The following is a 57453-nucleotide window of genomic DNA, read 5'->3' on the forward strand; positions in this document are numbered from 1 at the left end:
GGTCAGGTACGGAGCGGCGAAGTACCATTCCTCATCCGACACATCCGTTGGGTAGGCTCTGCGCTTTTTCATTCCGCCAGGATACCAGGTCTGGCGGGAAGTGCCTAACACGCTCTAGAGAGAAACGGAGCGTAGCGGACATTACCCCCAAGATCGAGGGGAGCAGTTCTGCCAGGCGCGAACAATCGACAAGGCATGACAAGTCGCTGACGATCAAATCAAGAACTGCATTTGTATTGAATTCCCGTACGCATCGAAACGCGCTCCTGAGCGCAGCTTCCTCGGCTACACCGTTAAAGATTCCTTAGAGATTGACGATATCCGAAGATGGGCCTATGGGTTTCCCCAATCATGCGTCGAACAATATTCAAAATCATCGCTCTTTGCGTGCTCCATGCATCATTTGCTGCCAACGTAGCCGCATCCGGGGCGCCAGCCAGGCCGCTCGATGAGCTTCGCATGTCGGACCACATGATCGGCATTGTCGAGAACAGCGAGAAAGCCACCTACGACCAGACACTCGCCGCGTATCGACAGGCGATCCTCGAACATCCCGCCGATGTCGCATTGGTTGTATCGGCATGTAAATTCAGTGAGCGCTTCGCCATGTCGGAAGACTCGACATGGGCCGATGCAGCAGGGAAGGATTTCAACGCCTGCCAGGCGACGCTGGAGAAAAACTATTCAACCGATACGGACGTCGAGTTGTTCTTGCTCGAGCATAAATACGGCAGGCCAGCGATTGAATTTGGCGAGTTGCTCGTAGCACGCTCCAGAATCTGGCCGGCGCCGCAGCAGGCTCGCTTGTACGCAGCGCTTTCGAACGCGTACACCGCGGTGAAAGACGATGAGCGTGCGGGCAAGGAGGCTGTCCTTGCCGTGAAAGTCGATCCCGCCAGCGCCCAACTGGTTAAGGCCATGCGCTATCTCGCGAAGAAGAACGAGACTGCCGGGGCGGCCAGGCTGCTCGCCTCGGCGCCTTTACCCAAATTCCTATGGTTTGAAATCCAGCGGATCCGCGCTGCGACGGAGCTACTGCCAGGGAACGAGGCGAAGGACGAGTTGCTTCGCGCGCAACACGCCGGGTTGAAGATAGACGCCTACACCGCGGCACGCGCATTGGAGCATGTCGGCGACGCGGCGGGCGCCAACGCGATATTGAGCGCCAACAACGTGTCGCACGAAAATGAAACGCCCCAGAACCGGCAATTCCGTCTCGATGTGGCATTCGACGCCAACGATTCGAAGGTCGCCGCCGATATCATTCGAGGTCAATACGCGGCAACACATAATGCCGCGCAGCTTGCGCCAGCCTATGTGCATCTCATTGGTCTTGATCCCTCCCTCGCCGGCCGTCGCGACCTGATTCCTGTCGCGATGAGTTTCATCACGTACCTGCTTACGGTTGCAGCCGTGCCGGGACTGTTGATGTTTCCGGTCCACTATCGCGGCACCGTTCGCCAGCGCATCGGCAAAGCGTGTACGCCGCTTTTCGAGCGTATTGGATTGCGACATGCGTGGCTGGCCCTTGCGATATTTCTTCCGGCGGTCTACGTCGTTGCGATGCTTCGTTTCGGGGGCAACCTGTCGCTATCGCCTACCGGGGGTGGCGTTGCCCGCATCGACTGGCAAAAGCGCCTCGCGGTGTCTCACCTATGGGCGCTTCTGTTTGTAGCAGTGGGGCTTGTTTCGGTCGGAAGGCTGCTTTCGTGGCGCGACTGGCTCGGCAGCGGCCGGTGGAAGCCGAGCTGGTTGCTGCCTCCTGGGGCGCTGCTCCTCTACAACGTCAATCTGTGGTTGTCGCACCCTCATACGCCGTATAACTGGGCTCACGCAACCTGGGCAGTCGCGCTTGTTCACGGCGCCGAGTCGCTCGGCGGCGTGCCGCTCGCGCTGATCGTCTTGTCGTTGCTGGTTCCGGTCATGGAGGAACTCGTCTTCCGCGGCTGCTTGTTGGGCGGCCTTTCGCGTCATCTCAGCTTCGGCTGGGCCAATTTCCTGCAAGCGATGGTGTTTGCGAGCATGCATCAGGACAGCAGTCACTTCATCTACCTGTGTGCGATGGGCGCGACGGCGGGATGGCTCGCCAAAAAAACCAAAGGGTTGTCGATGCCGATACTATTTCACGCGCTCAACAACGCGATATTCGTGTTTTCGGCGACGGCCCGATAGCGTTTGTTTCAGTGCCTGCCATCTGCAAGAACCGTAAGCTTTGTTGCGTTGCATCCCGGAGGCATGCCGCTCGACTCGTCCGGTTTTGAGCCACGGCATTCCGGGTCAGCCGCAGTTTGCAGAATCCTGCATGAGCAGCGGTGTGTCGCAAGCCGGAGATCAGCGATGCGATTTTCTTTAATTCGGCGCGGTTTGCACAATTCATCGGCGGTCAGATACATTATCAAACCGGCATCGGTGAATTTGAATTCAAGCGGCCCCGCTGGCTGGCGCAACGAACGGCGTAACGAACGGCGTAATCCACGCCGTAACCCGTGGCGGCCCGGCGCGGCAGTTTCACAAACAATGATGCTGGCACTAAAACAGCCCAGTCGCGATAGCGGACGATGCTCCGGGAGGCACTGCCCGATACGCTGAGCCGATGTCGCTCGCCGGCCAGCACCGTCGCACGCGGCACGAGGCGCCCGGAACCCAGGAGACAGCGATGGACCAGTGGCAACGCGAGCACATCGAGACCGTCGTCCTGACGACCACCAGTGAGTCGGTGGCGGCCGCACGCGCGCACGATGCGATCATCCAGAGTTCGTGGCGGCGTTGCGTGCACCAGTACGGTCTTGATCCGGCCCGAATGCAGGAAGCGCGCATCCTGCCCCAGATTCGGTTGCGCGAGCATCAGCAGCGCATCGACGATTTCACGCGGATCGCCCGCCATGGCCTCGAAACCCTCTACGGCCAGGTGGAGGGCATGGGCTACGTGGTCCTGTTGACGGATGCCGATGGCGTCACCGTCGATTACCTGGGCGATGCCGGCTCGGACGCCGCGCTGCGCCGCGCCGGCCTCTATCTGGGCGCCGAATGGAGCGAGAACGGTGCGGGCACCTGTGCGGTCGGTACTGCGCTCGCAACCGGTCAGGCGTTGACGGTGCATCAGTCCGATCATTTCGATGCGACGCATATTCCGCTGACCTGCACTGCGGCGCCCCTGTTCGATTCCTGTGGCCGGCTCAACGCGATTCTCGATATCTCCGCACTGAGTTCACCGCTGGCCAAGCACAGTCAGATGCTTGCGCTGCAACTCGTGCGTATGTACGCCAACCAGATCGAGGACGCTTATTTTCTGCGTCGGCACCGGCAGGACTGGATGCTCAAGCTAAGTCCGGCACCCGAGTTCCTCGACGTCAATCCGGAGTATCTGATCGCACTCGACGCCGATGGCCGGATCTCCGGCCATAACCGCCGCGCCCAGCAAATGCTGATGGCCGAGCACGGGGGCGAGGCAATGGCGCCGTCGCTGCTCGACATGCGGTTCGAGGCGTTTTTCGATGCGCGCCCGGAGGATCTGGGCCGCTTCGTTTATTCGCGGCCCAGCGAGCAGCGCGTCGTGCGCTTGACTCATAGCGGAAAACGGCTCTACCTGAGCGTGATGCCGCCTGTGCTGCGCTTGCACCCCCGGATACAGGACAGCGTGTCGCCGCCGCCGTTGCCGGCCGAACTGGCGGCGCTATGCGGCGGCGATGCGGCATTGCAGCAGCAATTGCAGCGCGCCGCGAGGCTGATCGATTCGCCGATCAATCTGCTCATCAATGGCGAGACGGGAAGCGGCAAGGAGTTTCTGGCCAAGGCGCTGCATCGGGCCAGCTCGCGCCGCAATGGCCCGTTTATCGCGGTCAATTGCGCGGCGATTCCCGAAACGCTGATCGAGAGCGAGTTGTTCGGGCATCTGCCCAACAGTTTCTCGGGCGCCGGTTCGAGGCCGAGGCGCGGCCTGATTGAGGAGGCCAACGGCGGCACGCTGTTTCTCGACGAGATCGGCGACATGCCGCGCGAGTTGCAGTCGCGTCTGCTCCGGGTGCTGTCCGAAGGCGAGGTGCTGGCGATTGGCGCTTCGCGTCCGGTGCGCGTCGATGTGCGCGTGATTTCGGCCACCCACCACCCGCTCGATCAACTGATCAGCAACGGGCGGTTTCGCGAGGATCTGTATTACCGGCTCAACGGTGCGCGCTTCGTGCTGCCGCCGCTGCGCGAGCGCGACGATCTGGACTGGCTTGTGGAGAAGCTGCTTGCCGTGCCGGAGGGCGGGCCTGGCTTCACGATTTCGGAGGCGGCGCGTGAGCGGCTGCATCGGCATCGCTGGCCGGGCAATTTGCGTGAATTGCGTAATGCGCTCGAATATGCGCGCGCGGTGTGCAGCCACGGCCACATCGAAGCGGACGACCTGCCCGAAGGCCTGGGCGAGACCGCGGAGGAAGTTGCGTCCGCAGCGTTCGCGGCGTCCGCAGTGTCTGCAGCATCCGACCAGGCGGCGCATCCGGCCGATGCACAGGAACCGCACACGCTGCCGCCCGAGGGCATGCTGCTCATGCAGTATCTGCGCGCCTCGGGCTGGAATCTGAGCGCCGTCGCGCGCCAGATCGGCATTAGCCGCATGACGCTGTACCGCCGCATGGCGCGCTACGGCATTCAGTCGCCAAACCGCAGCGATACTGGAACAAGCGAGGGATCGGGCGAACTTCCGCGTTGAATGCGCGGCCGCCGCGTCCTTCGCGTCCGCCACGTCCGCCACGTCCGGCCGATACGCCTGTCCACCTTGATGCAACTGCTGCTGTGACACCTGTCACGGCAGCACGCTGCGACGCTGCATTTCAGGCTCATTTTCTCGGGGTATTCACCTGGGCTTTCTGCCCATTTTGAGCGCCGCGCCGCTGGCATGGCAGTTGCAATACGTACGTCTGTCAAAACAAACACATCAGGAGACAGGCATGCGCGAACCTTCTCCGGTTCGACCGCCGCTGGTTGGCATCATCGCCAATCCCATTTCGGCGCGCGATATCCGTCGGGTTATCGCCAATGCGAACAGTCTGCAGCTCGCTGATCGCGTGAATATCGTGCTGCGGCTACTCGCTGCACTGGCCGCAGGCGGCGTTGGCCGCGTGCTGATGATGCCGGACCGCGAGGGGCTGCGGGTCATGCTGCAGCGGCATTTGATGCGCGCGCAAGGACCTGACGCCACGCTCGCGGCGGTCGAGTATCTGGACATGCCGGTCACCGGCAGCGTGGACGACACGCTGCGCGCCGCGCACATGATGCGCGAGGCAGGCGTCGCTGCCATCGTGGTGCTCGGCGGTGACGGGACGCATCGCGCGGTGGTCTGCGAGTGCGGCGACGTGCCGATCGTCGGGCTTTCCACGGGCACCAACAATGCCTTCCCCGAAATGCGCGAACCCACCATCACCGGACTGGCGACGGGCCTGTTCGCCAGCGGGCGTATCCCGGCACGGTACGCGCTCGCAAGCAACAAGCGCCTCGAAGTGACGATTCGCGAGCCCAACGGAACGGTGCGGCACGACATCGCGCTGGTGGACGCAGTCATCTCCCGCGAGCAATACATCGGCGCACGCGCCGTGTGGAAGACCGACACGTTGACGGCGGTCTATGTGTCATTCGCCAGTCCGCAGGCAATCGGCCTGTCCGCCATTGCGGGCCTGCTCGAACCGGTCGGCCGCGACGAACGCGGCGGCCTCGCCATCGAGTTGGGCAGGCGGGGCCGTTGCGCATTCGAGCTGATGGCGCCGATCGCGCCCGGCCTCATGCAGCCGGTGCCGATCGCGTACTGGCACCGCCTCGAGCATGCGGTGCCGCAGCGTGTGCAACAGCACGCGGGCATCGTCGCGCTCGACGGTGAGCGCGAGATGGCATTCGGCAAGCATGACGAAGTATTCGTGACCTTGCACGAGAACGCTTTTTCCAGCATCGACGTCGCGGCCTGCATGAGCTACGCCGCTGGCGCGCACCTGATGCGCAGCGGCACAGGTACAGGCCCAGGCGCAGGCCTGCCCGTTCCCGAGTTCCGCACTTTCACCCCCCAAACCTGAAACAAGGAGACAGACATGGCAACAGACATCGCTGCAGGGCCGGTTCAGCTGCCGCTCGACAAGGAGACGCTGCTCGCGGTCTATCGCAAGATGCGCACGATCCGCGAGTTCGAAGAGCGGCTGCACGTCGACTTCGGCCGCGGCGACATTCCCGGCTTTGTGCACCTCTATGCAGGCGAGGAGGCGACCGGCGTCGGCATCCTGCATCACCTCGGTGACGGCGACCGCATTGCGAGCACGCACCGCGGACACGGCCATTGCATCGCCAAAGGCGTGGACCCGGTGGCGATGATGAAGGAGATCTATGGCCGCAAGGGCGGCTCGTGCAACGGCAAGGGCGGCTCGATGCATATCGCGGACCTGTCCAAGGGAATGATGGGCGCCAACGGCATTCTCGGCGCCGGTGCGCCGTTGATCTGCGGCGCTGCATTGGCCGCCAAATTCCGCGGCAAGGGCGAGGTCGGCATCACCTTCTGCGGCGATGGCGCGTCGAACCAGGGCACCGTTCTCGAAAGCCTGAACCTCGCGGCAGTCTGGAATTTGCCGGTGATCTTCGTGATCGAGAACAACGGCTATGCCGAATCGACCGCGCGCGATTACGGCACTGCCGTGGACAGCTATGTCGATCGCGCCGCCGGTTTCGGCATCCCCGGCGTGACGGTGGACGGCACTGATTTCTTCGCCGTACACGAGGCCGCGGGCGAAGTCATCCGGCGTGCGCGCGAGGGCGGCGGCCCGTCGTTGCTCGAATGCAAGACGGTGCGTTTTTACGGCCATTTCGAGGGCGATGCGCAGACCTATCGCGGGCCCGGCGAACTCGACGACATTCGCAGCAACAAGGATTGCATCAAGAAGTTTGCGCACGTGGTGACGCGGGCGGAGGTGATTTCGCGCGATGCGCTGGAGGCGATCGATCGCGAGGTCGCGGCGCTGATCGAGCATTCGGTCGTGGAAGCCAAGGCCGCGCCGCTGCCGGGGCCCGAGGATCTGCTCTCGGATGTCTACGTGAGCTATTGAAATCAGCGTGCGACGACCGATTCAATCATTCAATCAGGAGACGAAATCATGGCCAGAAAATTGAGCATGAAGCTGGCGATCAATGAAGCGATCGACCAGGAAATGATTCGCGACCCGAGCGTCATCATGCTGGGCGAGGACATCGTCGGCGGCGCGGGCGCGGACGGCGAAATGGATGCGTGGGGCGGCGTGCTCGGCGTGACCAAGGGCCTCTACGCCAAACACGGCGACCGCCTGCTCGACACGCCGCTATCCGAATCCGCCTACGTGGGGGCGGCCATCGGCGCGGCTGCGTGCGGCATGCGGCCGATTGCCGAGCTGATGTTCATCGACTTCATGGGGGTGTGCTTCGACCAGATCTACAACCAGGCAGCGAAGTTTCGCTACATGTTCGGCGGCAAGGCCGAAACGCCGGTGGTGATTCGCGCGATGGTCGGCGCGGGCTTCAGGGCCGCCGCCCAGCACAGCCAGATGCTGACACCGTTGTTCACGCACATTCCCGGCCTCAAGGTGGTGTGCCCGTCCACGCCTTATGACACGAAGGGGCTGCTGATCCAGGCGATCCGCGATAACGATCCGGTGATTTTCTGCGAGCACAAGAACCTGTACGGCCTCGAAGGCGAGGTGCCGGAAAGCTCGTACACGGTTCCGTTCGGCGAGGCCAACATCGTGCGCGACGGCAAACACGTATCGATCGTCACGTACGGCCTGATGGTTCATCGCGCGCTGGAGGCCGCAATCGTGCTCGCGAAGGAGGGCATCGAGGCAGAGATCGTCGATCTGCGCACGCTGTCGCCGCTGGATATCGACACCGTGCTCGAAACGGTCGAGAACACTGGCCGCCTGGTGGTGGTGGACGAGGCCAGCCCGCGCTGCAACATCGCCACCGATATTTCCGCACAGGTTGCTCAACGCGCATTCGGCGCGCTCAAGGCCGGGATCGAGATGGTTTGCCCGCCGCATACGCCGGTGCCGTTCTCGCCCGCGCTGGAAGACCTGTATATCCCGAGCGCCGCGCAGATTGCTGAAGCGGCACGCCGCACCATGAAAGGAGGGAAGAACTGATGGGCCCGATTACCCCTATCGTAATGCCCAAGTGGGGGCTGGAGATGCGTGAAGGCACGGTGCAGGACTGGCTGGTCCGTGAAGGTGACCGTATCGAAGTCGGAACGGCGCTGCTCGACGTGGATACCGACAAGATTTCCAACTCGGTGGAAGCGCCCGATGCCGGACTGCTGCGCCGCATCGTGGCGCAAAGCGGCGAGACGCTGCCGGTCAAGGCGCTGCTCGGCGTGCTCGCGGAGCATGACGTGAGCGATGCCGAGATCGAAGCGTACGTCGGCGCTTACGAGGTGCCGGCCGTCGGCAGCGGCGACGAGGACGCGGGCCCCGCGTTCGACTATGCCGAGGTGGACGGCATTCGCGTGCGCTACGCGCGGCGCGGGCCGGAGTCGGGCACGCCGGTGCTCTTCATCCACGGCTTCGGCGGCGACCTGAACAACTGGCTGTTCAACCTCGATGCGGTGGCGGAGAAGCATCCGGTGATCGCGCTCGATCTGCCCGCGCACGGCCAGTCCCAGGTGAAGCTGGCGGGCACGACGCTGCAGGAGCTGGCTGCCTTCGTCGGCCGCTTCATGGAGACCATCGGCGTCCCATCGGCGCATCTCGTCGGCCACTCGATGGGCGGCGGCGTGGCTGCGCAACTGGCGGTGGATGCGCCGCAGAAGGCGCGTTCTCTGGCGCTGATCGACAGTGCGGGCCTCGGCGACGAAGTCAACGCCGACTACACCGATGGCTTCGTGCGTGCCGAGTCGCGTCGCGAACTCAAGCCCGTGGCCGAACTGCTGTTCAACGACACGGCGCTCGTGAGTCGGCAGATGCTGGACGATCTGCTCAAGTACAAGCGGCTCGACGGCGTCGCCGAGGCGCTCACTGCGCTCGGCACGGCGTTGTTCGGCGACGGCAGGCAACGCGAGCAGCCCGGCAAGGCGCTGGGCGGCTTTGACGGGCCGGTGCTGGTGGTCTGGGGCCGCGAGGATCGCGTCATCCCGAGCGCCCATGCTGCAGCCGCGCCTGCGGGTGCAGTGGTGGCGGTGCTCGATGACGCCGGCCATATGCCGCAGATGGAAAAGGCCAACGAGGTCAACGCGCTGCTGCGCCGGCATCTGGGGCAGTGAGTCAGGCTGGCCGGCACGGGCCAGGACATTCCGATCGTGAGGTGCGGGGCGAGCAGCCCCGCAGCGCCTCATTCGAAATAAACCGAGCAAACCGAGGAGTTAGAACGATGAAGGCAGCGCGTTTTTATGATCGCGGCGACATTCGCATCGAAGACATTCCCGAACCCGTCGTGGAGCCGGGCACTGTTGGCATCGAGGTGGCCTGGTGCGGGATCTGCGGCACGGATTTGCACGAATTCATGGAGGGGCCGATTTTCATTCCGCCGTGCGGCCATCCGCATCCGATTTCCAGAGAGTCCGCGCCCATCACCATGGGCCATGAATTTTCCGGCGTGGTGTATGCCGTGGGTGAAGGCGTGACCGATATCGAAGTCGGCCAGCACGTGGTGGTGGAGCCTTATATCGTGGCCGACGACGTGCCTACGGGACCCGGCGAAAACTACCACCTGTCGAAAAACATGAATTTCATCGGTCTGGGCGGCCGTGGGGGCGGCCTGTCCGAAAAGATCGCCGTCAAACGCCGCTGGGTGCACAAGATTTCGAAGTCCATTCCGCTGGATCAGGCCGCCTTGATCGAGCCGCTATCGGTGGGCCATCATGCATTCACCCGCAGCGGCGCAAAGGCTGGCGATATCGCCCTGGTCGGCGGCGCGGGTCCGATCGGCCTGCTGTTGTCCGCGACGCTTAAAGCCAAGGGCCTGCGCGTTATCGTCACGGAGTTGAGCGCGAAGCGCAAGGAGAAGGCCCGCGAATCCGGCGTGGCCGATTACATTCTCGATCCGTCCGAGGTGGACGTGGCCGCGGAAGTGATGAAAATCACCGGCGGCAAAGGCGTGGATGTGGCGTTCGAATGCTCCAGCGTGAACAAGGTGCTGGACACGCTGGTGGCCGTCACCAAAGCAACGGGCGTGGTGGTGATCGTGTCCATCTGGAGCCATCCGGCCACCATCAACGTACACAGCGTGGTCATGAAGGAACTGGACGTGCGCGGCACGATCGCGTATTGCAACGATCATCAGGAAACGATCAAGCTGGTTGAAGAAGGCAAGATCAATCTCGAGCCGTTCATCACCCAGCGCATTCAACTGGAAGATCTTGTTTCAAAGGGATTTGAAACGCTGATTCATAACAACGAATCAGCCGTGAAAATCATCGTCCAGCCCAGATTGAAGTGAGCGGAGCCCCTACGCGATAAGGGGCGATTGGCGTAGTTCTTCGCGGCGATGGACAATGTCACCGGCCCGTCCGCCAATGCGGACGGCGACCTGACGTTCCACCAGGCCGCGAAGCACCGCTCCGGTTCTTCGCGCCCGCCCCTTATTCATGTGAACATGCCCTGGTCCATGCCATTTGACATCGTCGACTTCGATGCCGACACAACCGATCCCCTTGCGGCGGAAATGGCGCTGCTGTCGCTGGCCGAGACGGGCCGCTGCGTCGCGCATCTGTGGCAGGCGCCGGTTTCGCTCGTGGTGCCGCGCAGCTACCGGCGCTTCGCCGACCTGGAGACTGCCCGCGCCGGGTTTGCGCAGCGCGGATGCCCGGTTTTTCTGCGCATGTCGGGCGGCGGGCTGGTGCCGCAGGGGCCGGGCATTCTCAACCTGAGCCTCGCCTGGCGGGTGCGGGGCAACGCGAGCGAACATTCGGAAGCGGTCTACCGGCATCTGTGCGAGATTCTGCGCGAGGCGCTGGGCACGTTCGGGCTTCAGACGCATTGGCAGGCGGTGGAAGGGTCGTTCTGCGACGGACGCTTCAATCTCGCCTGGGGCGCGCCGGGTGAGGCGCAAAAGATCGCCGGGACCGCGCAATACTGGCGCCGCGTGCGATCGGACGCGCACGGGTCGCAGACGCCGCTGCATGCGGTATTGGCGCATGCGGTGCTGCTGGTCAGCGCCGATCCGGAGGAAATCAATGAGCGTGCCAATGCTTTCGAAGACGCGATCGGAAGCGGAAAGCGTTATGAAGCCGGGCGTGTCGTCAGCGTGCAGCAGGCGCTTTCCCGAGCGGGACTGGCATCGCCGGACGGGCTTATCGCACGGGTCATGTCGGCGCTGCGCGCGAGCGTGATGACGATGCCGCCGCCCTTCGATAACGACGATTGATTGCCGTCGGCAGGAGGGCCTGAATGCCGGAAACGGAACGAGGATTGTCGATCAGGTGATTCGCTTTTGCGCGTCTCGCCTTTCGTCTATCCGTTGCCGTGCATTTACGTGGCCGATTCGAGCGGCGCGCAGGTTGCCGTGCGCAACTGGGGCGTTGGCTCATATTACGACTTCGGCAAGGTCTCCACGAGCGCGCTCATTACGACGGTGAGCAACACGGCCAATGGCGGCGTAATCGCGCAAGGCGAAATCGGCGCGACGTATCAACTGGTGCCCGCCGTGCAGATCGGCGCCGACTACATGTACATGAAGGGCAACGCGTATCTCGACAACAACCACGCACACCAGATTTCGACGTCGGTCGATTACCTCTTGTCGAAGCGGACGATGGTCTGCGTGCAGGCGGTGTATCAACGCGCGAATTCCGGTGTGCAGGCGTTGATCGGCGGCATTATCGACTCGAACGGAACGTCGAGCGGGCCGAGCCGGTTTCTCGCCCGTGTGGGCATCGAAACGCGGTTTTAGGCGGTTGGCGCTTTGGTTTGCTGATTGTTGCGCGGTCCGGTCATGCGAACGGATTTACCCTCTCTTCGATCACCTGGCGTTGTTTAAGCTTGATTTAAGCGACGCTACCTACGCTTTAAACAAACCTTGAGCAAACAACGACTCGGGGCATCCGCGAACGGAGAGGGAGGTTGAGATGGTGTACCTGATTACCGACTTGAAGATGGTCGAAAGTTACGGCCAGATTAAGGCTGAAAGCGGCAAGGCTGCGCTGGAAGCGTTTGCGCACAGCAACGGCTTTCTCGATCTGATGGAGCTTACTTCCGCACAACCCGCGTTCGCCAACGATTTGATCGCCGTTCAACTGCAATAAGGGGGCTGATGCGGCCATGCCGCCCGCAGTCCCGGTATCTGGGCGGCTTCAATAGGGCTAGCTGCCTGGGGGAGGGGGGCACGCCAATAGGGAACTTGTAGTTTTCCGTGCGGATTTCACGATTCGATACCGTACCGAAGCAACTCGTTCGCAACTTCCATCATGGTGTCTACGCGTTTCGATTCGACGATCTCGGCGCAACCCTTGATGTATTCCCGGTTGATGCGCAATTCAAATTCGTCGAATGGCTGGGGGCGTTTCAGACCGAGCACGACCTCCGCCATCCGGTAGGAAAATGCCGCGCTGACAAGACTGCCACGGGAGGGGATCACTTTGCTGTACCCCTCGGCAAAACGCTCCATGTCGTCATACTGGCGCGCGTGCTGCAGGAACTGGGCCACGTCGGTCAGGGGCGATCCAACATGGATGCACTCCCAATCTATAATGCCGGCGACTCGACTGGCTTCAGTCAACTGCACATTTTTTGCCTTGTAATCGCCATGACAAAACGATTCCATATTCGTGTAGGGCAAGCATTGCTGCGCACTTGAACGCAACGCCGTCAAGATGGGCGTTTGCGCACCCTCGCCGAGCAGATCAATTGCCCGACCGACAGCCGCAAGCAGATTGTCGCCGAACGCCTCCGTTCCGTAGCCGAGGCTATAAATCTCGTCGCAATACAGGCTGCGTGGCAAGCCTTCCTGTTCGCCGAACTGAATACAGTGAATGCGTGCGAGAAGCTTCCCGCATTCGTAAAAGATTTCGCTAATAGCGGGGTGCGAGTCCCTGATGTCTCGATTCAAACCCAGAAGCCAGCGGCGCATGTCCTGCGTGCCAATGGATTCCATTACGATCCAGTACCGATTGTCTTCGGTCACGCCCGAATGCAGTATCGGTGGTGCTGGAAAGTCCGCAGGCAAAAGCGCCCTCGCCAGAATTTCACGCTGTTGAAACCTGTCGCCTTCTCCGAGGATTTTGAAGACATAAGAGTGGTCTCCGCACTTGATCTTGAATACCTCGTGTCTCGGGCCTTTGACTGTGCGAATGTCGGGTTCGCCTTCGTGTTTGAACAGCGCCCTGATCAATTCGAGAAGATATTCCGGTGCAGCATGGTCGATGGGGAGATTGCCGGTCATGATCGTGCGGTTGAGGGATGTGAGATTGGCGACGAGTCCATCACGCGCAGACGGTTTGCAGTACGAAAAATTTGATATAAACGCGACCACGTCGATCATCGGGATGATCTCAACGTGAGCGAAGTGATTGTGGAGAACTTCGAAGCAAACCGTACTGCTTCAAAAGGGAGGATTTTCGTTTCGATTAGTGAAACGGGAATGTACTTGAGATGAAACTCAGATGAAAGCTGCCGTTATGCTGGTTCGACCTGGTCGAGTGCGCTGTCAGTTGCGCGTGCCGTTGTCCTTCCATTCCGAAGGCGGCGTGGTGGCTTCCATGAACAGGTCCATCTGCTCGGACGGCAGACCGAAACCGGTCCAGCCGAACCCGGAGTGGCGCAGGAACAGCAGCACGCCGTCGAACAGCGGATTCTGGTGGACGTGCCACTCCGTATTCGTCTCCACCGCGTAGCGCTCCGCTTTGGACACCGTCTGCTCCGGTGCGGGCGTGAGGTCGGCCCGCACGACGCCGAGCACCTCGATCAGCTCGTCCAGTTCTTCAGCTGCGAGCGCCGCGGTCCGGCCGTCGAGCGTCAGGAGCAGCGACGGTTTGCCGTATTCGTTGACCAGTTCCAGTTTGATTTGCTGTGTCATCAGCTTTTCCCTCTACGCCCGGTGTCTGGTTCGCGTTCCGGCTGCGCGGCGCGGCAGCAATCCGGCATGTGCCTGCACGCTATCTCGCGCCGCCGCTCAGACCGGTAGCGCGAAGATGAAGGATATTTCATGCCGGAGCGTCGCCCGCCGTGCGACGGCTCCGCTTACGTCGACGAGCCCGGCGTCTGATGCAGGCAGTCGCGGGCGTAATCGCTCTGAAGCAACTCCTCGGCGTGCTGGATGCCAGCGGGATAGTCGTCGTTGTCGTCGCCCGGCGTGTAGCCCTCGCCTTCGACCAACGCGAGTTCGACCTGAAGATCGTCGCGCGTCGGCTTGTGGTCATGGACGAACGGGTAGCCGTTGCATTGCTGCGGCGTGAGGTGTTCTGCGTGTGCCGAAAGGCTCGTGATACCGACGATCGAAATGGCGGCCAGTATGAACCATGTTTTCATGGGTGCTCCTGCAATGAAGTTGAATGTCGCGCTCAGACCGGTTCCTGGGTTCGCGCTATGCGAACGAGACAAGTGAACCGGCAGCGACGCGAGAATAGGCGTGGGTAGGCGAGCGCGCCATACCGTGAGCATGAAAACAACTTCATTGCGCCGCGAACGCAGGCGTAAAAAAAATCCCCGGCGCGCCGACGCGTCGGGGATTAACGCGTGGATAAAAAAGTCCCGGAGAACGTTCGAGACCGGCCGCAAGCTTAACTCAGAACGCACGTGCGTCGCGCGCGTAATTGGGAAATTCAATCTTTCGATATTGTGTGTTTCGCGTAGAACGCCCGCCGCGCTTCGCTTCGCCGCTAACATTAAAGACTCTTCATGTTTGTGGAGAGGACGGGTTAGTCGCGTTCGACGATCATCCGTCGCATTCCGATGAAACGATGCGCCATGAAACGTCTACCGATCGATTCCTCCCCGGGCCTGGCAGCAGGACTCGCACGCCGCCCGCACGCAGTGGTCCACAAGGCGAGGCCATGACGCGCGTGCTCTCGGTCGACGACGACGAACTCGTTGCGAAGGCCATCCGTTCGTCGCTCTGCGCGTTCGGGCACGAGGTGGACATCGCCACGACCGGGCGCGACGGGCTCGCGAAGGTGATGGCCGGCAGCTACGACGTGGTGACGCTCGACCGCGTGTTACCCGACCTCGATGGGCTTGCCGTGCTGTCGACCATGCGCAGCGTGGGCATCATGACGCCCGTGCTGCTCGTGAGTGCGATGTCGGCCATCGACGAGCGTGTGCGCAGCCTGCGGGCCGGTGGCGACGATTACCTGACGAAGCCGTTCTCGGCCGACGAGATGGCGGCGCGCGTAGACGTCCTGGCCCGTCGCGGCAGCGTTGTTTCGAGCGCCGCGCCGCGACTCGTGCTCGGCGCGCTCGAATGCGATCTGCTCGCGCATGCGGCGCGCTTTCATGGCCGCGCGCTCGACATGCTGCCCACCGAACAGCGGATTCTCGAATACATGATGCGTCACCCGGGCCAGGTGCTCACACGCACGATGATCTTCGAAGGCGTGTGGGGCTACCGCTTCGATCCGGGCACCAACGTGATCGACGTCCACGTCAGCCGCCTGCGCAACAAGCTCGCGCAGGCTGGCGCGTCGCCCGCCATCCGCACCGTGCGCGGCACCGGCTACATGCTGTCCGAATGACGCGCTCCGCGCGCAAGCTCCGCTTATTGAAATGAACGCCATTGTCCTGGTTGCACTGCGACGTCCGCTGACGTTCGTGGTGATGAGTCTCCTGATCGTGCTGTTCGGCGTCATGGCCGTGTTCCACATGCCGACCGATATTTTCCCGGCCATCCGGGTTCCGGTCGTGGCGGTTGTCTGGACATACAACGGTCTGTCCCCGCAGGACATGTCCGGGCGCGTCATCTACTACTACGAGCGCTCGCTGACCTCCACCGTCGAAAACGTCGAGCACATCGAAAGCCAGTCGCTGTACGGGCGCGGGATCGTCAAGATCTTCTTCCAGCCGGGCACGAACGTCGCAGCGGCGCAGGCCCAGATCACGTCGATCTCGCAGACGGTGCTCAAGCAGATGCCAGCCGGCATCACGCCGCCGCAGGTGCTCTCGTACAACGCGTCGTCGGTGCCGGTGCTCGATCTGGAGGTCTCCGCCAAGGGCATGACGGCCTCGCAGGTCTACGACATGGCGTCGAACCTGATCCGTCCGCAGCTCGTGGCCGTCCGGGGCGCGGCGATTCCGACGCCATACGGCGGCGCGTCGCTGAACGTCGAGATCGATCTCGACCAGAACAAGCTGCTTGTGCACGGGCTCAGCGCCTCCGATGTGGCCGCCGCGCTGCGCGCGCAGAATGTCGTGTTGCCGGCCGGCGACCAGAAGATCGGTGCGTTGGACTTCATGGTGCGGACCAACTCGAGCCCGATCGAGGTTGCGAAGTTCAACGATCTGCCGATCAAGACCATCAACGGCGCAACGGTGTTTCTGCGCGACGTGGCCTATGTGCACCGTGGCTCGCCGCCGCAGACGAACGCCGTGCTCGTCAAGGGACAGCAAGCCGTGCTGATCGAGGTGCTCAAGAGCGGCGACGCTTCGACGCTGTCGGTCGTCAACGGTGTGAAAAAGGCGCTGCCCGGCATCATGCGCACGCTGCCGCCCGGCGTGAAGATCAAGGTGCTCAACGATGCATCGGGGTTCGTGCGCGACTCGGTGGAAGAGGTCGTCCAGGAGATGGTCACGGCGGCCCTGCTCACGGGCCTGACGGTTCTGCTGTTTCTGGGCAGCTGGCGCTCGACGCTGATCGTCGCCACCTCGATCCCGCTCGCCATCCTGAGTTCGATTCTCGCGCTCTCGTGGCTCGGGCAGACGATCAACGTCATGACGCTCGGAGGACTCGCGCTCGCGGTCGGCATTCTGGTTGACGACGCAACCGTGATGATCGAGAACATCGACACACACCTGGAAGCCGGCGCGCAACTGGAGGGCGGCATCATCGCCGCCGCGAACCAGATGGTCGTGCCGACCTTCGTCGCAACGCTCTGCATCTGCATCGTCTGGCTGCCGTTGTTCGAACTCGGCGGCGTGGCGGGCTATCTGTTCCTGCCGATGGCCGAAGCGATCATCTTCGCGATGGTGGCCTCGTTCATCCTCTCGCGCACGCTCGTACCGACGATGGCGGCGTGGCTGCTGAAGGGGCAAGTCCGGAGGCACGAGCGCGGGCATGCAGCCGGGCACCACGGCCACGCGCTCGCGCACAGCACGGGCGGCAATCCGCTCACGCGCTTTCAGCGCGGCTTCGAGCAGCGTTTCGACCGCTTTCGTGCGCGCTATCGCGTCGTGCTGACCGCAGCCGTCGCGCGGCGGCGCGGGTTTGTCATCGCGTTCGCGGCGGCTGCGCTTGCCTCGCTCGCGCTGATCAGCCAGCTGGGGCGAGACTTTTTCCCCGGGATCAAGTCCGGCGAAATCGACATGCACATGCGCGCCCCCATCGGCATGCGTCTGGAAGAGGCGTCGAAGCTCGCCGTGCTCGTGAATGGGGCGATACGCGAGATCCTGCCGGGCCAGGTCACGAATGTGCTCGATAACTGCGGGCTGCCCGCGAGCGGCATCAACGAGGCCTATAGCTCGTCCGGGACGATCGGGCCGCAGGATTGCGACATCACGATCAGCCTGAAAAACGAGCACTCGCCCGTCGACGACTACCGTTTTCAGCTGCGCCGCGAATTGCCGAAGCGCTTTCCCGGCACGACGTTTACGTTCCTGCCCGGCGACATCACCGCGAAGATTCTGAACTTCGGCTTGCCCGCGCCGATCGACGTGCAGATCGCCGGGCGCGGCCAGGTCGCGAACTTCAATTACGCCCGCGAACTCGCCGCGCGCCTGCGGCGCATTCCGGGCAGCGCCGATGTCAACATCCAGCAGGCGTTTTACGAGCCCACGCTGCAGATCGACGCGTCGCGCTCCTACGCCTCCGGCATCAACCTGACCGAGGCCAACATTGCCGACAACACGCTCGCGACGCTCTCCGGCAGCGGGCAGACGGCGCCGACCTACTGGCTCGATACGACCAACGGCGTGTCCCACCTCGTCAACATGCAGACGCCGCAGTCGCAGCTCAGCTCGATGAACGATCTCGAAACAATTCCGGTCGACAGCGGCACGGGCGGCCCGAATGCGCCGCGCGCGCAGTTGCTCGGCGCGCTGAGCCGGATCACGCAGACCGGCACGCCGCTGCTCGCGTCGCACTACAGCATCCTGCCCGCCATCGACATCTTCGTGGGCAGCCAGCGCCGCGATCTCGGCGCGGTCTACGACGACGTGGCGAAGACGGTCGCGCAGATGCAGAAGGATCTGCCTCCCGGCGCGAGCATTCACCTGCGCGGCCAGGCGCGGACGATGTCGAGCGCCTACGTCGAGTTGATCGGCGGCCTCGCGCTCTCGATCCTGCTCGTCTATCTCGTCATCGTCGTCAATTTTCAGTCGTGGCTCGACCCGTTCATCATCATCACCGCGCTGCCGGCCGCGCTCGCGGGCATCGTCTGGAGCCTCTTCGTCACCGGCACGACGCTCTCGGTGCCTGCGCTCACGGGCGCGATCATGTGCATGGGCACGGCCACGGCTAATTCGATCCTCGTGGTGTCGTTCGCACGCGAACATCTGGAGCGCTACGGCAACGCCGTCGAAGCCGCCATCGAGGCCGGTTTCGGCCGCATCCGCCCCGTGCTGATGACGGCGCTCGCCATGATCGTCGGCATGCTCCCGATGTCCTTCAGCAACACGCAGAATGCACCACTCGGCCGCGCCGTCATCGGCGGGCTGCTGTTCGCCACGGTGGCGACGCTGCTGTTCGTCCCCTGTGTGTTCGCGCTGCTGCATCGCGACCGGGAGCAGCCCCCAACGGAGAAGCAAGCATGAGCACCAACATCAACAGAGAGGCGCCGCTGCCCGCGCGCGTTCGTCCGCGCGCCTGGATGCTCGTGGCCGCGCTCGCCGTTGCGGGCGTTGTCGCACTCGGCGTGATCCAGCGGCATCGCAACCTGACCGAGCTGACCCAGGTCGCGAACGAAGACGCGACGCCGGCGGTCCAGGTGGTCTCGCCGAGCCCCGGCCCGGCCACGCGCACGCTGACGCTGCCCGGCAACATCCGCGCCTGGTATTCCGCGCCGATTTACGCGCAGGTGTCGGGCTACGTGCGCCGCTGGAACAGGGACTATGGCGCGACCGTGAAGGCCGGCGAGGTGCTCGCGACCATCGATGCGCCAGCCGTCGACGAGCAGTACCAGAGCGCGCAGGCGGACCTCGACGTGGCGCGCGCGCGCTACAACCTCGCGCAACTGACCGCGCAGCGCTGGCTCGCGCTCGCCGGGACTCAGGCCGTCTCGCAACAGGACGTGGACGTCAAGGTCGCCGATGCCGCCGCGCAGAAGGCGCAGGTGCGCGCGGCCGAGCACGAAGTCGCGCGGTACCGCGTGCTCGAAGGCTTCAAGAATATCGTTGCGCCGTTCGACGGCGTCGTGACCGTGCGCAGCACCGACGTCGGCAACTACGTGAACGCCGCGGGCGTGGACGTGGGTTCGCGCGGCTCGGCCGACGAACTCTTCACCGTCGCGAATATTCACGAGATGCGCGTGTTCGTGTCGGTGCCGCAGGACTACGCCGCGATACTGAAGCCGGGGCTGACCGCGACGCTGTCGTTGCCGCAGTTTCCGGGCCGCGAATTCAAGGCGTCGTTCGAGACGACCGCCAACGCTTTCGACCCGCAGACACGCACCGTGATCGCCGAACTGCTCGTGCCGAATCCCGACCGGCTGATCTGGCCGGGTGCCTATGCGAGCGTGCATCTGAACGTTCCGCTCGACCGCAGCACGCTCGTCGTGCCCGAGCAGGCGCTGCTGTTCCGCGCCGAAGGGATGCAGGTGGCGGTTGTCGATGCCGGTGACAAGGTGCATCTGCGCAACGTGAAGCTCGGCCTCAACTTCGGCAAGACGGTGCAGGTGCTCGAAGGTGTGAGTGCCTCGGACCGGATTGTGATGAGTCCGTCGGCCGGTCTGCTCGACGGTCAGGCCGTGCATATCGAGCCGGGCGAGAACGGCGTGGCGGTTGCCTCCGCCGCGCCGCGCGGTCATGCAGAGGTGATGCGATGAGGGTGAGGCGCAGCGGCGTGCGCGGTTGCCTCGGCGGCATGGCTGTGCTGACGCTGACGATGCTCGTCTCCGGATGCAATCTCGCGCCCGTCTATCATCCGCCGGGCATGTTGTTGCCGCCGCAATATTCGGGCATGGGGCCGTTCGTGAAGGCCGATCCGGCTGCACAGCAGGAACAGGGTGCATGGTGGAAGATCTTCGACGACGCGGAACTCGACACACTGGAGCGCAAGCTCGACGCATCGAATCCCGATCTGAACGCGGCCGTGCAGACGTACGCCCAGGCCCGCTACGCTGTGGCGGCGGCGCATGCCGGGCTGCTGCCCGAACTCGGCATGAACGCCTTCACGAGCGAGAACCACGAGTCGGCCCACACGCTGTTCCATAGCGGCACGGGACCCAGGCAGCAGATGTCGAACGGGTACGGGCTCGAGGCCTCGTGGGCGCTCGACTTCTGGGGCGAAGCCGGCAATCGCGTGCGTGAAGCGCAAAGGGGCGCGCAGGGCGCAGCCGCGCAGCTCGCGCTAGCGCGGCTCAGCCTCGAAACGGAGCTTGCGAGCGACTACATGGCGATGCGCGGGCTCGATGCCGAACATGCGGCTTATGGCCGGGCCATCGCGCTCTATCAAAACGCGCTGGAAATCACGCAGGCACGTTACGCGGGGCGGATCGCCGCGGGACTCGACGTTGCGCGCGCACAGAACCAGTTGGCTTCCGCGAAGGCTGCCGATACCGAGGTGGTCTCCCAGCGCCGCGTGCTCGAACACGCGGTGGCCGTGCTGGCCGGCGAGAACCCGATCGGCTTCCATCTGGCGAGCGAATCGGTCATGCACGTGGCCGTGCCCGTCGTGCCCGTGAGCGTGCCGTCGCTGCTGCTGCAGCGGCGGCCCGACATCGCGGCAGCCGAGCGTCGCATGGCCGCCGCGAACGCCGCCATCGGCATCGCGCGCGCCGCGTTCTATCCGAACATCCGGCTTGCCGCGCAGGCGGGCTTCGAGGACACGGCGTGGGGCCTCGCCGCGCTGCCCAACAGCCTCTGGGCAGTCGGTGCGTCCGCGATGCTGCCGCTCTTCGAAGGCGGCCTGCGACGCGCCCAGTTGCAGGCAAGCTGGGCGCGGTTCGCGCAGACGGGCGACCAGTACCGCGCGGTGGTGCTGCAGGCATTTCGCGAAGTCGAGGACAACCTTGCGTTGACCGATGGTCTTGCGCAGGAGTCGCAGCAGCAGGACGCAGCGCTTGCCGCCGCGAAACAGGTGCAGATGCTTGCGCTGACGCTCTACACGGGCGGCATCGACAACTATCTGAACGTGACCGTCGCGCAGATCGCGGCGCTCAACGCGCAGATCGCCGCCATCCAGTTGAAGACGCGCCGCCTGCAGACCTCGGTTGCGCTGATCGGCGCATTGGGCGGCGGCTGGAGCCGGGCGGACCTGCCCGGCGAGGCGCAAATGATGCCGGGCCGCGACGATGTTGCCCGCACGCGCGAAGCCGCCGTGGCGGCGGGCGCACAACTCTAGAAATTTAATGCTCTCTTAATGGAAATGATGTTGTTGCGCCGCAGCACGGAGGCTAAGATCGCTGCACGTTTGGAAGGATGGGCGAGAGGCGGGCTGAAAATGCGTGGGTATCGGACAGGGTCGACGTGTTCACTGGATTGACGCTCGAATGATGAATCTGTCCCGACCGCTGGCTATGCCCGTCATGCAGGCAAGGATCCGCGTCCCCGTCGCCGACCCGCGGCACGAGCGCTGGCGAAGCACCGTGTTCCGGTGGTTCATCGCCTACGCCGTGATTTTCTCCGTCGCGTTTACGGCGCTGCTCGGGCTCATCGAGTATTCCGTCAACGCCGCGATGCAGCGCGAGACCGATAGCGGGCTGCGCTGGCAACTGCGCTATTTCGACGGCTATGCGAACGATGATCTCGCGACGTCGATCGACGTGCGCATCCGGCGCCAGGCGCACCAGCGCAACTACTACGGCCTGTTCGCGCCCGACGGCCGCCGGCTTGCGGGCGACCTCCTCAGCGTTCCGCCCGCGCTCGCATTCGAGCGCTTCACCCATCCGCACGATCTGGAGCAGGGCAAGACACTCTGGTTCGACGTCGGCGCATGGCGCGTGCGCGTGCGGGCGATGGGCGAAGTGCGCGCCGACGGCTCGCGGCTCGTGGTCGCGCGCACGCTCGACGATGTGCAGCGCGTGCGTGACGAGCTGCTGAAGGCACTCGTGGTCGGCGGCTGTGCGTGCCTGCTCGGCGGCCTCGTCGCGGGGCTCTTGCTCAGCGTCCGGCAGATGCGGCGCGTCGCCGATATCCGGCGCGTGACCTCGCGCATCACGGGCGGCGATCTCGCGCAGCGTCTGCCCGTGAGCGGGCAGGACGAATTCGACATGCTCGCGAGGCTCGTCAATCAGATGCTCGACGAAATCGAGCGGCTGATGGACGAAGTGAAGGGCGCGTGCGATGTCGTCGCGCACGACCTGCGCACGCCGCTCGTGCGGTTGAAGCTGCGTCTTGCGACGCTGGCCGAGTCGTTGCCGCAGGCGGGCGCGGCCGGATCTGCGAGCGCCGCGAGCGTGCTGGCGGCTGCGCGCAACGACGCCGATGTGATCCTCGGCCGCTTCGCCGCGTTGCTGCGCATCTCGGAGATCGGCTCGCTGCAGCGGCGCCGCGCGTTTTCAACGGTCGCGCTCGACGTGCTCGTCACCGAACTGTGCGATCTCTACATGCCGCTCGCGGACGAGCGGCGCATTGCATTGACGGTCAGCATCGAAAACGTCGGCGCCGTCTGGGCCGACCGCGCGCTGCTTTTCGAGGCATTCACGAACCTGCTCGACAATGCGATCAAGTTCACGCCCGATGGCGGGCACGTCGGCGTGCGGCTGCGCCAGCTCGAAGCGGGACCGCAATTCTCCGTCGTCGATTCGGGGCCCGGCATTCCCGAAGACGAGCGGCAGTGCGTGCTGACGCGCTACTACCGCGGCGAGCGCACGCGTCACGTGCCGGGCACGGGGCTCGGGCTCGGCATCGTCGCCGCCGTCGTGCGGCTGCATGACTTCCGGCTCTCCATCTCGGACGCGGACGGCCCTGCATCGGGCACGTTCATCCGCGTGGATTGCTGGCCGCACGATTCATGACGGACTCGACCCACCGATGAGAATCCTGTTGAGCTGCGCGTCCGAGGCGGAGCGGGTCTATCTTTGCAAGGCGCTGAGCGAAAGCCTGCACAGCGTCGAGGCGACCGACGATCTGCGCTTCGCGCATTACCTCGCCGCGCAGGAGCTGTTCGATGCGCTCGTGGTGCGCGTGGCAGGCGGCCCGTCGCAGACCGGTCTCGAAGCGGCGTTGCCGACGCTCGCGCGTCTGCCGGGCCGGCCTTCGCTCGTCGTCGTGCTGGACGCGGCCTCGCCCGCCGACTGCGCGAGACTGCTGCGCGCCGGAGCCGACGCCTGCTTTGTCGAGCCGTATTCGGTGATGGAGATCACCGAGCGCATGCGCGCACTCTCGCGCGACGCGCCGGGCCGCGCGGGGCGCAGCGCGTGCGAAGTCCGCCTCGATCCGGCCACGCGCGAACTGGTGGAGGGCGCGCAACGGGTCGAGCTGACGCGGCGCGAATATCTCGTTGTCGAATGCCTGCTGCGCGAAGCGAATGCGCCGATCGCGCGCGACTATCTGATTCGCTATGCCTGGCCCGAGAAGGAGGGCGTGGAGCCGACGAGCCTGAACCTCGTGGTCCTGAGGCTGCGGCGCAAGCTCGGCGCGTGCGGGGTGCGCACGAGCATCGAAACTGTGAGCCGCTACGGCTACCGGCTCTGCACCGGCTGAGCGCCGCTTACGGGGCTGCCATCGTAGGGAAAATGAAATTTTTTTCATGAAAATATCGGCAGGACGGCGCAAACGCGCCGGTAAAATTCCCCGCTTCTGAGCGATTCGCGCTCGCTGGCTGCCGGAGCCCCCCATGAACGAGGTACGCGTGCTGACCGTTGAAGACGACGCCATTACCGCGAACGAAATCATCGGCGAGCTGACTCAGCACGGTTTTCAGGTTAATTGGGTCGACAACGGCCGTGATGGCATGGCACATGCGCTGAGCGACCAGTACGACGTCATCACGCTCGACCGCATGCTGCCCGGCGTGGACGGTCTCTCGATCCTGACCGCCATGCGCACGGTCGGCGTGCAGACGCCCGTGCTGATGCTGAGCGCGCTCGGCGACGTCGACGAGCGCGTGCGCGGCCTGCGCGCGGGCGGCGACGACTATCTGACCAAGCCCTTCGATCCCGACGAACTCACGGCCCGACTCGAAGTGCTGCTGCGCCGGCGGCAATCCACGGGCGAGACGCCCGAGACCGTGCTGCACGTGCGCGATCTGGAGATCGACCTGATTTCCAGACGGGTCAGCCGGGGCGGCGAAGACATTGCGCTGCTGCCCACCGAGTTCAAGGTGCTCGAATTCATGATGCGCCACGCGGGCAAGACCATCACGCGCACGATGCTGTTCGAGGCCGTGTGGGGCTACCACTTCGATCCGGGCACGAACCTGATCGACGTCCACATGGGACGCCTGCGCAAGAAAATCGATCCGCCGGGCGTGGAGCCGATGATTCAGACCGTTCGCGGTTCCGGCTACATTCTCGGCTAGGAGGACGCAGTGAGTCGCTCCATGCCGGAGGCCCACGATCCGGCCAGCCGCCGCTGGCATACGGCCACGGTGCGCTGGCTCTACGTATTCACCGCGCTGTTCGGAATCGTGCTGACGCTGCTCGTCGGCGTCATCTCGTGGGTGGCGACGGGCTCGATCGAGCGCGACACCGATACGATTCTCAACTGGCAGCTCACCTATTTCGGCTCCGTGCCCGATGGCCAGCTCGCCGGTGTGATCACCCATCGCCTCGAATACGAGCACAGGCATTCGAACTACTACGGGCTCTTCGACCGTGCGGGCCGGCATATCGCGGGCGACATTGCCGTGTTGCCGTCGTATGGCGTCACCGGCCGCACCGGAGTCACGCTCAGGCATACGCTGCTGCTGCTCGATGGCGTGCGCTCGCCGATCGTCCGGTCGATGACGGACAAGCGGCCGGATGGCCGGCAACTCGTCGTCGCGCGCGACATGACGAGCGTTCTGCAGATCCGCGAGATCGTGATCCGGTCGCTCATGGCCGGCGGCGGCATTGCGGTGCTGCTTGTCATCGCCAGTTCGCTCGTGCTCGGCGTGCGGCAAATCCGGCGCGTGTACGAAATGCGCCGCGTGACGTTCTGCATCGCGCAGGGCGACCTCGCGCAGCGCCTGCCCGTTGGCGGCAGCAGCGACGAACTCGACATGCTCGCGCATCTGGTGAACCACATGCTCGACGAGATCGAGCGGCTGATGGGCGAGGTCAAGGGCGCCTGCGACGGCATCGCGCACGATCTGCGCACGCCGCTCGCGCGCCTGCATACCGTGCTCGGGCGCGTCGCCGCGCTCGACTCCGTGCGCACCGACGAAGCGGGCATGGCGCTGATCGAATGCGCGCGCACGGAGACGGACCGCCTGCTCGAACGGTTCCGCGCCATGCTGCGGATTTCGGAAATCGGCACGCTGCAGCGTCGCGGCGGTTTCGGGTTCGTCGATCTGGCGGAACTCGTGCAGGAACTCGCGGAACTCTACGAGCCGCTCGCCGAAAGCCGTGCGCTGAAGTGGCGCGCACAGATCGATGAGGCCGCACCGATTCACGGCGACCGCGCGTTGCTGTTCGAGGCGTTCAGCAATCTGATCGACAACGCGATCAAGTTCGCGCCGTGGGGCGGCAGCGTGAGCGTGGCGTTGCGCGCGACGGCGCCTGGCGCTGTCGTCGAGATCGCCGATAACGGCCCCGGCATTCCGGATGTGGAGCGGGCCGCGGTATTGCAGCGCTTTTATCGCGGCAGCGCCGCGCGCCAGATCCCAGGTTCGGGACTCGGGCTCAGCATGGTCTCCGCGGTGCTGAGGTTGCACGATTTCAGGCTTCGCATCGAAGATGCGAACGACAATGCAAACGACTGCGCGAACGACAGCGCGAACGACAGCACGGAATCGGGTGTACGCATCAGCGTCGAGTGCTGGCCGGGCGCGCTCGTGGTGAACGAGCCGGGTGAGCGATGAGCGAAATAGCCGGAATCGCACGACTGTTGCGCGCTCATTGTGCGATTCGTTGTTCGGGAGAGGTTCAGGCGGCGCTGCGCAGCCCGTTCGAGGCCTGCGCCGTATCCGTTCTGAAGTAGTCGACGGCAAAGTCGATAAAGCTGCGCACCTTCATCGTCAGATAGTTACGGCCAGGGTACACGATCGAGATCTGCAGCCGCCCGCCGTTGACGTCATGGCGTTCGAGCACGCGCCGCAGCGCGCCGCTCTCGACATCCTGCTCGACAAGCTTCGCGGGCAACAGTGCGATGCCCATGTCCGCCAGCGCCGCCGCGCGCGCCATTGCGTAGTTGCTCGTGGTGAGCGGCCCGTTCACGGTGATGCGCTGGATGTTGCGATCGAAGCCGAATTCCCAGATGCGCGGCCCGTCCGCGAGTGAGATCAGTTCGTGCGCCGAAAGATCGGATGGCTTCTGCGGCTGGCCATGCGCGACCAGATAGGCGGGCGAAGCGACCGCGATTTCCTGCTCCGACGTGAGGCTTCGGCTCACGAGCGAAGCGTTGGCCGGATGCCGGCTGGTCGCGAAGCAGATGTCGTAGCCGCCTTCGATCAGGTTGATCGGCGCATCGTAGACCGTGACCGCGAAATCGACGCGTGGGTTGCGCTCGCGGTACTCGCGAAACAGGCCCGCCAGATCGCCGCCCGCGAATACGGCAGGGGCCGCGATGCGCAGCACGCCGATCGGCGCGCGCGTGGCGCGGATGAGATCGGACTCCACTTCGTCGAGCTTCTCGACGACAGCACGGCATCCTTCAAGATAGAGCTGTCCCGCTTCAGTGAGCGACAGGCTGCGTGTGGAGCGATTCAGGAGCCGCATGCCGAGATGCGCTTCGAGCATGCCGATGTTGCGCGTGACCGCCGCGCCCGACATGCCGAGCTGCTTCGCGGTCAGATTGAAACCGCCCAGATCGACAACGCGGATGAACACCCGCATGGCTTGCAGTTGGTTCATTCACGATTCCGTTTTGACCCGGGAGATGCCGCATCGGCTCGTCCGGGATTTCTGATTTTCAAATACGCGAGCATTATCGAAGCGGCTCGAAGCGCATTGTTTTAAGAAGCGCTAAGAAGAACATGAAACGAAATTCAGGAACGGAAACGACGTGAAAAGACGCGTAATGCGCGGGATGCGGACAACGCCACGAACAAGGCGGACGTGCAAGGCGAAGGAGTAAAAAAACCGCCGCGGACATGACGTGCGCGGCGGGGCTGAATCCGGGCCGCAGGCCGGAGACAGGGGAGGGATCGTCGCGAGGCGACGGCCGATCAGAAGCGGTGGCGGAGACCGACCATGACCATGCCCTGGCGGTCGTTGCTCGCGTCGTTGCCGAAGTCGCCCATCGACGCAACAGCCGTAGAGAGGACGCCGCTCGTGTTGAACGTGTTGCCCGATGCCTTCTGGTAGCCGCCGAGCGCATAGATGTCCGTGCGCTTCGACAGCGAATAGATCGCGCCGAGGCTGAACTGGTTGTACGTGACGTCCACGCCGTTGCCGCCGCCCTTCGTGTAGTTATAGCCGACGCCAACCACCATTGCCGGCAGGAACTGGTAGTTCACGTAGGCTTGCCCGGTGTTGAACTCCGTGCGGTTGTTCGAGCCGGACGTTGCAGTCTGGTAATTCTGGTACTGGACGTTGCTGTACGAAATGCCGGTCGTGACGGGGCCGATCGCGTAGCTGCCTGCCGCGCGCACGATCTGCAGCGAGTTGGCCGACACGAAGCCGCCCGAGATGCCGGGGGAGTCGTCGACAACGCCGCCGGTCGTCGGGCTCTGGAGGCCGTCGAACGAGGACACGGTGCCGTTGCCGCTCGTCGCGCGGAAATAGCCTGCGGCAAGGCCGACCGGACCATTGTTGTACGACACGGCTGCGGCGTAGGTCTGGCCTGCGCCCATGCTGCCGGCCGCGCCGCCGAAGCCGTACATGGCCGACACCTTGAAGCCCGAGATATCGGGGCTCTGGTACTTGATCGCGTTGCTGGTGCGGAAGCTGTTGTCGTAGTTATCGAGGTCGCCCGGCGTGGCGAACGTCGAAGCGAAGAAGTCGTCATTCGTGAGCGGCTGGATCAGATCGATCAGCGGATCGTACTGGCGGCCGAGGGTCACCGTGCCCATGTTGTCCGACTGCAGGCCGACGTAGGCTTGACGGCCGAAGAGGCGCTCACCCTGGTTCGAATGGCCTGTGTTCACGTCAAAACCGCTCTCGATCCGGAAGATCGCGCGCAGGCCGTTGCCGAGATCCTCGTTACCCTTGAGGCCCCAGAGGTTCGGCGAGACGTTGCCCGCCGACATCTTGACCAGATTGCCCGAGCCGTTGGCACCCTTGACATTGCCGAACCAGGCGACGGCGTTGTCGAGCGTGCCGTACAGCGTGACGCTGCTTTGCGCATGAGCGGCGGTGGCGAAAGTCGCCAGCGCTGCCGTTGCGATCAGGAGTTTTTTCATGGATGTTTTATTGATGAATATTGCTGTGGTCTATCTCCGGTCTCCCGCGAAGCTGGAATGCCGGTCTGGATTGAATGGGCCTCACCATGGGCGGAATGGCATGGGCCGTGAGGCCAATCAATTCGCGGCAATTATGCAAAAGGCCGGAAAGTCCAAATTGCAAAAAACTAAAACTCTGAATTTCAGAATGCCGTTCGCCCCGCGAGCCCTTCCGGCAGGGCTCGCAAGGCCGGATGATGATCGTGGCGTTGTTTTTACGTCAGCGAAAAACAACGCGTGGCGAGCATCGGAAGATGATGCGCATGCCCGTGGCCGCGATGTAGTTGATCGACTGGCAGGCATCGAACGCCGGGGTGATCTTGTCCGGGTTTGATGATTGAGGGTTGGTCGGAGCCGAATGAATATTTGTTCATGTGTTCGTCGATATCGGTACAGGCGTGCGCCGTTATCGTAGCTTCGCTTCATGGCTCGTTGCCGCTTCGTCACGCGCGATCAAATGTGATCAAACGCAAAAGCGGCGGCCATGTGGATCGTGAAGGACTTAACGAAGCGGAGATTGAAGATGAGGAAACGGGTGCAATGGACTGCCGCGCTCGGCGCTGCGCTGCTTGCATGCGGGGCCGCGCATGCACAGGACGCGCCAACGGCGCCGGCGCCGGAGCAACAGCTCGCCGCGAGTCCTGCTCAGAGCGGGCAGGCCGCAGTGACTGCAAACGCGGGCGGCAAGACACGGCAGCAGGTCAAGGACGAGTACATCGAAGCCGTTCGCAGCGGCGAACTAAAGGAATTGAATCGTGAGCTTTATCCGCATCACTAAATGCACGGGGCGAAAAGATGGGCCGCATCGCCATGATGAGCAATCGCGCAAGCGCCGCAACTGGAAGCGTGTCGCGCTCGGTGCAGCGCTGACGTTTGCGCTGGCCGGCTGCGCCGGCCTGCATGGGCAGCCCGACGGGCCGGACGGCTGCGTTGGCCCGGCCGGTTTTTGTCAGCCGTATTTCGGCGCGGGCTGATGAAAGCAGTAGAGAAAGCGGTAAAGACGTCGCAACAACAGAGCCCTCGACACCCGCCGGTGTCGAGGGCGCAATGAGCGTCTGCGAATGCCCCATTCTGTTCTCGGCGCTATGAGCAGAGGGTAGTGAGGTCAACGATCGCGGCGAAGCCGGAATTCTGAAATTCAGAATCGAGCTTGCCTTCGGACGGCATGCGCATGGCATTTTCAGCGACGTGAACAATTTTTCATCGAGGCGAAATTGAAGGCCTGATCGGGTGGTGTCACGATTGTCGTCAGGAGCGGTTTTTCTGGCGAAACGGGACAGCACGCGAACAGCGCGTTGGGGAGCGAAGATGCGCGAACAATGTGGGTTGCGAGTCGAGCGCGTAGAGCGTGAAGGCAAGGCTGCCTTGCTGATCGAGTGCGGCGGGGCATCGACGATACTCGACGGCGCGCAGGCCGAGGCGCTGGTTCAGAAACTGGCGCTCTACCGGTCGGCGATGAATCCCTCCGTCGCGCCGCAGCTATCGCGCACGCACAACTATCACATCACCCTCCAGCCGCTCTGGTTCGCGGAGCCCAACCTGACAATCGACGGTGTCGTGCTGTTGTTGCGCCACGGCGGGTTCGGCTGGGTCGGATTCTCGTTCGACCGTGCGGTGCTCAAACGAATGCGCCGCGACCTGAGCCGGGCCACCGCCGCATCGCGTCGCGGCCTGCTGGTGGAGCCGCTGGCGACCCAATAGCGGTCCAGCTTTATTTACGGCTTTTACTGCGGCTCTTACCGCGGTTCTTCCCGCGGTTCTTCCCGATTACCCGGGCGCCTTCCCGAAGGTCTGTGCAGCCTGTGCGTGCTCCACGCGCGCATACATCACGTTCGATTCCGATTCTTTGCGGACGTATCGGACGCGTCGGACGTTTCCGGCCCATTGGATGCATGAGCGCCCGGTAACACACCGAACATATGCTGGCCACATTTCGCTTCGTGCCATGCGGCTTTCAGTCTGAGACCCGAAAGTACATGGCGCGCGAGCGGCAGTATCTGCTCGCCCGCCAGCATGCCGAGCAGGCCCGCCAGTGCAATTGCAGGCGGAGCCGGAGATTGCACGCCGATCGTGTCGTAGACGATGCCGGCGAGGATGCCGGCGAGTAGCGAAAATGCATACGATTTCATGAAATGAATCTCGTTGACGATTTTCCGGTGTCACGCACCAAGTCGTGAATCGCTTTAAAGCATATCGGGTTTGGTGAAACAGGAACAGAGCAAATTCGGGGAAAAGTCGGCGATTTGACATTCAACTTTCGGGGTTGCTCGAACGCTATTTATTTGTTGTCCTCTTTTTTGATTTACATGTTAAATGGCGCGGGCTGGACGGCGAGTTGCCAGTCCAGCCTCTATTCCACCCATTCCGGTTATTCCGGTCTGGTGGCTCTTTCTACGCATCAAACATCAGGTGCGCCATGACCAATCCGAAGCTCGAATTAATTACCCCGCAGAACAGCCAGCTGATTTTCATCGATCAGCAGCCGCAGATGGCGTTCGGTGTGCAGTCGATCGATCGGCAGACGCTGAAGAACAACGTCGTCGGGCTGGCCAGGGCGGCCAAGGTGTTCGAGATTCCCACCACGATCACGACAGTCGAGTCGACGAGCTTCTCGGGATTCACGTATCCGGAATTGCTCGACGTGTTCCCGGGTAAGAAACTGCTCGAGCGCACCTCGATGAACTCGTGGGACGACCAGAAGGTTCGCGATGCGCTTGCCGCGAACAACCGCAAGAAGGTGATCGTGGCGGGCCTGTGGACCGAAGTCTGCAATACCACCTTTGCGCTGTGCGCGATGCTCGAAGGCGGCTACGAGATTTATATGGTGGCCGATGCATCGGGCGGCACGTCGAAGGAGGCGCATGACTACGCGATGCAGCGCATGATCCAGGCGGGCGTCGTGCCCGTCACCTGGCAGCAGGTCTTGCTCGAATGGCAGCGCGACTGGGCTCGCCGCGAAACCTACGACGCGGTTATGGCGATAGCGCGGGAGCACTCGGGCGCATACGGCATGGGCATCGACTACGCCTACACGATGGTTCACAAGGCGCCCCAGCGTGCGGCGAAGCCGGGCGAGGTGCTGCCGGCGGTTGCAGCGCACTGATCGCTATCGTCGCGATTCCCGAAGCTGATCTCGTGAAGCCGATGCGCCGCCTTCTCCGCGAAGGCGTCGCACCGGCCAGTCGTAAACCTTCGGAGCGACTGATTGTATGGAACCGTATCTGGTGTCACTTGCCGCAGGCGCGCTGATCGGCGTGATCTACAGCGTGATCAAGGTCCGCTCGCCCGCACCGCCGCTGGTTGCGCTCGTCGGCCTGTTCGGCATGACGATCGGCATGCAGGCCATTCCGTGGTTGAAACCGTTGTTTGGCCTTTAATGCGCGGCCTTTAGTCCGGTTTTCAAGCAACGCAAGCGCGAATTGATTTCGACGTCAACGAAGTGAGGACAATCACATGAGTGCAACCGCAGCCCAACCCGATCTCATTCTGTATAACGGACGGTTCACTACATTGGACCGCTCGAATCCGGGTGCCACTGCGGTGGCGATTGTCGATGGCCGCTTCGTCGCGGTCGGCAGCGATGCCGATATCGTGCCGCTCGCGGGCGGCGCGACGAAGCGCATCGATCTCGGTGGCCGTCCTGCGTTGCCCGGCCTGATCGACAATCACCTGCATCTGATTCGTGGTGGTCTCAACTACAACATGGAGCTGCGTTGGGATGGCGTGCGCTCGCTCGCCGTCGCCATGGAAATGCTCAAGAAGCAGGTGGCGATCACGCCCGCACCGCAATGGGTGCGCGTGGTTGGCGGCTTCACCGAGCACCAGTTCGCGGAAAAACGCCTGCCGACGATCGAGGAACTCAACGCGGTCGCGCCCGATACACCCGTGTTCATCCTCCATCTTTACGACCGTGCGCTGCTCAACGCTGCCGCGCTGCGCGTGGTCGGTTATGGCAAGGACACGCCGGATCCCGCGGGTGGAAAAATCTTTCGCGACTCCGCGGGCAATCCAACCGGCTTGCTGCTTGCGAATCCGAACGCCGCACTCCTGTATGCGACGCTTGCGAAAGGTCCCAGGCTGCCGCTGGAGTATCAATACAATTCGACGCGCCATTTCATGCGTGAACTCAACCGCCTCGGTGTGACCGGCGTCATCGATGCGGGCGGCGGTTCCCAGAATTATCCGGAGGATTACGAGGTCATCGGCAAGCTGCACGAGGCGGGCGAGATGACGGTGCGTGTGGCGTACAACCTGTTCACCCAAAAACCGAAGGCCGAAAGAGAGGACTTTGTGAACTGGACCCGCACGGTCAGGTATCACGATGGCACGGATTATTTTCGCCATAACGGTGCTGGCGAGATGCTCGTGTTTTCCGCGGCCGACTTCGAGGACTTCCGGGTTGCGCGCCCGGATCTGCCGCCGGAAATGGAGGACGAACTCGAAGGCGTCGTGCGCGTGCTCGCGCAGAATCGCTGGCCGTGGCGTCTGCACGCCACGTACGACGAAACCATCAGTCGCGCGCTGGATGTCTTCGAGAAGGTGGATAGAGACATTCCGCTTGACGGCATCAACTGGTTTTTCGATCACGCGGAAACCGTCTCCGAACGTTCGTTGGACCGCATCGCGGCGCTCGGGGGCGGTATCGCGGTTCAACACCGCATGGCGTATCAGGGCGAATACTTCGTCGAGCGATATGGCGCGGTCGCGGCGGAAGCGACTCCGCCTGTCGCGAAGATGCTGCAAAAAGGGTTAAAAGTCTCCGCAGGCACCGATGCGACGCGTGTGGCTTCGTACAACCCGTGGGTGTCGCTTGCGTGGCTGGTGAGCGGCAAGACGGTCGGCGGAATGCGGATGTATCCGCAACGTAATCTGCTCGATCGCGAGACGGCCCTGCGCATGTGGACCGAGTACGTGACCTGGTTCTCGAACGAAGCGGGCAAGAAGGGCTGCATTGCTGTCGGGCAGCTTGCCGATCTGATCGTGCCGGACCGCGACTTCTTTTCGTGTCCGGAGGACGATATTGCCGACACAACCGCATTACTGACGGTCGTTGGCGGCAGGATCGTCTGGGGTGCAGGCCCGTTCTCGCCATTCGACGCGCCGATTCCGCCAGCGATGCCCGACTGGTCGCCGGTGCACGCGTTCGGAGGCTATGGCGGCTGGGGCGCGCAGCAACGCAGCGGCGCACCACTGCAGCGTGCTGCGGCTGCGGCAATGTGTGGTTGCGCGAGTGCATGCAACGTGCACGGTCATGCGCATGCGCTCGCATGGAGCCGCGTATTGCCGACCTCGGATGCGAAGGGTTTCTGGGGCGCGCTGGGTTGCTCCTGCTGGGCAGTGTAATCAGATTTTTCGGGCATCCGGGTTTGATCGCGGCACGTGTGCTTGCGAACATGATCGGCGATTCAACACGTTCCGCCCGCTATCGCCGCGCGTGATCAATCGAACAGTACGCTGCAATCACAGGAGAATTACGTTATGAAAATCATTCACCCGGTATTGATTGGCGCAGCAATCGCGTTTGGTTTTTTGGCTACGCCAGCGTCGTTTGCGAAGCCGCCGGTGATCGCGGCCGCATCGCCGTCCGTCGCAGTCGGCCCGCAGTACGACACGACACACGTGTATGTCGCGCCGGAGGATTTCGACCGCTTCACGGATAGCGTCGTGGCGACATTCGGCGGCAGCAAGTCGAAGCAGGGCGTCTTCCAGGTTACGCCAACGCCGAGCCAGACGATGTCGCAACTCGTATTGACACCCGTGGGCACGATGTCCGTATTCGGCTTCAAGACGCCTGTGCCGTATCCCTTCGGCGCCGAGCGTACGGGTTACCTCGTCACGGACATGGATGCAGCCGTGAAGGCGGCGCGCGCGCATGGTGCGGATGTGATCGTCGATCCGTTTCCCGATCCGATTGGCCGCGACGTGTTGATCAGATGGGCGGGCGGCGTGAATATGCAGCTCTACTGGCACAACCAGGCACCGCAATACGATGCGCTGCAGACCATTCCAGAGAATCGTGTCTACGTTTCGGCGCAAAGCGTACGCAAGCTGGTTCACGATTTCGTGAAGTTCTCGAATGGCAAGGTGGTGTCCGATGTGCTGAAGGCGCCGGGCATCGAAATTGGCCGCCCGAACGACACGTATCGCCGCATTCGCATCGAATCGGGCTTCGGCAAGATGACCGTGCTCGTAACGGATGGCCAATTGCCGTATCCGTTCGGGCGCGAAACGACGGGATATGAAGTGGCGAATCTCGACGACACGCTGCAAAAGGCGAAGGCCGCTGGCGTGACCGTGCTCGTGCCGCCGTTCACATCGGACGGACGTGAAGCAGCGATTGTCCAGTTCCCGGGAGGTTACATCGCTGAAATCCACGCTGGCACGACTCAATGAAATCCGAGGACACGGTCCTTGCAGCCATTGCCGGTTTTGTCGATACGTTGAGTTTTGTCGCGCTGTTCGGATTGTTCGTCGCGCACGTGACGGGCAACTTCGTGTTGATCGGCGCGGGCGTCGCAGGCTTCAATGGCGGCGTCCTGCTGAAACTGATCGTGCTGCCTGCTTTTGTCGGCGGGGTCGTCCTCAGCAGTCTGCTCGTGCGGTCGCTGTCCGGACCGCATGCGCGCCAGGGTGCGCGCGTGCTGCATGCGGTTCAGGCCGTGCTCATGTTCGGCTTTTGCTTCACTGGCGTCTGGGCAACGCCGATCAGCCAGCCCGACAGCCTTCCGGCCATTGTGGCGGGTGTGGTCGGCGCGATTGCCATGGGCGTGCAAAATGCGCATCCGCGTCTGATCAAGCGTTCCGGCGTGCCGAATACCGTGATGACGGGCAACGTCACACAGGCGATCCTGGACGCGATTGACATGCTGTCCGCGACCACCGAGATCGGCGTGCGCGAGGCGGCACGCGCACGATTCGCAAAGATGATGCCGGCCATTATCGCGTTCGCGTTGGGCGCGGTGGCGGGCGCGATGGGCATGCTTTACGTGGGATTCTGGGCGTTGCTCGCGCCCGCCTTCGCACTTGCGGGGCTCGTTTTCACCACTGGTGAGCAGGATCGCGTGTTCACCTCGGGGCACCCATGATTTCGCGAGACCGGGACGACCGGCTCCGATTTCGTGCGCCGCACGCAGGAGCGCAGAGCTATCGCCACACGCCCGTGGCCGGAAGGGAATGGATGGCGTCGATCACAAGGCACAGGCGTCAATTCAAAAAGGCTGCGGGCGCCACGGCTTTTGTGGGGCTGTTGCTGACCGCGACAGAGGCGGCACAGGCCGATACGGATTCACAACCCGCAGCAGCGGCGGACCATGCGGTCGATGCGGGCGCAAGCGCTTCGGCGGGCACAGAGACATCAACGTCCGTGTGCGCCGCAAAACGGCCTGTGGTGCTGTTCAATCGCTGGCAGGAAGACTGGTCCGTGCTCGCCAATCCATGCGTCGCGCGCGAGCCGCTCGACGGCCTGAAGTACATGGCGCGCCGCGGTGATACTGCGTCATGGCTGTCGCTCGGTGCGAATCTGCGCGAGCGCGTCGAAACCAGCAATGCGCCGTTGTTCGGAATCGGCACCGCGCAGTCGGACACGTATCTGATTCAGCGCGTGGAGATCCATGCCGATGCGCGTCTGGCCAACCATTGGCAGTTCTTCGTGCAACTCCAGGATGCGCGCGCCTTCGGCAAGAATCAGGTCACGCCGGTCGACAAGAATACGCTCGATTTCGAGCAAATATTCGTGACCTACGTTGGCGCACTCGGCGGCGGTACGTTCAAGTTTCGCGTCGGCCGCCAGGAAATGGCGTTCGACCTGCAGCGCTTCATTTCCGTGCGCGATGGTCCGAATGTGCGACAGGCGTTTGACGCGGTCTGGGCCGCATATGAATACGAGAAGTGGCGGATTCTGGCCTATGCGACGCAGCCTGTGCAAAACCGCGACGCAACCGTATTCGACGATGTGTCGAACCGCGATCTGACTTTCAGCGGCGTGCGTGTGGAGCGCAAGTTGGTCGGGCTGGGCGATGTGTCCGGGTACTGGTCGCGTTACAACCGCAGCCACGCCGTGTTTATCGATGCAATGGGCGCGGAGCGCCGCGACGTATGGGACGTGCGCTATTCCGGTACGCGCGAGCGCTTCGACTGGGATATCGAAGGCATGTTGCAAACCGGGACGATAAGCGACAAGACGATTTTTGCCTGGGCGGTTGGCGCGATTGCGGGCTACAAGCTCGATATGCCGTGGTCACCGCGCGTCGCGTTGCAGATCGATGCCGCTTCGGGCGACCGTCATCGGCATGATGGCCGCGTGGAGACTTTCAACGGATTGTTTTCGAATGGCTACTATTTCACGCTCGCGGGCTATACGGGTTATTCGAATCTCATTCATATCAAGCCGTCCATCACGCTCAAGCCAAGTGCGAATCTCGCGCTGCTCGGTGCGCTCGGCTTGCAGTGGCGCGAGACGACCGGTGACGCCGTCTATCAGCAGGCGAACCGGGCCGTGCCGGGCACCGCGGGCAAGGGCAGCCGGTGGACGGGGATGTACGTGCAATTGCGCGCCGACTGGACGATTGCGGCAAATCTGATCGGCGCAATCGAGGCGGTGCACTTCCAGGTGGGCGACTCGATCCGGCAGGCGGGCGGGCGTAATGCGGACTATGCCGGTGTCGAACTGAAGTATGGGTGGTAGGTATGGCCGCGCGATGCGCCAATGGATTTTCAGAATCGCTTCCGCCTTTTCCGCCACCGCTGCGTGGCGGGCATCTCCGGCTCCTGCATGCACGGGTCGATACCGGGGAATTTGAACCGGCCTGGTTCATTCCTTCGAGTGATCGCGTAGACTGCGTCGTATCGCGTGCATGCTGCGCAACGGGCCAAACGCCGCAAATACGGCGCGTCAACCGGCGCAGCGGTTTCCCGCCTCGTTGCTGCAAGCCGAATGTATACAACCCGTGACCGCGTCAGATAAACCAGTGTGCGTGGTCGGGTTAACGGATGGCGCCGCGTGACGGCGCGGCGTCAGGACGCTGGAATGATAGCGATTCAGTAGGGCGATCGACATGATCGTTGGTATGTGTTGAACCAGAGTGCGCTGCCTCTAATGCGTTAACCGATCCCGAACGCGGATCACCGTAAAACTGGAGAAACCTGATGAGCAAGATTCTTGTGCTTTACTACTCTTCCTACGGGCATATCGAGACGATGGCGAAGGCCGTTGCGGAAGGTGCGAGTTCGGTAACGGGCGCCGTCGTAACCCTCAAGCGCGTGCCGGAAACGATCCCGACTGAGCAGGCGAAGGCTGCCGGTATCAAAGTCGATCAGAATGCGCCGATCGCAACGATCGACGAACTGGCCGGCTACGACGCGATTATTTTCGGCACGCCGACCCGCTTCGGCAATATGGCTGCGCAGATGCGCAATTTCCTCGATCAAACCGGTGGTCTGTGGATGAAGGGCGCACTCGTCGGGAAGATCGGCAGCGTATTCGCTTCAACGGGCACACAGCACGGAGGCCAGGAGACGACGATCACGTCGTTCCACTCCACGCTGCTGCATCATGGAATGGTGATCGTGGGCGTGCCATATGCTTGTGCGGGTCTGACGAAGATGGACGAGATTACCGGCGGTTCGCCCTACGGCGCGACGACGCTGGCCGGTGCCGATGGCAAACGCCAGCCGAGTGTCAACGAACTCGATATCGCGCGCTACCAGGGCATGCACGTTGCGGAACTGGCTGCGAAGCTCGCGTCGTAATCGCATGACTGACCGCTGCACGCACGCAGCGGTCAGTCATTCATTTTGTTGCACTAGAAACTATTTTCCAGACCCGATTTGCGACCGGTTAGATTTGCGGTCGACTATTCTTACAGTTACGTAAATATCGGCCGTCGCGTGGTGCGGTGGCCGATTTCTCCTGAATGTGCGGCATTGGCGAGCGCTGCAAAGCGCCGAGTGCGATACGCGTCAATGCCCGGCCACACCATCACGCCAGCCATTTCGACCTTGGATCTGTTGCGATTCCGGGGTTATATCAAGCGACGTAAACGGATCGAACGGATCGGACTTGCGTCCCTGCGTCGTCACATCTACGATGCACACTACCGATGCAAATCCAATCCATGCTGGATGCATGGCGAGACTGGCCGCCAGTCGTCCGCATGATTCGCGCCGTACTTCTTCACCCCGAACCCGCATGTGCCCCGGCACAATGCGCGCCAGTCCGGGCGCCAACCGGTGGGAAATGTATGGACAGACTCGCGCGTGATGTCGACATATCGGCTCCTGCAAAACCGGATACAGGCGCGGCCGGCCCCGGCAATATCCTGCCGGCCGTGTGTGACATCTCCGTCACGAATGTATGTAACGCCGCATGCGATTTCTGTGGTTTTTCCCGCGACAAAAAACCGGTAGGGCTGCGACGTTATCTCGACCCTGAAGCGTTTGCGCGCGCCGTGCCTGTTTTGCGCCGACGCCATATCAAGTACGTGACGTTTCAGGGCGGTGAGCCTCTGGTTCATCCGGGTATGGCGGCAATCGTTGCCTTGGCATCGCAGGCCGGTATGGAGTGCGGCCTCATCACCAACGGCTGGTTTCTTGCGCGCCATATTCCCGATCTGGCGCATGCCGGACTCAAGCGTTTGCTCGTTTCGATCGATAGCCACCATTTGGGCGAGCACGAGTTAAATCGCGGACTAAACGGCCTCGGCAAACGTATTAAAGAAGGCATTGCTGCTGCTCGTATCCACGGGATTTCTACCACCGCTTCCGTTACGGTGAGCAGGCTGGTCAATTACGAGAAGCTTCCTGAGACGCTCGCGCAGCTCGGTTTCGATTCCGTCGCGTTTTCTTACCCGCGGCGCGCGCCCTTTGGATCGAGTTCGCTCGTCTATGACGAGGATTCGAAGCTTATCGATCTCGACGAGAAAGAACTGGTTGATGCCTTGCATGCCATTGCGAGGATGAAACGGCATTTTCGTGTGCTTGATCCGGCGGGCGCACTCGCCGAGGTCGAGCGGTTCGTGCGCGGAGAGCCGCAACGCGTACCGTGTATCGGCGGAAACAAGTATTTCTACATCGACTGGAATCTGGACATCTGGCGTTGCGAGGCGTGGCCCGAACCGATGGGTTCGGTGTTCGATCTCGACCATATCCCGGCCGACAAGGAACCTTGTAACGCCTGCATGATGGCGTGTTATCGGCATGCCAGCGTACTGATGCATGGTGCGAGCGCGACAGCGGACGCACTCCAGGCTATCAGTCACGGGGATGTGAGGCGTGCAGTCGCCGCGTTGCATCAGGGGGGGATTCTGTACTCTTTATGGTCTCTCTCCCGGGAAACGCTGCCTCGACAGGCGCTCAGGTCAAAAATAAAGATTGTGCCCGCACCCACTGCACCAGCAGGTCAATAAAAGCGCGCTTCAAAACCGACTTACCGCTAGCCTGCTGATCTGCAACCGAACGGTGCGCATCGGAAGCGCCGTACGAGCACGCAAAGACGAGAAGAGACAGGCGGCCCGGGCACCTAACCCACCCTGCCAATTCCCGCCCTGTTATTCTGTTTTGAAACAGAATAGGCGATGACAATCGTAATTCGACGCAGTAAAGCTCTCGTCGTACCGGCAACGAACCGAGCAGGAAACCACGACGCACAGACATTGAAGCCGGCCGGAGAGGGCGTGGACGCAACGTTACGAGGCGCAAAACGATGACACCCATTCCCTCGGCAGCCAATATCGCCAGCCTGAATCTCGTGGAGATGTCCGGCCTTCTCGTTGGTGGTCTGGCGCTCTTTCTGCTCGGCCTGCAATTCATGACGGGAGGCTTCAAGGCCATCGCCGGATCCAGATTGCAGGCGCTGCTTGTCGTACTCACGGCAAACCGGTTTCGGGGCGTGCTGGCCGGCGCTCTCGTCACCGCACTGCTGAATTCCTCCACGATCACCACCGTGCTGATGGTCGGCTTCGTTTCCGCCGGGCTCATGACGTTGGCTCAGTCTGTGCCCATGATCATGGGCGCGAACATCGGCTCCACGGTTACGGCTCAAATCATTGCGTTCGACGTTTCCAAACTGGCGCCATTCATGCTGGCGGTCGGTTTCGTCTTGTATGCGTTCGGAAAACGCGAACTGGTTCGCCAGATCGGTGAAGTCACCATGGGGTTGGGTCTTCTGTTCATCGGCATCGAGTTCATGGGCGACGCCACGCGTCCGCTGCGTACCTTCCCGCCGTTTATCGATGCGATGCAGAACATGGAGCACCCGCTGCTCGGCATTCTGGTGGGTGCGGTGTTTACCGCGATCGTACAAAGCTCCGCCGCAACGCTCGCCATCGTCATCGCGTTGGGCGCACAAGGGCTGATGCCGCTTGAAGCCGGTATTGCCATCATTCTGGGCGCGAATGTGGGCACCTGTGGAACGGCGTTGCTTGCCTCGATCGGGAAATCGGCTGAAGCGGTTCAGGTTGCCGTCGTGCACCTCATATTCAATGTCGTCGGGGTGCTGTTCTGGGTCTTCTTCATTCCGCAAATGGCCGAACTGGCCCGCTACGTCTCGCCGTCGTTTCCTGAGTTGCAAGGCGTCGCCAGGCTCGCGGCGGAGACGCCGCGCCAGGTGGCCAATACCCACACGATATTCAGCGTCGCAAACACACTGGTGCTGATCTGGTTTTCGGAATATATCGCCCGATTTGCACGATTGATCGTCCGCACGCGGCACGCGGAAACGAAACCGCTCGGCAATCCGCTGTATCTCGACGAGACGTCGTTGACGGTGCCGTCGCTTGGCCTTCAGCGCGTGCGTCTGGAACTGTCCCGCCTTGGTAACGAAGTGCTCGAAATCGTTCGGTGCAGTGCACGCGTCGTGGTCAGCGGCTCCATCGAAGAAATCAATGCGCTGCTGGACTGTGACAAGGAAATGGGCCGGCTGGCGGCGGAGATTCTTAATTACATCGGGCTGCTGTCGAAGTCGGAACACTCCGAAGAGGAGGGCTTGCAGATGGTGGGATTTACGCAGATTGTCATGACGCTCGAGAACATCAGCGAGATTATCGGGATCAATCTGACTTCCGTGAGCCAGCAAAGATTGACACAGCAGATGGATCTGACGCGCTTGAGCGAAGTCGCGAATTCCCGCTTTGCCACCCTCGTCATCGAGAATCTGGCACACGTCATCGCCACGATTTACGAGGCCGACACGCAGGCCGTGTCGCAAGCGATTGGGAGCAAGCCTGAGATAAAGGCGCTCGCCACGGAAGCGCGGCAGGGCATTCTCGGCAATCTTCAGCTAGCCAAGAAATCGGAGGTGCTGGACTACCAGTCGGCCGTCGACATGATCGAGCAGTACAGGGCGATTGCACGGCTTACCCGCGCAATCGCCAGGATCATGACCGACTTGCGCAAGAATCAGGGCCTGCAAAGTTTTTCAGGAATGGCTCAAGCGCAAGATCCAGTGGCATGAACACGCAGTAACGACTGCCGGGCGTGTCATCGCCGGGAGGCGCATCGATCGGCTGGCAAATACGACGCCACGATCGATGCGCGACACACTTATTCGACGTTCGAGTTCGCGAGTTCGGTGTCGAACGCCAATTGCCGGCCGCCACGATTCACGACGATCGACGCTTTGTCGCCAGCCCGCGCGATCATCTGCTGCAGTTGCTTGATGTTAGTCACCTCGACGCCGTCGACCGCGACGATCACGTCGCCTTGCGCGACACCCGCAGCCTGCGCGGGACTGCCGGGTTCCACTCGCGCGACAAGTGCCCCGCGCGGCGAGCTCAAGCCGAGTTCGCTTGCGGCAGCGTCATCGATTGCCTGAACGGCAACGCCAAGGCGAGCGTGCGATACGTGTCCGGTTCGAACGATCTGATCCTTGATTCGCATGGCTTCGTCGATGGGAATGGCGAACGAAAGCCCCTGGAAGCCGCCCGTGCGCGAATAGATCATCGAATTGATGCCGATGACTTCGCCGTTCAGATTAAAGAGCGGCCCGCCCGAATTGCCGGGATTGACCGGCACGTCGGTCTGGATGAAATGCGTCGGGCTGTCGTCCGAGAGCGTGCGCGATTTCGCGCTGATGATGCCCGAGGTCACCGTGTTATCGAGGCCATACGGCGAGCCGATCGCGACGACCCAATCGCCCACGCGGCTATTGGTCGGATTGCCGATTTTCACGGTGGGAAAACCGCTGCCGTCGATTTTCATTACGGCGACATCGCCCGCCTTATCGGTGCCGATTACCTGGGCGCCGAACTTTCGGCCATCGGTGAGCTTGATCGTGACCTGATCGGCATTCTCGACGACGTGATTGTTCGTCAGGATGTATCCATCCGGACTCACGATGAAACCCGATCCCAGCGCGCCTGAGTGTCCTTCGCCCGAATCGTCGCCTTCGCTCCTCGCCTCGACGTGAACCACAGCGGGGCCGTACGTCGCCACGATCCCGGCAAAATCGGGCGCTTGGCCCTGATTGTGAATCGCCTTGTCCGAGGGAGCGGACAACGTCGTTTTCGCGGTGCCGGACTCGTCCGCGCTAGCGTGCCTGTGTCCGATGAACCACGTTCCGGCGAGTGCCACCGCGACGCCTGCGATCAGGCCGCGGCCCCGATACTGGTTGATGTTCATTGCTGTGATGACAAGGAGGTTGATCGATTAGCGCGTAAGTTACGCACCGCTGCTTAAATACAACTTAAAGAAACAGGGTGGTGTAAACGCTGAATTGATCCCTCAAATCCGGCAGTTTTAAAAGCAGGATCGCCTTGAGTTGGTTTGTGCGTTGGCCGGGGTTTTGCCCTTGAAATTAGGGCTTGATATAGTCGCGCTCGTGGTTGCAGGTGCAACGAAGTGCGGATTGACGACGCCGATTGGCTGGGGCCGGATCGAAGCGGATCGCGGTCGTCAGTCGGGCGTCAATGAGGCGTCAATAAGGCATGCGGAAGAAGGGCGTGCGACGATCCGGTTTTTGCTATTTCGTATCGAGATCGCCGCGCGCGTATTAACAACCGGGAAATGGCAGGACGTGGTGGCAGGCGTTCGTCAAAGCTCGAAGGCACGGACCGCCGAACGGAGCGTTTCGGCCTGGGCTTTCAGCGCACTCGCGGCATGCGCGCCGTCCTGAACAAAAGAGGCGTTCTGCTGCGTAACGCGGTCCATGACGGTGACTGCCGCGTTGACCTGATCGATGCCTGCGCTTTGCTCCTGCGAGGCATCGGCAATCGAATCGACGAGATCCGCCACGCCCTTGACCGCACCGAGCAAGTCCACAATGGTCTTCGCGGCGGACTCGACCGCGATGCCGCTCAGGTCCACCTCGCTCGTCATCTCCTTGATGAGCAAGTCGATTTCCTTGGCAGCGCGCGAACTGCGCTCGGCAAGCGCCCGGACTTCCTGCGCGACGACTGCGAAGCCCCGCCCCTGATTACCCGCACGCGCCGCTTCGACTGCTGCGTTCAGCGCAAGCAGATTGGTCTGAAACGCGATGCCGTCGATTACCGAAGTGATTTCGCCGATGCGCGCCGAGCGTTCTGCAAGCGCACGCATGCGCTCGCCAGCGTCGCGGGTCGCGCGATCACCATCGCCGGCCTTGGAAGAAGCAATGCCCGCGAGCGATCGGGCCTGTACGGCGTGCTCGGCATTCGCTTTCACCATCGAGGCGAGCTGCTCCATGCTGCTCGAGGTCTGCTGAATGCTGGCGGCGTGCGCTTCCGTTCGATGCGCGAGCGTGCTGTTTCCCGATGCGATTTCCGAAGTGGCTTCCGCGATCGTTTCCGCCGAGTGACGAATCCCGCCGATGATCGATGCGAGACGTCCCTGCATGGTTTTCATGGCGTACAGGACGCTACGCGTGTCGCCTGGCTGGACGGTCACCTCGAACGACAGGTCACCCGCTGCAACGCGATTTGCAATTTCGGCGGCCACAAACGGTTCGCCGCCAAGCTCGCGAAAGAGGCTTCGCGTCATCGAGGCGGAGAGTACGGCGACGACCAGGAGGCCGACGACAATGAAGCCCGCCACGAGCCATTCGACTCGCTGCCCCGTTCTGCGCGCGTGTTCGTATTCAGATTGCGCATCGGCGAGTTCGAGTTTGCGAAGTTCGGCGCCTTGCGCCTTGACCGCTTTCACGACGGAATCGATAGCCTGCGTCTGGACCCACTGCGCTTCCGAAAGATTGTTGGCCGTCAACAACTGGACTGCGGGACGAAGACCCTTGTCTCGCAGTTTGCTCCAGTTGGCGGCGAACGCTGCGGCGCGCTTTCGTCCCTCGTCCGACGAACTGCGCGACGCATACTGCTTCATGAGCGCGTCGATCTGATCGATGCGGTTTGCCGTGCTTGTGGCGACAAGCTGGGTTTTCTGGGCCGATGGATCGAGAATGGCGTCGCTTACCGAAAAGCTGGCCTCGGCGATCAATTCATCGATGGACGAAATGGCCTGAAGCGCTTGCGCGCGGCCTTCGAACATCTGCTGAAGCGCATCGGTCGATTGCGAGACGCCTGCTACGCCAGCCGCTCCGACACAAAGAGAAACAACGGCAAAAGCGATGGTGAGCAGGAGAAGCCGGGCTTTGATGGTTAGCTTGCGCATTTGATACTCGACAGATGACGCGCCGCAGGGAGCGGGACCACAACGGGGACGGTAAAGATGCAGCCACAACGGCCGCGCGTCTTTTTACGGCAGAATTCATCAAATATTGAATGAATCTTTTGTGACAATGCGACTCTGCATGCGCACATGACGAACGCGCTAATGCGGCGAAGGTGTTTGCGAGTCTCCAGCCAGCCGCCAGGAAATATGCTGACGAATTGGCGATTCGCTCAGGAGCGTGGCATGCCTTACCCCGCCCGGTCCGTTGTTAATGCGTGCAGCCCATGCATCTGCCGTGGCGCAAAAACCTGTTTCCTTCCTGGATCGCGAGGTATCTGCAAATTTGCGTTTATCGGGTCTGGGATCTGGAGTGGGGAAGCGGCTGGTTGAACGCGCATGACAATTCAATCGCTGGAACGCATGACTCGAAGTTCAGGCGAGTCGATCGCAATTAAGGATTAGTTTTCGATACGGTACGGTGGCTCGCATCTACGTAATCCTTTGCCCCAATCTTTCACCCGAATCGTCCACGTTTATCGTCCTTCGATACTTCACGTTATTTTCAGGATTAGGGACGTACCAACCACCCGATGTAATAGGGCATATCTCGACGCTCTTCCACTTGCCGCACGCAGCTGCAAAAACGATTGCCCCCGCATCGTCGCGTCGTTCGACTGGTTCACGGGCGATATTTTGACGAGTCGATCCGGTGAGTTCCGAAATCAATGATTTAATGGTGCCAATTAATTTGCATGTATCATTGTTTTGAAGCGATAATCCCGAACGGGATCTCGTATCGAACACTCCTCGCATCTTGCCGCTTTTCGACAGGGTGGGGGAAATCCGGGCGGCCACCTGGTCGCGTAATTCTGACAGGGACGGAAAAATGATTACATTGGACGCAATTCAGTTGAAGATCGCAAAGCTTCAAAAGCAGGCAGCGGCAATCGCCGAAAAGCAGACTTCTATCGGCCTCGAAAGGATCCGTGATCTGATGCACAAGCATGGATTGAGTCTTGCCGACATCGAGTCGTTCGTCGGGAAAAGGCGCGGTCGCAAACCTTCGGTCAAGGCTGCAAATGGCATGACGAAATCCGCAGGGAAAAAACTGCAGACCGTTGCACCGAAGTACGCCGATCCGAAATCGGGCGCAACGTGGAGCGGCCGCGGCCGGGCTCCGGCCTGGATCAGGGATGTAAAAGATCGCACTCGGTTCCTTATCGAGGGGAATGAAGGCAAGAAGGCTGCCGGTGCGAAAGCTGCTGTTGGGAAAAAGGCTCCCGTGAAAGGCCCGGCTGCGAAGAAGGCCGCTCGTAAGGCAGTAGCCGCGAAGCGCGGCTCGGTTCAACGCCGTGTAGCGTCGGTAACGGGCGCAACGGCTCGCAAAAAGGCAGCACCCGCGAAAAAACGCGCGGCTCTTCGTAAAACTTCGGCGAAAAGAAATGTTGCCGTAGCGGCAAAGATGGAAACGCCCGCAGTGGTTGCGGAATAAGCAAGGTAGTTTCGGCTGGCGCGGTGCGGGACGTCCGGATTCCGGGCAACGTATCGAGTGGCAATTTCACGACGCCGCGCCGCCGCCAGCGCGACCAGGCTTTGAACGCTGCCTGACGCGTTCGCCAACTGTCCATCGAATGGCCGTCCTCGCGGATCGGTCGCGAACCCAAACTGGGTTATTCCAGCAGCCCGCGTCCGGGCCATCACATCCTCCACGTTCATAGCGCATAGGGCGATCCGCTTGCGGGCGCAGTTCAGCCTGACGCTTTGCCGCTGTTGCGCTGCAAAGCCTCGCCAAAAACCTGGCTAAAAACGCGTCATCGCTAATGCGCGTTCCATTTCAGTATTTCGTTCATGAGCGCATCGTCGTCTGGCGTGATTCAATCTTCCATGGATGATTTCCCGAGGTGAGATGGAACCGTTTCAACCTTGGCGGTGCGTGCCGAAGCGCGCCACGATGCACGGTGGGCCCGATCGATCTCCAGTAAGATGTTGAAAAAATCTGCTTCTTTAATTAAGTATGCAGATCAATTGGAGATGTGATTTGTCTGCCTTAAGGGTGCTGCACCAAGCCGACGATCCAGGATCAGAGCAGACCGTGGATGCCGCAACGTTAATAAACGACGATCCCGATTGATGCGCCAGCCTCTATCTCGTAGGAGCCTCACAAAGTGCCACCATGCATTTCAGTCCTCCTCGTCGACGATCATGCCGTTGTGCGCGAAGGGTACCGGCGGCTGCTCGATCTCGAACCCGGCCTGCGCGTGTGCGGTGAGGCCGCAGATGCGGCCGAGGCGTATCAACGTTTTTGCGCGATGCAGCCCGGTGTGGTCATCATGGACATCTCGCTGCCGGGCGCCAGTGGGATCGAGGCGATGCGGCGCATGCTCGCGCGCGATAGTGCGGCGCGCATCCTGATCTTCAGTGTTCACGAGGACGCAATCTTCGTGCGCCGCGCACTCGATGCGGGCGCGACCGGCTACGTGACGAAATCCAGTGCGCCGGATGTGCTTGTCGAAGCGGTTCACGCGGTGGCGCGCGGTAGGCGCTATCTGAGCACCGACATAGCACACGCGTGGTCGGCCAACGACGCGCTTCGCGAAGGGCAACCGCACAGGCGTCTTTCGGCGCGCGAGTTCGAGGTGCTGAGGTTGCTCGTGCAAGGTTATACGCTGCGTCACATCGCCGAGAGGCTCGGTGTAAGCCAGAAGACGGTGGCAAACCATCAATCGGCGATTCGCCGCAAGTTCGGTGCGGACAACAGCGTGCAGCTTGCGCGCATTGCAAGTCGTTCTGGCGTATTGCTTTCGTCCGCATCCTTGAATCCGGCGTGAGTCTGGTTGAAACCGTGCGTAGTTTTGTTTCCAAACCGTACGCAGCACGGTATCGCGTGAAAGACGGAGCGACTTGCAATATGCGGACGGTCGGCGCATGGTTCAATCGCCGTTCAATCGCAATCTGCCCGAATCCGGAGGTGTCGAGATGCCGCTCGTGCTTTATGGTCACCCTTTCTCCTCGTACACACAGAAAGTGCTTGTTGCGCTGTATGAGAACAACATGCCGTTCGAGTTTCGTTGTCTCGGTCCGGATGAGCCGGAACACTCGGCCGAGTGGCTGCAGCGCTGGCCGTTGCACAAGTTTCCGCTGCTGGTGGACGGCGAGCGCAACATTGTCGAAACGAGCATCATCATCGAATATTTGCAGCTCACGCACCCCGGACCGCTGCGCTTGCTGCCCGCCGACCCAATGAAAGCGCTGGACGTGCGTTTTCTCGATCGCTTCTTCGATCTGCACGTCATGACGCCCGTGCAGCGCGCCGTGGACGGTGCTTTGACGGGGGATCCGGCGAGGCGTGAGGAGGGACTGGCCTTCGCGGCGAAGAAACTGGATCTCGCCTATGCGTGGCTCGAAGGGCAGCTTGCGGGCCGCGAGTGGGCGGCTGGAACGGAATTCACGCTCGCGGACTGTGCCGCATCTCCGGCGCTTTTTTATGCGGACTGGACGTACCCGATTCCGGAAACCCTTCCGGTATTGCGCGCCTATCGTGCACGTTTGCTTGCGCGACCATCCTTCGCGCGGGCGGTGGAAGAAGCGCGGCCGTTCCGGTCGTTCTTTCCCCTCGGCGCGCCGCAGCGGGATTGACGTTTCGTTGCGCCACGCTCTGTACAAAGGTCGGCTGCGGCGCGCATGAGCGACGCATCACCTCCTGCCAGGTTGAGGCGCAGAAAGCCCGTTCCGGAATCAGCGGTTGCCGTCCAGCAAATCGTTGAGCAGTTCGTCGAACGCAGCCTGGGCGTCTTCAAGTTCCTGCAGCGCGGCGTCGAACGCCGTCAGCGCGAACTGCGACGGGTGGCCATCGCCCGCCGGGGGAAATTGCGACTGCAACGATGCGAACGCTGTCTTGACCCGCTGCGTGGCGGTCAGGACGCGCTCCATGGCTTGGGATTCTTCGGCTCGCGCCTGTTCTGGATTCATCGAAAACTCCGGTTTCAAATGGGATTTGCCGGGTAGGGCGGCGCTCACGGCAAGGGCAGGCCGCCGTCGGCCTTCACTTCGCGCAACGACAGCGACGATTCCACCGACGTCACGCCCGGCAGGCTGCGCAACTGGTCGCGCATGAATGTGCCGTAGTCGTCGAGATCGGTTGCGACGATCTGCAGAATGTAGTCCGCGGTGCCGGAAACGTTATGGCACGACAGGATACGCTCAATCGCACAGACTTCACGCTCGAAACGGTCCGCGAGCGCGCGGTCGTGCACCGCAAAACGCACGAGCACGAACGCGAAGACGCCATAGCCGAGCGCACGGCGCGAGAGCACGGCACGGTAGCGCTCGATATAGCCGTCCTGTTCGAGCCGCTTGAGGCGGCGCGCGCATGGCGTTTCGCTCAGGCCGACCGTTTCTGCGAGTCGTGCATTCGGCATGCGCCCGTCTTTTTGCAGCGCGCCGAGGATCGCCCGGTCGAGTTTGTCGGGTTCGCTCATTGGGTGCGAGTGCTTATCCTTTTGTGAAGCCTGAATATTAGTGTATGGCGCTAAAAATGGCTGGGACGGAAACGAAAATCGCCAGAAATCCCTCCGCCGATAGCGGCAAGATAGAGCCTCTTTCAAACGAGGCCATCATGATTTCCGCCCACCTGTTGCTCATGTTCATCATCGCCCTGATCGTTGTCTGCGCTTTGCCTGGCGCAGACATGGCGCTTGTGATGCAGACCAGCATGAGTCGCGGCACAAAAAGCGGATTCGCGGCAGCTTGCGGATTGGGCGTTGCCCGCTCGACGCACGTGACGCTCTCTGCGTGCGGACTCGCCGCGCTGCTGCGCAATGCGCCGTGGCTCTTTGAAGTCGTGCGCTATGCCGGAGCGGCCTATTTGGTCTGGGTGGCCGTGCAGATTTTCCGGGCGCCGGTGTTCGCGCTACCCGAGGATGCAGTCATTCCTGCCACACGCTCGCGCCGCGCTGATTTTTTGAAGGGCCTGCTGACGAATCTGCTCAATCCCAAGGCGCTGCTGTTCTGCTCGGTGTTGCTGCCGCAGTTCATCCGGCCGCAGGCGGGCTCGGTGTGGCTCCAGGTGCTCCAGTTGGGCGTTTTGCTCGTGATCGTGTGTGCGCTGTTCGACGTGATTTACGTCCTCGGGGCGGCGCGCATTGCTGTGTGGTTGCGCAAGCATCCGCTTGCACAGACCTTACAGAAGTGGGCGTTTTCGTCCGCGCTCTTTGGTTTCGCGGTGCGCTTGACGCTCGATTGAGCGGTGGACTGATCGTCGGATTAATCGGCCAATTGAGTGGCGGCGCGCAACGCGCCGCCGTGGGCAGGCAGCGCGCGTTGTGCGTTATTCAGTCGTTTTATTGTCGGCCGAGGTAATCGAGCTTGCCGACTTCCACGCCGTTGTGACGCAGGATGTCGTACGCGGTCGTGATGTGGAAATAGAAGTTGGGCAGCACGAACGTCAGCAGGTAATTCAGGCCGATGAACTCGATCGGGCCGGTGCGCATTTTGAGCGTGATGGCGTGCTCTTCCGTACCGTCGATCTGCTCGGGCTTGAATGTCTGGAGATAGTCGATGGTCTTCTGAATGCGCGTGTGGAGTTCGTCGAACGTCACTTCGACATCGTCGAATTTCGGCGCTTCCACGCCCGCGAGGCGCGCGGCGCAGCCCTTGGCGGTGTCGGTAGCGATGTGGATTTGACGCGAGAGCGGCAGCATGTCGGGGAAGAGCCGCGCGCTGGTCAGCACAGTCGGGTCGATCTGCTTTTCGGACGCATGCGCCTGCGCCTTGCCGAGGATCGCTTGCAGATTGGTGAGGCCGCGGACCAGGACGGGTACCGAGGCTTGAAACATGGAAATGGACATGGGTATTCCTCGTGTCTTCGATTGTGCGCGCCGTGCTCCGAGCCGGAGCTAACGGGCGAATCATTATGCGCTATCGGACATGCGCTGCCATTGAGCCATCGGTCGATCTTGTGCACGCGCCGCGCTGACACGACGGGTCACGACGAGTAATGCATCGTCGTGACCCCGGTCGCACAGGCTGTACATGCCGCGATTAACATCGCATTCCTGATCGGATTTCTCGTGTGAAATCTCGATGTTGCGCAAGAGGTTCCGAATTAGCCGCCGCGGAAATGTTGCATCGTGCGCGCCGCAACTATTGGGTTTGAATCGCAATTTCCACGGCGGTTTTTAATCTGTTGTCACGCTGTGGCGATGGCCATTCAATTCACATCGCGCAAGTGCGACACATTGCACCACTGTTTCCTGCGACGGGCGTTGCCGATCCCCAGGCTGCGCCGCCGCGCGAAACCGGCAGTCAACCGATGCGCGCGCGATCCGGCCGTGTCGTGACGACGCGATTGACCGGCCCTGCGACGGCTTCACGACAATATGCCGCAGAGCAGTGGCGGCGCATTAGGCATATCCTGACATTCGTCAAGAATAGGAGGTGCGAAATGGTCGTGTCCACTTTGTTACTGCTGTCTGTTGCGGCTGTGCTTGGACAGGCGGCGTGGACTCAGGCGCGTGCTCGTGCGAGCCTGCAACCGGTCCGTGTGCGCGCGGATCGCCCGCGTTATCGCCGGTAGGCCGTCATGCATCTCACCGTCTGGAATGTCCCCGAATCCTGTAGTGAGCAAGAGGTGCGCGAGTTTTTCGTGCACGAACTCGGCCACTACGCGAAAGGTGTGACCGTCTACGACGCCGGTACGCCGAACGCGCACGCGGACCTCGAACTGAATGCCGACATACCGTACATCGCCGAGGCAGTGGCGCGCGAACTTCAGGGCCGCCGTTTTGCGGGCGTTGCGCTGAGGGTCAGCGCACAGCCGTTCGACGATGAGGCGCCGCAGCCGCAGCGCTGATTCGTCGCCGCCTGCCGTCGTTGACTGCCGTCGTTGACTGCCGTCGTTGACTGTTTACGCAGATGGCGGCAGCGGATCTTGCGGCGTGTACGGCGGCGCCCGCTTATGGGGGGTGTCCGCGTGAAAGCGCAGGATCGTCGCGCGCGCCGCCGCGCTGACTGGCTTGCCCTCCAGAAAATCATCGATTTCGTCGTCGCTCACGCCGTACGCGTCCTCGTCGGGGCGTAGCGGGCGCAGATTCTCCAGGTCGGCGGTCGGTGTCTTGTTCACGAGACGCTCCGGTGCACCGAGCGCCCGCGCGAGTGCACGCATGCGGCGCTTGTTCAGGCCCGCGAGCGGCAGTACGTCTGCGCCGCTGTCCCCGAACTTCGTAAAGAAACCCCTCGCGCCCAAGGCCGCGATGAGTCGTTGCTGGGCGAGCGCATCGTCAGCGTCGGGCGTGAAATCCATTGATGGTTCCTGGCAAGAGCGGCGACAACGCCACGCGGTGCATAGTCGTTGTCTGGTTTAATGGTGAGTGATCGTGGATCGCCATCCTCGACGGGACTGCGCCGTTGCGCGGCCCGACAACCGTCACGATGCATCCGAATCGCACAATACCCATAATCAGGCCGCACTCGCGATGAACAAAAAAATCTCGCGCCCGCCCGGCACAAATATGAATGCAGACATTCGGCCGGGCGCGCCGACACGGCTTCAGCAACTCAAGGTGCGCCAGTTATCGCTCGCGCGCCGCGTGCTCTGTGCAGCAGCGTGCGTGTGGTGGGCTGCGGGCGCGGCGCTCGTTGCAGGCGCGACACCAGCCTCTGCTGCGCACGTGGCGTCGGGCGCGGTGCAGGCTGCGCACGGGCTGGCGCTATCGGCGGCATCGGCGGCATCAGCGGCATCAGCGGCGCGAACAGCGTCGGCCCCGGCATCCGCGCCTTTGTCGACAACGCCCGCCTCGCCCGCCACGGCGCCTTCCGGCAACGCCGCATCGGCTGGCACACCGGCGTCCACGCCCGCCCCGGCGTCCGCACCCGCCGTGCTCAAGCTTCCCGAACATCCGGCGCTTACTCGCGCCCAGGATGTCGAGGAGACCCACGCCGCGTTGCGGATGCGCGCCGTTTTCGCGAGGGAGGTGACGCGTCGGCTGCGCGTGCCGCTCGCGGACCAGCACGCCTACGGCGCGCGCCTGCAAGCGGCGCTCGACGACCGTGACCTCGGCGAGCTGGCGGGCGAATTCGTGGTCCTCGTCGATCGCAATGCGAACGTTCAGGCGCTCTTCATCTACTTTCGCGCCTCGCCTGGCGAGCCGTGGCTCATGATCGGCGCGTCGCCGGTCGCGACGGGGCGGCCCGGCGAGTACGACCATTTCCTCACGCCGCTCGGCGTGTTCGCGCACACGCCCGACAACATGGACTTCCGGGCGGAAGGCACGATGAACCAGAACGGCATACGCGGTTACGGCCGGCGCGACATGCGCATCTACGATCTGGGCTGGGTGGATGGCGAACGCGGCTGGGGCAAGGGAGGCGTTTCACAGATGCGCTTCCAGATGCACGCCACCGATCCGGACCGGCTCGAACCGCTGCTCGGCATCCGCCACTCGAAGGGCTGCGTGCGGATACCGGCATCGCTCAACGTGTTCCTCGATCATCACGGCATCCTCGACGCCGAATACGAGGCGCTCGCCGCATCGGGCAAATCGCTCTGGGTGCTGCACTCGGACCGGGTGGTTACGCCGTGGGCGGGCCGTTTTATCGTCGTCGTCGATTCGGAACGGAAGACGCGTCCGGCGTGGTCGCCCGCGCCCGGCAGCAAGGCGCGCGCGAAGGTGCCCGCGGGCGGCGATCAGGCGGATTGAGCGGTGCCGCGCGGCGCAGTCAGAAGCCGTGCAGGATTGCCGCCGCGCCAAGGGCGGCGCCGCACAGCGCGCAGGCGATCAGCAAGGCGCGCGTGCGCCGTTGCTCGCGGATCAACCCGGCCACGACGCCGGTACGCGGGCCAGCCGTGGCCGCGCCGTGGATGCCCGGCGTTTTCGCATGATGCTGGAGGTAGTGAAAAACGAGCTGCGGCACGCGCGGCGCGACTTGCGCGAGATGAGGGAATTCCTGCGATAGCCGCCGGATCCAGCCGCGATGATCGAGATCGCGCTGCGCAATGCCGGCGAGCGTGCGCTCGGCGATGCCCCAGGCGTCGACGTCCGGATGAATCGTGCGCGCCAGTTCCTCGGCCTGGGCAAACGCGCGCTGCGCGGCGGCGAGTCGCGGCGACACTGCACCGCCGAACGGCTGCACCACGTGCAGCAAATGATGAAACAGGTCGCCCGCGCTGCGCGCGTCGGCGCTGTTCGCGAAGTGCGCCTCCGAGCGCGTGCGCAGTTCCGCCTCGATCTGTTCCTTGCGCGCGTGCGCGGGAACGTGCCCGGCGGCGCTGTGCAGATCGGCGAGCCTGCCATAGTCCTGCTGGAACAGCGCCGTCGCGCCGTGGACGAAGAACTCGCGCTCCGGCGACGAAAGGCTCGTCATCAGCGTCGATCCCGCGAACACGAGGCGCCCGAGCGTCGGCGGCTCGATGCTGACCGCGATGCGGCGCGCGTCGAGCGTCGCATGAAAGAACCCGTGCTCGAAAGCCTGCTGCGTGACGACTTCGACCAGATGCACGGCGACGCGCGTCGCGTTGATGCGATGCCCGGCGAGACCGGCGATGTCGGTAACCGGCACCGAGTCGATGTGCTGGACCGCGAGCGTGTGCGGCGTGCACAAGTCCCAGATCACGTCGGGCACGACGACACGCGGATTCCTCTCGAGCTGGTGGCCCGACTGGCTCATATTTGCCGCCTGGGCGCGCAGATCGAAGCGGTGTTGCAGGTCGTTGCGCAGATCGAGCGCCAGGTCGTGCAGCTGCAGCGTGCGCGCCGCGCGCGAGAACCGCTCGAACCAGCGCGCGACGACGCACAGCAGCAGGGCATCCTCGTCGACTTCCTCGATGTGGTCGGCGCGCAGCACGCGCAGTGTCACCGTCCGATGGCCGTTGAGCGGCAGCGCGAGCCGCGCGATGTGCGTCTGTTCACACCAGCCGTGATGGATGGGCGTGGGGTCGATCGATGCGAACAGTGTCTGCGGCGGTTTGCCGAGCGCGGCATGCAGCGCCGAGTCGAGCGCATCGGGCGTGAGCGGGGCGTCGAAATGTTCGAGGGCTTCGATGCTGTCGTGCAGCGTCATCGCGGCGAGGTCGGGCCGTGTCGCGAGTGTCTGCGCAAACGCAGCCGCAAGCGGTGCGAGACGCGGCAGCGCGCCATGCAGGCTCGCGGTGAGGCGCGCATCGTCGCGCATGCGCGACGCGAGCGAGACGAACCAGTGCAGCTTGTGATGTTCGGGCGCGGTGAGCCAGATCAGCCTGACGCCATAGCGCAGCGCACAAAAGAGCAGCCGGAGTTGACGAAATAGTGATCGCATTGGCACAGCAGTCGATGGAGCGCGTGCCGGTCGCAAGCGCGCACGGCAAAGGGCGAGAGTAGCAGGGATAGACACGCGATGGCAGTGCCGCCGCGCCTGCGTAATACAATACCGCGACCATTCGGGGCGACCACGCGACCACGCGACCACATTCGGCCGCCGTTCCGGATCCGCGCGCTCCAGATGCTTACCGAGAAGATGCTTGCAGAACAACGTCACCAATACATCCTGTTGCAAGTCAATAAAAGCGGCGCGCTTTCCGTAGCGGACCTCGTGCGCGAACTGAGCGTGTCGCGCGAAACGATCCGGCGCGATCTGAACACGCTAGCCGCGCGCGGGTTGCTCGTCACCACGCATGGCGGGGCGCTTTCCAGCGACCGGCGCGAGCCCGATCTCGACGTGCGCGAAGCCTCGAACGCGAGCGCGAAGCGCGCCATCGGCGAACGCGCCGCCGAGTTCGTGCAGGACGGCGCATCGGTCATCATCGACTCGGGCAGCACGCCGCATGCCGTGGCGCGCGCGCTCACCGACCGCCATCGGCTGACCGTCTACACGAACGACTGGCGCATCGCCATGTTGCTCGGCCGCCGCAACGAGAACCGCGTGACGATGCTGGGCGGCGAGCTTTCCGATCACGAGGAAGCGACGTTCGGCCTCGATACTGTGCGGCAGCTCGACCAGTATCACGCCGATTTCGCCTTCGTCGGCGCGGGCGGCATTACCGCCGACGGCTGGCTGACCGACTACTCGCGCATGGTCGCGGAGGTGCGCAGCCGCATGCTGCTTGCGACGAGCTGCGCGATCATCGTCGCCGATCATTCGAAGTTTGGTCGCGTGACGCCCGTGCGGATCAACGGATTCGAGCGTGCCCGGTACGTCATCACCGAACTGGCGCCGGAGAAATCGCTTGCGCGCGCAATCGTGGCGCGCGGGCCGGAACTGCTGGTCGCCTGAGGCGCGCGCGGCGCTTTCCATTCGCCGGTCATCTCGACCCGGCACATTCATCTCTCCCGACGTGCACTGGCACTGGCATTTGCGTCAGCCAGTGTTCCGGCGTGCCCGCGCCCTTTCGCTAGCCCTTTTCTGTAGACAAACGCGTGCCTGCACGGCGGCACATTGCGCCGTCTCATATGTCGTTAATTGGCAATTTGTGGATTTTGTTGCAAAACGCCACAAAAGTCATGTCGCTGTCATGGAAGTCTGTGATTCTTGCGGGGCCTGTTCTGACAGGGGCTGGCGCGCGGTGTGGATGGCTTTTCAGCGTGTGAGGTCAGTGATCGTTGTCAGGCGAGCCGGGCGGATTGTAGACAATCCGTAATCCGCGCGGCAGCACACGGGAAATGCAGGCGGCACGATCCGCCGACGTTCGACTACACAAGCATCGGGTATCCCCGAGCAACCTGGTTTTTGCCTTCGGAGAGTGACATGAACCACCAGAATCCCCTTCGCGCGGATTTCGCCCGCAAGTTTCTGCCGATGCTTGCGGCCGCAATGATGCTCGAAGGCTTTGCCTTGAGCGCGCACGCTGCCGACGCAGTGGTGCTCTACACGGCCGACGGCCTCGAAAATCTCTATCGCGATGTGCTGCCTGCCTTCGAGAAGAAGGAAGGCGTCAAGGTGAACATCGTGACGGCCGGTAGCGGCGAAGTGGTGAATCGCGCAAACGTCGAAAAGGATTCGCCGAAAGCCGACGTTATCGTGACGCTGCCGCCGTTCATCCAGCAGGCGGCGCAGAACGGCCTGCTGCAGCCGTACCAGAGCGTGAACTACAAGAATGTGCCGACGATCGCGAAGGCGCCGGACGGTGCGTGGGCAACGTTCGTGAACAACTACTTCTCGTTCGCGATCAACCCG

The 57453-nt window shown here is 62.5% G+C and carries 50 protein-coding genes and 2 pseudogenes (1 of these 52 only partly in view); 39 read left to right on the forward strand and 13 right to left on the reverse strand.

Annotated features, from left to right (window positions below):
- Positions 1–459 precede the first annotated feature (459 nt).
- From EPN59_RS10790 to EPN59_RS10835, 10 genes are all read left to right on the forward strand, one after another.
- A complete protein-coding gene (locus EPN59_RS10790; protein WP_293046024.1) occupies positions 460–2172 on the forward strand; it encodes a CPBP family intramembrane glutamic endopeptidase in 1713 nt (570 codons plus the stop codon).
- Between the two features lie 484 nt (positions 2173–2656).
- Positions 2657–4693 carry a sigma-54-dependent Fis family transcriptional regulator gene (locus tag EPN59_RS10795; protein ID WP_293040275.1) on the forward strand — a complete coding sequence of 679 codons (2037 nt, stop codon included), beginning with the start codon at positions 2657–2659 and terminating at the stop codon, positions 4691–4693.
- Between the two features lie 238 nt (positions 4694–4931).
- Positions 4932–6044 carry an NAD(+)/NADH kinase gene (locus tag EPN59_RS10800; RefSeq protein ID WP_293040273.1) on the forward strand — a complete coding sequence of 371 codons (1113 nt, stop codon included), beginning with the start codon at positions 4932–4934 and terminating at the stop codon, positions 6042–6044.
- 15 nt (positions 6045–6059) lie between these two features.
- Positions 6060–7061: a thiamine pyrophosphate-dependent dehydrogenase E1 component subunit alpha gene (locus EPN59_RS10805; RefSeq protein ID WP_293040270.1), complete on the forward strand. Its 1002-nt coding sequence runs from the start codon at positions 6060–6062 to the stop codon at positions 7059–7061.
- 48 nt (positions 7062–7109) lie between these two features.
- Positions 7110–8126, forward strand: coding sequence for an alpha-ketoacid dehydrogenase subunit beta (locus EPN59_RS10810; protein ID WP_293046027.1), 1017 nt, complete (start codon positions 7110–7112; stop codon positions 8124–8126).
- Positions 8126–9238 carry an acetoin dehydrogenase dihydrolipoyllysine-residue acetyltransferase subunit gene (locus EPN59_RS10815; RefSeq protein ID WP_293040264.1) on the forward strand — a complete coding sequence of 371 codons (1113 nt, stop codon included), beginning with the start codon at positions 8126–8128 and terminating at the stop codon, positions 9236–9238. The genes EPN59_RS10810 and EPN59_RS10815 overlap by 1 nt, the downstream gene beginning before the upstream one ends.
- Positions 9239–9345: 107 nt before the next feature.
- Entirely contained in the window at positions 9346–10413 is a 1068-nt protein-coding gene (locus EPN59_RS10820; RefSeq protein ID WP_293040261.1) for a 2,3-butanediol dehydrogenase, read from the forward strand.
- Between the two features lie 168 nt (positions 10414–10581).
- Positions 10582–11340: a lipoate--protein ligase family protein gene (locus EPN59_RS10825; RefSeq protein WP_293040284.1), complete on the forward strand. Its 759-nt coding sequence runs from the start codon at positions 10582–10584 to the stop codon at positions 11338–11340.
- Between the two features lie 66 nt (positions 11341–11406).
- On the forward strand, positions 11407–11865 hold the full coding sequence (locus EPN59_RS10830) for a porin (protein WP_293040258.1): 459 nt from the start codon (positions 11407–11409) through the stop codon (positions 11863–11865).
- Positions 11866–12040: 175 nt separating this feature from the next.
- On the forward strand, positions 12041–12217 hold the full coding sequence (locus EPN59_RS10835) for a hypothetical protein (protein ID WP_293040256.1): 177 nt from the start codon (positions 12041–12043) through the stop codon (positions 12215–12217).
- A 116-nt stretch (positions 12218–12333) separates the two neighbouring features.
- Here the strand turns inward: EPN59_RS10835 and EPN59_RS10840 are convergent, their stop codons facing one another.
- The 3 genes from EPN59_RS10840 to EPN59_RS10850 form a co-directional block, all read right to left on the reverse strand.
- The gene (locus EPN59_RS10840) at positions 12334–13452 is read right to left on the reverse strand and encodes a phosphotransferase (RefSeq protein ID WP_293040253.1); all 1119 of its coding nucleotides are present in this window, start codon (positions 13450–13452) and stop codon (positions 12334–12336) included.
- Between the two features lie 165 nt (positions 13453–13617).
- Positions 13618–13986 carry a hypothetical protein gene (locus tag EPN59_RS10845; protein ID WP_293040250.1) on the reverse strand — a complete coding sequence of 123 codons (369 nt, stop codon included), beginning with the start codon at positions 13984–13986 and terminating at the stop codon, positions 13618–13620.
- 164 nt (positions 13987–14150) lie between these two features.
- Entirely contained in the window at positions 14151–14438 is a 288-nt protein-coding gene (locus tag EPN59_RS10850) for a DUF4148 domain-containing protein (RefSeq protein ID WP_293040247.1), read from the reverse strand.
- A 524-nt stretch (positions 14439–14962) separates the two neighbouring features.
- On the opposite strand from EPN59_RS10850, the gene EPN59_RS10855 reads away from it, so the two are divergent.
- The 8 genes from EPN59_RS10855 to EPN59_RS10890 all read left to right on the forward strand — a co-directional run bounded on the left by EPN59_RS10855 (position 14963) and on the right by EPN59_RS10890 (position 26217).
- Positions 14963–15640, forward strand: a complete 678-nt coding sequence (locus EPN59_RS10855) for a response regulator transcription factor (protein WP_293040244.1) — start codon at positions 14963–14965, stop codon at positions 15638–15640.
- Positions 15641–15671: 31 nt separating this feature from the next.
- The gene (locus EPN59_RS10860; RefSeq protein WP_293046031.1) at positions 15672–18869 is read left to right on the forward strand and encodes an efflux RND transporter permease subunit; all 3198 of its coding nucleotides are present in this window, start codon (positions 15672–15674) and stop codon (positions 18867–18869) included.
- Positions 18866–20098: an efflux RND transporter periplasmic adaptor subunit gene (locus EPN59_RS10865; protein WP_293032965.1), complete on the forward strand. Its 1233-nt coding sequence runs from the start codon at positions 18866–18868 to the stop codon at positions 20096–20098. The genes EPN59_RS10860 and EPN59_RS10865 overlap by 4 nt, the downstream gene beginning before the upstream one ends.
- Positions 20095–21615 (forward strand): efflux transporter outer membrane subunit, encoded by a 1521-nt coding sequence (locus tag EPN59_RS10870; protein ID WP_293032967.1) that lies wholly within the window; start codon positions 20095–20097, stop codon positions 21613–21615. The genes EPN59_RS10865 and EPN59_RS10870 overlap by 4 nt, the downstream gene beginning before the upstream one ends.
- A gap of 184 nt (positions 21616–21799) precedes the next feature.
- Entirely contained in the window at positions 21800–23230 is a 1431-nt protein-coding gene (locus EPN59_RS10875; RefSeq protein WP_293032969.1) for a HAMP domain-containing sensor histidine kinase, read from the forward strand.
- A 16-nt stretch (positions 23231–23246) separates the two neighbouring features.
- Positions 23247–23918 (forward strand): response regulator transcription factor, encoded by a 672-nt coding sequence (locus EPN59_RS10880; RefSeq protein ID WP_293032971.1) that lies wholly within the window; start codon positions 23247–23249, stop codon positions 23916–23918.
- Between the two features lie 133 nt (positions 23919–24051).
- Entirely contained in the window at positions 24052–24735 is a 684-nt protein-coding gene (locus tag EPN59_RS10885; protein WP_293032973.1) for a response regulator transcription factor, read from the forward strand.
- A gap of 21 nt (positions 24736–24756) precedes the next feature.
- Positions 24757–26217: a HAMP domain-containing sensor histidine kinase gene (locus tag EPN59_RS10890; protein ID WP_293033019.1), complete on the forward strand. Its 1461-nt coding sequence runs from the start codon at positions 24757–24759 to the stop codon at positions 26215–26217.
- A 64-nt stretch (positions 26218–26281) separates the two neighbouring features.
- Here the strand turns inward: EPN59_RS10890 and EPN59_RS10895 are convergent, their stop codons facing one another.
- Positions 26282–27208 carry a LysR family transcriptional regulator gene (locus tag EPN59_RS10895; protein ID WP_293032975.1) on the reverse strand — a complete coding sequence of 309 codons (927 nt, stop codon included), beginning with the start codon at positions 27206–27208 and terminating at the stop codon, positions 26282–26284.
- Positions 27209–27522: 314 nt separating this feature from the next.
- Positions 27523–28698, reverse strand: a complete 1176-nt coding sequence (locus EPN59_RS10900) for a porin (protein WP_293032977.1) — start codon at positions 28696–28698, stop codon at positions 27523–27525.
- Here EPN59_RS10900 and EPN59_RS10905 point away from each other — a divergent pair.
- From EPN59_RS10905 to EPN59_RS10920, 4 genes are all read left to right on the forward strand, one after another.
- The gene (locus tag EPN59_RS10905) at positions 28697–29071 is read left to right on the forward strand and encodes a hypothetical protein (RefSeq protein WP_293032979.1); all 375 of its coding nucleotides are present in this window, start codon (positions 28697–28699) and stop codon (positions 29069–29071) included. The two genes, EPN59_RS10900 and EPN59_RS10905, sit on opposite strands and share 2 nt — an antisense overlap.
- 150 nt (positions 29072–29221) lie before the next feature.
- Entirely contained in the window at positions 29222–29515 is a 294-nt protein-coding gene (locus tag EPN59_RS10910) for a hypothetical protein (protein WP_293032981.1), read from the forward strand.
- Positions 29493–29711, forward strand: coding sequence for a hypothetical protein (locus tag EPN59_RS10915; protein ID WP_293032983.1), 219 nt, complete (start codon positions 29493–29495; stop codon positions 29709–29711). The genes EPN59_RS10910 and EPN59_RS10915 overlap by 23 nt, the downstream gene beginning before the upstream one ends.
- Positions 29712–30045: 334 nt before the next feature.
- Positions 30046–30438 carry a hypothetical protein gene (locus EPN59_RS10920; RefSeq protein ID WP_293046034.1) on the forward strand — a complete coding sequence of 131 codons (393 nt, stop codon included), beginning with the start codon at positions 30046–30048 and terminating at the stop codon, positions 30436–30438.
- Positions 30439–30563: 125 nt separating this feature from the next.
- On the opposite strand, the gene EPN59_RS10925 is transcribed toward EPN59_RS10920, so the two are convergent.
- Entirely contained in the window at positions 30564–30866 is a 303-nt protein-coding gene (locus EPN59_RS10925) for a XapX domain-containing protein (RefSeq protein ID WP_293032987.1), read from the reverse strand.
- 287 nt (positions 30867–31153) lie between these two features.
- On the opposite strand from EPN59_RS10925, the gene EPN59_RS10930 reads away from it, so the two are divergent.
- The 9 genes from EPN59_RS10930 to EPN59_RS10970 all read left to right on the forward strand — a co-directional run bounded on the left by EPN59_RS10930 (position 31154) and on the right by EPN59_RS10970 (position 42184).
- On the forward strand, positions 31154–31840 hold the full coding sequence (locus tag EPN59_RS10930) for a hydrolase (protein WP_293032989.1): 687 nt from the start codon (positions 31154–31156) through the stop codon (positions 31838–31840).
- A gap of 106 nt (positions 31841–31946) precedes the next feature.
- A complete protein-coding gene (locus EPN59_RS10935; protein ID WP_293032991.1) occupies positions 31947–32114 on the forward strand; it encodes a DUF1427 family protein in 168 nt (55 codons plus the stop codon).
- Positions 32115–32190: 76 nt separating this feature from the next.
- Complete coding sequence (locus EPN59_RS10940; protein WP_293032993.1) at positions 32191–34080, forward strand: amidohydrolase; 1890 nt, start codon at positions 32191–32193, stop codon at positions 34078–34080.
- A gap of 135 nt (positions 34081–34215) precedes the next feature.
- Positions 34216–35130: a glyoxalase gene (locus EPN59_RS10945; protein WP_293032995.1), complete on the forward strand. Its 915-nt coding sequence runs from the start codon at positions 34216–34218 to the stop codon at positions 35128–35130.
- Entirely contained in the window at positions 35127–35822 is a 696-nt protein-coding gene (locus EPN59_RS10950) for a YoaK family protein (protein WP_293032997.1), read from the forward strand. Before EPN59_RS10945 ends, EPN59_RS10950 begins: the two co-directional genes overlap by 4 nt.
- A gap of 92 nt (positions 35823–35914) precedes the next feature.
- Positions 35915–37420, forward strand: a complete 1506-nt coding sequence (locus EPN59_RS10955; protein WP_293032999.1) for an alginate export family protein — start codon at positions 35915–35917, stop codon at positions 37418–37420.
- A 461-nt stretch (positions 37421–37881) separates the two neighbouring features.
- Positions 37882–38484, forward strand: coding sequence for an NAD(P)H:quinone oxidoreductase (wrbA, locus tag EPN59_RS10960; protein ID WP_293033001.1), 603 nt, complete (start codon positions 37882–37884; stop codon positions 38482–38484).
- A gap of 491 nt (positions 38485–38975) precedes the next feature.
- On the forward strand, positions 38976–40139 hold the full coding sequence (locus tag EPN59_RS10965; protein ID WP_293033003.1) for a radical SAM protein: 1164 nt from the start codon (positions 38976–38978) through the stop codon (positions 40137–40139).
- 296 nt (positions 40140–40435) lie between these two features.
- A complete protein-coding gene (locus EPN59_RS10970) occupies positions 40436–42184 on the forward strand; it encodes a Na/Pi cotransporter family protein (protein ID WP_293033005.1) in 1749 nt (582 codons plus the stop codon).
- 98 nt (positions 42185–42282) lie between these two features.
- Here the strand turns inward: EPN59_RS10970 and EPN59_RS10975 are convergent.
- A pseudogene (locus tag EPN59_RS10975) lies at positions 42283–43350 on the reverse strand (trypsin-like peptidase domain-containing protein); the annotation flags it as partial.
- Between the two features lie 411 nt (positions 43351–43761).
- Complete coding sequence (locus EPN59_RS10980; protein WP_293046037.1) at positions 43762–45309, reverse strand: methyl-accepting chemotaxis protein; 1548 nt, start codon at positions 45307–45309, stop codon at positions 43762–43764.
- An 886-nt stretch (positions 45310–46195) separates the two neighbouring features.
- Between EPN59_RS10980 and EPN59_RS10985 the strand changes: the two genes are divergently transcribed.
- The 3 genes from EPN59_RS10985 (at position 46196) to EPN59_RS10995 (ending at position 48945) form a co-directional block, all read left to right on the forward strand.
- Positions 46196–46801 carry an H-NS histone family protein gene (locus EPN59_RS10985; RefSeq protein ID WP_293033009.1) on the forward strand — a complete coding sequence of 202 codons (606 nt, stop codon included), beginning with the start codon at positions 46196–46198 and terminating at the stop codon, positions 46799–46801.
- A 673-nt stretch (positions 46802–47474) separates the two neighbouring features.
- The gene (locus EPN59_RS10990; RefSeq protein WP_293033011.1) at positions 47475–48137 is read left to right on the forward strand and encodes a response regulator transcription factor; all 663 of its coding nucleotides are present in this window, start codon (positions 47475–47477) and stop codon (positions 48135–48137) included.
- 148 nt (positions 48138–48285) lie between these two features.
- Positions 48286–48945 (forward strand): glutathione S-transferase family protein, encoded by a 660-nt coding sequence (locus EPN59_RS10995; protein WP_293033021.1) that lies wholly within the window; start codon positions 48286–48288, stop codon positions 48943–48945.
- A gap of 99 nt (positions 48946–49044) precedes the next feature.
- Here EPN59_RS10995 and EPN59_RS11000 read toward each other — a convergent pair whose 3' ends face one another.
- Positions 49045–49278 (reverse strand): hypothetical protein, encoded by a 234-nt coding sequence (locus EPN59_RS11000; protein ID WP_293033023.1) that lies wholly within the window; start codon positions 49276–49278, stop codon positions 49045–49047.
- 44 nt (positions 49279–49322) lie between these two features.
- Positions 49323–49787, reverse strand: a complete 465-nt coding sequence (locus EPN59_RS11005; protein WP_293033013.1) for an Lrp/AsnC family transcriptional regulator — start codon at positions 49785–49787, stop codon at positions 49323–49325.
- Between the two features lie 137 nt (positions 49788–49924).
- On the opposite strand from EPN59_RS11005, the gene EPN59_RS11010 reads away from it, so the two are divergent.
- Positions 49925–50551: a LysE family translocator gene (locus EPN59_RS11010; protein WP_293033025.1), complete on the forward strand. Its 627-nt coding sequence runs from the start codon at positions 49925–49927 to the stop codon at positions 50549–50551.
- 97 nt (positions 50552–50648) lie between these two features.
- Here EPN59_RS11010 and EPN59_RS11015 read toward each other — a convergent pair whose 3' ends face one another.
- Complete coding sequence (locus EPN59_RS11015) at positions 50649–51155, reverse strand: DUF1993 domain-containing protein (RefSeq protein ID WP_293033015.1); 507 nt, start codon at positions 51153–51155, stop codon at positions 50649–50651.
- Between the two features lie 734 nt (positions 51156–51889).
- Between EPN59_RS11015 and EPN59_RS11020 the strand changes: the two genes are divergently transcribed.
- A complete protein-coding gene (locus tag EPN59_RS11020) occupies positions 51890–52159 on the forward strand; it encodes an RNA-binding protein (protein ID WP_293046040.1) in 270 nt (89 codons plus the stop codon).
- Positions 52160–52213: 54 nt separating this feature from the next.
- Here the strand turns inward: EPN59_RS11020 and nadE are convergent.
- Positions 52214–52540 (reverse strand): annotated as a pseudogene (nadE, locus tag EPN59_RS11025) (NAD(+) synthase); the annotation flags it as partial.
- 277 nt (positions 52541–52817) lie between these two features.
- On the opposite strand from nadE, the gene EPN59_RS11030 reads away from it, so the two are divergent.
- Complete coding sequence (locus EPN59_RS11030) at positions 52818–54005, forward strand: L,D-transpeptidase (RefSeq protein WP_363928556.1); 1188 nt, start codon at positions 52818–52820, stop codon at positions 54003–54005.
- 19 nt (positions 54006–54024) lie between these two features.
- Here the strand turns inward: EPN59_RS11030 and EPN59_RS11035 are convergent, their stop codons facing one another.
- Complete coding sequence (locus EPN59_RS11035; RefSeq protein ID WP_293036658.1) at positions 54025–55599, reverse strand: AarF/UbiB family protein; 1575 nt, start codon at positions 55597–55599, stop codon at positions 54025–54027.
- A gap of 198 nt (positions 55600–55797) precedes the next feature.
- On the opposite strand from EPN59_RS11035, the gene EPN59_RS11040 reads away from it, so the two are divergent.
- Both EPN59_RS11040 and phnS read left to right on the forward strand, forming a co-directional pair.
- Positions 55798–56553: a DeoR/GlpR family DNA-binding transcription regulator gene (locus tag EPN59_RS11040; protein WP_293036660.1), complete on the forward strand. Its 756-nt coding sequence runs from the start codon at positions 55798–55800 to the stop codon at positions 56551–56553.
- 471 nt (positions 56554–57024) lie between these two features.
- Positions 57025–57453, forward strand: partial view of a 2-aminoethylphosphonate ABC transporter substrate-binding protein gene (phnS, locus tag EPN59_RS11045; protein WP_293036662.1) — the start only. The gene runs 657 nt beyond the window's last position; only the first 429 of its 1086 coding nucleotides appear in the window; its start codon is at positions 57025–57027; the stop codon falls past the right edge of the window.

Source organism: Paraburkholderia sp., from assembly GCF_004298475.1.
In the GTDB taxonomy this organism is placed as follows: Bacteria; Pseudomonadota; Gammaproteobacteria; order Burkholderiales; family Burkholderiaceae; genus Paraburkholderia; species Paraburkholderia denitrificans.

Coding starts and splice junctions, on each gene's coding strand:
- EPN59_RS10790 (WP_293046024.1), top strand. CDS start 460: ATGTCGGACCACATGATCGGCATTGTCGAGAACAGCGAGAAAGCCACC.
- EPN59_RS10795 (WP_293040275.1), top strand. CDS start 2,657: ATGGACCAGTGGCAACGCGAGCACATCGAGACCGTCGTCCTGACGACC.
- EPN59_RS10800 (WP_293040273.1), top strand. CDS start 4,932: ATGCGCGAACCTTCTCCGGTTCGACCGCCGCTGGTTGGCATCATCGCC.
- EPN59_RS10805 (WP_293040270.1), top strand. CDS start 6,060: ATGGCAACAGACATCGCTGCAGGGCCGGTTCAGCTGCCGCTCGACAAG.
- EPN59_RS10810 (WP_293046027.1), top strand. CDS start 7,110: ATGGCCAGAAAATTGAGCATGAAGCTGGCGATCAATGAAGCGATCGAC.
- EPN59_RS10815 (WP_293040264.1), top strand. CDS start 8,126: ATGGGCCCGATTACCCCTATCGTAATGCCCAAGTGGGGGCTGGAGATG.
- EPN59_RS10820 (WP_293040261.1), top strand. CDS start 9,346: ATGAAGGCAGCGCGTTTTTATGATCGCGGCGACATTCGCATCGAAGAC.
- EPN59_RS10825 (WP_293040284.1), top strand. CDS start 10,582: ATGCCATTTGACATCGTCGACTTCGATGCCGACACAACCGATCCCCTT.
- EPN59_RS10835 (WP_293040256.1), top strand. CDS start 12,041: ATGGTGTACCTGATTACCGACTTGAAGATGGTCGAAAGTTACGGCCAG.
- EPN59_RS10840 (WP_293040253.1), bottom strand. CDS start 13,452: ATGATCGACGTGGTCGCGTTTATATCAAATTTTTCGTACTGCAAACCG.
- EPN59_RS10845 (WP_293040250.1), bottom strand. CDS start 13,986: ATGACACAGCAAATCAAACTGGAACTGGTCAACGAATACGGCAAACCG.
- EPN59_RS10850 (WP_293040247.1), bottom strand. CDS start 14,438: ATGAAAACATGGTTCATACTGGCCGCCATTTCGATCGTCGGTATCACG.
- EPN59_RS10855 (WP_293040244.1), top strand. CDS start 14,963: ATGACGCGCGTGCTCTCGGTCGACGACGACGAACTCGTTGCGAAGGCC.
- EPN59_RS10860 (WP_293046031.1), top strand. CDS start 15,672: ATGAACGCCATTGTCCTGGTTGCACTGCGACGTCCGCTGACGTTCGTG.
- EPN59_RS10865 (WP_293032965.1), top strand. CDS start 18,866: ATGAGCACCAACATCAACAGAGAGGCGCCGCTGCCCGCGCGCGTTCGT.
- EPN59_RS10870 (WP_293032967.1), top strand. CDS start 20,095: ATGAGGGTGAGGCGCAGCGGCGTGCGCGGTTGCCTCGGCGGCATGGCT.
- EPN59_RS10875 (WP_293032969.1), top strand. CDS start 21,800: ATGCAGGCAAGGATCCGCGTCCCCGTCGCCGACCCGCGGCACGAGCGC.
- EPN59_RS10880 (WP_293032971.1), top strand. CDS start 23,247: ATGAGAATCCTGTTGAGCTGCGCGTCCGAGGCGGAGCGGGTCTATCTT.
- EPN59_RS10885 (WP_293032973.1), top strand. CDS start 24,052: ATGAACGAGGTACGCGTGCTGACCGTTGAAGACGACGCCATTACCGCG.
- EPN59_RS10890 (WP_293033019.1), top strand. CDS start 24,757: ATGCCGGAGGCCCACGATCCGGCCAGCCGCCGCTGGCATACGGCCACG.
- EPN59_RS10895 (WP_293032975.1), bottom strand. CDS start 27,208: ATGAACCAACTGCAAGCCATGCGGGTGTTCATCCGCGTTGTCGATCTG.
- EPN59_RS10905 (WP_293032979.1), top strand. CDS start 28,697: ATGGATGTTTTATTGATGAATATTGCTGTGGTCTATCTCCGGTCTCCC.
- EPN59_RS10900 (WP_293032977.1), bottom strand. CDS start 28,698: ATGAAAAAACTCCTGATCGCAACGGCAGCGCTGGCGACTTTCGCCACC.
- EPN59_RS10910 (WP_293032981.1), top strand. CDS start 29,222: ATGTGGATCGTGAAGGACTTAACGAAGCGGAGATTGAAGATGAGGAAA.
- EPN59_RS10920 (WP_293046034.1), top strand. CDS start 30,046: ATGCGCGAACAATGTGGGTTGCGAGTCGAGCGCGTAGAGCGTGAAGGC.
- EPN59_RS10925 (WP_293032987.1), bottom strand. CDS start 30,866: ATGAAATCGTATGCATTTTCGCTACTCGCCGGCATCCTCGCCGGCATC.
- EPN59_RS10930 (WP_293032989.1), top strand. CDS start 31,154: ATGACCAATCCGAAGCTCGAATTAATTACCCCGCAGAACAGCCAGCTG.
- EPN59_RS10935 (WP_293032991.1), top strand. CDS start 31,947: ATGGAACCGTATCTGGTGTCACTTGCCGCAGGCGCGCTGATCGGCGTG.
- EPN59_RS10940 (WP_293032993.1), top strand. CDS start 32,191: ATGAGTGCAACCGCAGCCCAACCCGATCTCATTCTGTATAACGGACGG.
- EPN59_RS10945 (WP_293032995.1), top strand. CDS start 34,216: ATGAAAATCATTCACCCGGTATTGATTGGCGCAGCAATCGCGTTTGGT.
- EPN59_RS10950 (WP_293032997.1), top strand. CDS start 35,127: ATGAAATCCGAGGACACGGTCCTTGCAGCCATTGCCGGTTTTGTCGAT.
- EPN59_RS10955 (WP_293032999.1), top strand. CDS start 35,915: ATGGCGTCGATCACAAGGCACAGGCGTCAATTCAAAAAGGCTGCGGGC.
- wrbA (WP_293033001.1), top strand. CDS start 37,882: ATGAGCAAGATTCTTGTGCTTTACTACTCTTCCTACGGGCATATCGAG.
- EPN59_RS10965 (WP_293033003.1), top strand. CDS start 38,976: ATGGACAGACTCGCGCGTGATGTCGACATATCGGCTCCTGCAAAACCG.
- EPN59_RS10970 (WP_293033005.1), top strand. CDS start 40,436: ATGACACCCATTCCCTCGGCAGCCAATATCGCCAGCCTGAATCTCGTG.
- EPN59_RS10980 (WP_293046037.1), bottom strand. CDS start 45,309: ATGCGCAAGCTAACCATCAAAGCCCGGCTTCTCCTGCTCACCATCGCT.
- EPN59_RS10985 (WP_293033009.1), top strand. CDS start 46,196: ATGATTACATTGGACGCAATTCAGTTGAAGATCGCAAAGCTTCAAAAG.
- EPN59_RS10995 (WP_293033021.1), top strand. CDS start 48,286: ATGCCGCTCGTGCTTTATGGTCACCCTTTCTCCTCGTACACACAGAAA.
- EPN59_RS11000 (WP_293033023.1), bottom strand. CDS start 49,278: ATGAATCCAGAACAGGCGCGAGCCGAAGAATCCCAAGCCATGGAGCGC.
- EPN59_RS11005 (WP_293033013.1), bottom strand. CDS start 49,787: ATGAGCGAACCCGACAAACTCGACCGGGCGATCCTCGGCGCGCTGCAA.
- EPN59_RS11010 (WP_293033025.1), top strand. CDS start 49,925: ATGATTTCCGCCCACCTGTTGCTCATGTTCATCATCGCCCTGATCGTT.
- EPN59_RS11015 (WP_293033015.1), bottom strand. CDS start 51,155: ATGTCCATTTCCATGTTTCAAGCCTCGGTACCCGTCCTGGTCCGCGGC.
- EPN59_RS11020 (WP_293046040.1), top strand. CDS start 51,890: ATGCATCTCACCGTCTGGAATGTCCCCGAATCCTGTAGTGAGCAAGAG.
- EPN59_RS11030 (WP_363928556.1), top strand. CDS start 52,818: ATGAATGCAGACATTCGGCCGGGCGCGCCGACACGGCTTCAGCAACTC.
- EPN59_RS11035 (WP_293036658.1), bottom strand. CDS start 55,599: ATGCGATCACTATTTCGTCAACTCCGGCTGCTCTTTTGTGCGCTGCGC.
- EPN59_RS11040 (WP_293036660.1), top strand. CDS start 55,798: ATGCTTGCAGAACAACGTCACCAATACATCCTGTTGCAAGTCAATAAA.